This window comes from Desertivirga xinjiangensis, assembly GCF_024436435.1.
Classification (GTDB): Bacteria; Bacteroidota; Bacteroidia; order Sphingobacteriales; family Sphingobacteriaceae; genus Desertivirga; species Desertivirga xinjiangensis.
In genome coordinates this window covers 519,043-576,713 of the sequence record NZ_JAFMZP010000002.1, presented here as the reverse complement: position 1 = coordinate 576,713, position 57,671 = coordinate 519,043, and the positions used below count along the sequence as shown (strand labels likewise).

The 57,671-nt window shown below is 43.2% G+C and carries 30 protein-coding genes (2 of these 30 only partly in view); 4 read left to right on the top strand and 26 right to left on the bottom strand.

Going from position 1 to position 57,671, the window contains the following annotated elements; all coding sequences use genetic code 11:
* On the top strand, positions 1-915 hold the end of the coding sequence (gene purL, locus J3P37_RS07220; RefSeq protein WP_256010410.1) for a phosphoribosylformylglycinamidine synthase. The gene continues 2,751 nt to the left of window position 1, outside the view; the window shows 915 of its 3,666 coding nt (coding positions 2,752-3,666); its start codon lies beyond the left edge, outside the window; it ends in the stop codon at positions 913-915.
* A gap of 124 nt (positions 916-1,039) precedes the next feature.
* On the opposite strand, the gene J3P37_RS07215 is transcribed toward purL, so the two are convergent.
* The 18 genes from J3P37_RS07215 to J3P37_RS07130 form a co-directional block, all read right to left on the bottom strand.
* Positions 1,040-2,206 (bottom strand): prolipoprotein diacylglyceryl transferase, encoded by a 1,167-nt coding sequence (locus tag J3P37_RS07215; RefSeq protein ID WP_256010409.1) that lies wholly within the window; start codon positions 2,204-2,206, stop codon positions 1,040-1,042.
* Positions 2,207-2,308: 102 nt separating this feature from the next.
* Positions 2,309-5,353 carry a SusC/RagA family TonB-linked outer membrane protein gene (locus tag J3P37_RS07210; RefSeq protein WP_256010408.1) on the bottom strand — a complete coding sequence of 1,015 codons (3,045 nt, stop codon included), beginning with the start codon at positions 5,351-5,353 and terminating at the stop codon, positions 2,309-2,311.
* Between the two features lie 31 nt (positions 5,354-5,384).
* A complete protein-coding gene (locus tag J3P37_RS07205; protein ID WP_256010405.1) occupies positions 5,385-7,070 on the bottom strand; it encodes a RagB/SusD family nutrient uptake outer membrane protein in 1,686 nt (561 codons plus the stop codon).
* A 12-nt stretch (positions 7,071-7,082) separates the two neighbouring features.
* On the bottom strand, positions 7,083-10,184 hold the full coding sequence (locus J3P37_RS07200; RefSeq protein ID WP_256010403.1) for a SusC/RagA family TonB-linked outer membrane protein: 3,102 nt from the start codon (positions 10,182-10,184) through the stop codon (positions 7,083-7,085).
* Positions 10,185-10,240: 56 nt separating this feature from the next.
* Positions 10,241-11,248 carry a DUF4961 domain-containing protein gene (locus J3P37_RS07195; RefSeq protein ID WP_256010402.1) on the bottom strand — a complete coding sequence of 336 codons (1,008 nt, stop codon included), beginning with the start codon at positions 11,246-11,248 and terminating at the stop codon, positions 10,241-10,243.
* Positions 11,249-11,686, bottom strand: a complete 438-nt coding sequence (locus J3P37_RS07190; protein WP_256010401.1) for a DUF5004 domain-containing protein — start codon at positions 11,684-11,686, stop codon at positions 11,249-11,251.
* 12 nt (positions 11,687-11,698) lie between these two features.
* Positions 11,699-13,429 carry a RagB/SusD family nutrient uptake outer membrane protein gene (locus J3P37_RS07185; RefSeq protein ID WP_256010400.1) on the bottom strand — a complete coding sequence of 577 codons (1,731 nt, stop codon included), beginning with the start codon at positions 13,427-13,429 and terminating at the stop codon, positions 11,699-11,701.
* A gap of 214 nt (positions 13,430-13,643) precedes the next feature.
* A complete protein-coding gene (locus tag J3P37_RS07180; protein ID WP_256010399.1) occupies positions 13,644-14,813 on the bottom strand; it encodes a T9SS type A sorting domain-containing protein in 1,170 nt (389 codons plus the stop codon).
* Between the two features lie 131 nt (positions 14,814-14,944).
* A complete protein-coding gene (lnt, locus tag J3P37_RS07175) occupies positions 14,945-16,453 on the bottom strand; it encodes an apolipoprotein N-acyltransferase (protein ID WP_256010398.1) in 1,509 nt (502 codons plus the stop codon).
* Positions 16,454-16,496: 43 nt separating this feature from the next.
* Complete coding sequence (locus tag J3P37_RS07170; protein ID WP_256010397.1) at positions 16,497-18,809, bottom strand: GH92 family glycosyl hydrolase; 2,313 nt, start codon at positions 18,807-18,809, stop codon at positions 16,497-16,499.
* Complete coding sequence (locus J3P37_RS07165) at positions 18,806-20,188, bottom strand: SGNH/GDSL hydrolase family protein (protein ID WP_256010396.1); 1,383 nt, start codon at positions 20,186-20,188, stop codon at positions 18,806-18,808. The genes J3P37_RS07170 and J3P37_RS07165 overlap by 4 nt, the downstream gene beginning before the upstream one ends.
* Positions 20,185-22,725, bottom strand: coding sequence for a glycoside hydrolase family 38 C-terminal domain-containing protein (locus J3P37_RS07160; protein WP_256010395.1), 2,541 nt, complete (start codon positions 22,723-22,725; stop codon positions 20,185-20,187). The genes J3P37_RS07165 and J3P37_RS07160 overlap by 4 nt, the downstream gene beginning before the upstream one ends.
* Before the next feature lie 145 nt (positions 22,726-22,870).
* Positions 22,871-24,343, bottom strand: a complete 1,473-nt coding sequence (locus tag J3P37_RS07155; RefSeq protein ID WP_256010394.1) for a sialate O-acetylesterase — start codon at positions 24,341-24,343, stop codon at positions 22,871-22,873.
* Positions 24,340-27,285: a discoidin domain-containing protein gene (locus tag J3P37_RS07150; protein WP_256010393.1), complete on the bottom strand. Its 2,946-nt coding sequence runs from the start codon at positions 27,283-27,285 to the stop codon at positions 24,340-24,342. The genes J3P37_RS07155 and J3P37_RS07150 overlap by 4 nt, the downstream gene beginning before the upstream one ends.
* A gap of 35 nt (positions 27,286-27,320) precedes the next feature.
* On the bottom strand, positions 27,321-29,600 hold the full coding sequence (locus J3P37_RS07145; RefSeq protein WP_256010392.1) for a GH92 family glycosyl hydrolase: 2,280 nt from the start codon (positions 29,598-29,600) through the stop codon (positions 27,321-27,323).
* Positions 29,601-29,669: 69 nt separating this feature from the next.
* Positions 29,670-32,027: an alpha-L-rhamnosidase-related protein gene (locus tag J3P37_RS07140; protein ID WP_256010390.1), complete on the bottom strand. Its 2,358-nt coding sequence runs from the start codon at positions 32,025-32,027 to the stop codon at positions 29,670-29,672.
* Between the two features lie 43 nt (positions 32,028-32,070).
* Positions 32,071-33,207 (bottom strand): beta-1,2-mannosidase, encoded by a 1,137-nt coding sequence (locus J3P37_RS07135; RefSeq protein WP_256010389.1) that lies wholly within the window; start codon positions 33,205-33,207, stop codon positions 32,071-32,073.
* A gap of 23 nt (positions 33,208-33,230) precedes the next feature.
* Positions 33,231-35,408, bottom strand: a complete 2,178-nt coding sequence (locus J3P37_RS07130) for a GH92 family glycosyl hydrolase (RefSeq protein ID WP_256010388.1) — start codon at positions 35,406-35,408, stop codon at positions 33,231-33,233.
* A gap of 267 nt (positions 35,409-35,675) precedes the next feature.
* Between J3P37_RS07130 and J3P37_RS07125 the strand changes: the two genes are divergently transcribed.
* Positions 35,676-37,595 carry a DUF5005 domain-containing protein gene (locus tag J3P37_RS07125; RefSeq protein ID WP_256010387.1) on the top strand — a complete coding sequence of 640 codons (1,920 nt, stop codon included), beginning with the start codon at positions 35,676-35,678 and terminating at the stop codon, positions 37,593-37,595.
* 156 nt (positions 37,596-37,751) lie between these two features.
* Complete coding sequence (locus tag J3P37_RS07120; protein WP_256010386.1) at positions 37,752-39,875, top strand: TIM-barrel domain-containing protein; 2,124 nt, start codon at positions 37,752-37,754, stop codon at positions 39,873-39,875.
* Positions 39,876-40,038: 163 nt separating this feature from the next.
* Here J3P37_RS07120 and J3P37_RS07115 read toward each other — a convergent pair whose 3' ends face one another.
* On the bottom strand, positions 40,039-41,199 hold the full coding sequence (locus J3P37_RS07115) for a hypothetical protein (protein WP_256010385.1): 1,161 nt from the start codon (positions 41,197-41,199) through the stop codon (positions 40,039-40,041).
* 136 nt (positions 41,200-41,335) lie between these two features.
* Positions 41,336-42,442 (bottom strand): glycoside hydrolase family 88/105 protein, encoded by a 1,107-nt coding sequence (locus tag J3P37_RS07110; protein WP_256010384.1) that lies wholly within the window; start codon positions 42,440-42,442, stop codon positions 41,336-41,338.
* Positions 42,443-42,685: 243 nt separating this feature from the next.
* Here J3P37_RS07110 and J3P37_RS07105 point away from each other — a divergent pair, with 243 nt between their 5' ends.
* Positions 42,686-44,941: a GH92 family glycosyl hydrolase gene (locus J3P37_RS07105; RefSeq protein ID WP_256010383.1), complete on the top strand. Its 2,256-nt coding sequence runs from the start codon at positions 42,686-42,688 to the stop codon at positions 44,939-44,941.
* A gap of 60 nt (positions 44,942-45,001) precedes the next feature.
* On the opposite strand, the gene J3P37_RS07100 is transcribed toward J3P37_RS07105, so the two are convergent.
* From J3P37_RS07100 to J3P37_RS07075, 6 genes are all read right to left on the bottom strand, one after another.
* Positions 45,002-46,408 (bottom strand): alpha-L-fucosidase, encoded by a 1,407-nt coding sequence (locus tag J3P37_RS07100; RefSeq protein ID WP_256010382.1) that lies wholly within the window; start codon positions 46,406-46,408, stop codon positions 45,002-45,004.
* A 7-nt stretch (positions 46,409-46,415) separates the two neighbouring features.
* On the bottom strand, positions 46,416-48,137 hold the full coding sequence (locus J3P37_RS07095; RefSeq protein ID WP_256010381.1) for a glycoside hydrolase family 3 protein: 1,722 nt from the start codon (positions 48,135-48,137) through the stop codon (positions 46,416-46,418).
* Positions 48,138-48,157: 20 nt separating this feature from the next.
* The gene (locus J3P37_RS07090; protein ID WP_256010380.1) at positions 48,158-50,455 is read right to left on the bottom strand and encodes a right-handed parallel beta-helix repeat-containing protein; all 2,298 of its coding nucleotides are present in this window, start codon (positions 50,453-50,455) and stop codon (positions 48,158-48,160) included.
* Positions 50,456-50,567: 112 nt separating this feature from the next.
* Entirely contained in the window at positions 50,568-54,644 is a 4,077-nt protein-coding gene (locus tag J3P37_RS07085) for a hybrid sensor histidine kinase/response regulator transcription factor (RefSeq protein ID WP_256010379.1), read from the bottom strand.
* 142 nt (positions 54,645-54,786) lie between these two features.
* Positions 54,787-56,556 (bottom strand): hypothetical protein, encoded by a 1,770-nt coding sequence (locus J3P37_RS07080; RefSeq protein ID WP_256010377.1) that lies wholly within the window; start codon positions 56,554-56,556, stop codon positions 54,787-54,789.
* 21 nt (positions 56,557-56,577) lie between these two features.
* Positions 56,578-57,671, bottom strand: the 3' portion of a protein-coding gene (locus tag J3P37_RS07075; protein ID WP_256010376.1) for an alpha-L-fucosidase. Its footprint extends 271 nt past the window's final position; the window shows 1,094 of its 1,365 coding nt (coding positions 272-1,365); its start codon lies beyond the right edge, outside the window — the gene reads right to left on this strand; it ends in the stop codon at positions 56,578-56,580.

The window sequence follows — 57,671 nt, the reverse complement described above, 5'->3', positions numbered from 1 at the left end:
CTGCGTGATGTTTGGTTTAAGACATCTTTCCTGCTGGATAAAATGCAAAGTGGCGTAGAAAAGGCAACAGCGCGCTACGAAAACTACAAGAACTTACCATTAAAATACGTTTTTCCTAAAAACTTTGACGGACAAAAACCTGTTTTTGATAACACTAAAACACGTCCAAAAGCAGCAATTATTAGGGAAAAAGGAAGCAACTCTGAGCGGGAATTAGCAAACGCGATGTACCTGGCCGGTTTTGATGTGAAGGACGTTCACATGACCGATCTGATCTCCGGACGCGAAAATCTGGAAGACATTCAGTTTATTGGTGCTGTAGGTGGTTTCTCAAATTCAGACGTTTTAGGATCTGCCAAAGGATGGGCCGGAGCTTTTATCTACAATGAAAATGCAAGGCTGGCCCTGGAAAACTTCTTCAACCGTCCGGACACACTTTCTGTGGGGATTTGTAACGGCTGCCAGCTATTTGTTGAACTGGGACTGATAAACAGAAACCACGAAGAGAAACCTAAAATGCTGCACAATGAAAGTGGCAAACACGAAAGTATATTTACATCCTTAAAGATCGCCGAAAATAATTCTGTTATGCTGTCTAGCCTTGCAGGATCGACTCTCGGGGTCTGGGTGTCTCACGGAGAAGGACGATTCCATCTTCCTTACAGTGAAGATCGTTATCAGATCGTTGCTAAGTATGCATACGAGCAATATCCGGCTAACCCCAATGGCTCTCACTTCGATGTGGCTATGCTTTGTGACGATTCTGGTAGACATCTGGTTATGATGCCGCATATAGAGCGCTCCATTTTCCAATGGCACTGGGCACACTATCCAAAAGGCCGTACCGATCAGGTTTCGCCATGGATAGAGGCGTTTGTGAATGCCCGCAAATGGATTGAGAAAGCACAATCCTAATATATAGCTAGCTTTTGCCGTTACCGGAACTAGCAGAAAATTAAAATCCGAAGTGTCAAGCGCAAGCATCACTTCGGATTTTAATAGAAGACGGATCTCTGTCCAGCCGCGTATGGACTCAATCTTAGAATTGGACAGACATGTTCGGCGATTTGTTCCTGTTAGCAAGAATATACGTGCCAATAGTAGTACCTAAAGCAATGAATAACAAACTTACTATTTGCGCTTCGGACAAGCTGGCTTCAAACACTTCATACTTGTAATTTAACTTTATTTTTTCCATAAAGAAGCGCTCTACTCCCATTACTAACAGATAGAAGCAAAAAACCAGTCCCGGCAATTTGATCTTCTTTCTGAAGACCCATAACAACAAAAAGCAAGTTAAGATAATCGCCGATTCATAAAATGAGGTAGGAAACACACCATAAGGTAACTCGGAGCAATAGTTTCCAGTGCAGCCATTGATATATACGCCTTCATTTAAGACGTTATATCGGAACTGGGATGACCACATCCAATCAGGCAGCCAGGCGAAAGGTTTGGGATGAGTATTCAGAATCCCCCAATCGCCGTCGCCAGAAAGCTGGCATCCTATTCGTCCAACGCCATAAGCTACCAGCATCCCCGGAGATCCTATATCTGCTAAGTCAATCAATTTCATTCCACGCCTATAACCAATGCACAGGTAGCTGATAGCTCCAAAGGTCAATCCTCCAAGGAAAGTGAGACCACTGTACTTCAAAAAATAGATCAGGTCATGTCCCAGATACTGCTGAAAATTTTCTAAGAAATTAAAGACTTTAGCGCCCAGGAAGCCCCAAACTGCGGCCCAGATAATTAGTTTTGGCATTAGCTGATAAGGATGCATGATCACCTTATCTTTCCGCGGCTTCGTCAACTTCTCCTTCTTTTTGTAAGTGTAAATAAGAAAGCAAAAACATACGCAGCCCAACAAGGAAAACAGCCAGCTTCCCTGCAATGAAAAAATAAACTTTAAGGGGGCCCTCGAAAATGATGCGTAATAAATAAACGCACCTACAACCTTAAGTCCGATCAAAAAGCCAAGCAAGCCAAACTCGAAATAGTCCTTGAAACTCGCTCCTCCTCCTGTTATAATTTCCTGCGTGAAGGGTTTGATCACGCCTTCTTTCTCCTTACGCTTAAATTCACTTAAGAATGTAAAATAAGACAGGATAAATGCCATCGCTACAAAAAAACCGAAAGTGGGAACCAGCCACGAAAAACTAGTGCCGAACAAGTAATTGACAAGGGAGGATAGAGTAGGAAACATAGCTGTATCAGGTACAATTTAATGTATTAATGTCAATCTGCCATGAAAAATTAAAAAAGCCGCCCCGTAAGGGCGGCTATATTGGTATAAAAGCTTCCTGAACTAGAAACCAATCTGAAGACCCAGATTTACCACTCTCTGGTTTTGATAAGCATCTCCCGCGGTGTTTGAAGTAACCTCAGGATCCTGCTGGTATAGGGAGTAGTTAGTCCAGGTCAGCAGGTTGTAACCGCTCAGGTAAAGCCTGGCATTATTCATTTTAGCTGGCAGCCACTTTTGCGGCAGTTGATAACCGACTTCCACCGTTTTTAGTCTCAGATAATTTGCATCGATCAACCAAAAGTCAGACAGATAAGCTCCGGGGCTGTTTATGCTAGTGGGGTTAGTAGACAGACGCGGAAATTTTGCGGAGGCGGCTGTTGCCGGCGTCCAGCGCTGCTGATGAATAGGCTGGAACTGGCTTTGGAACGGTTCAATACCATTGCCTTTAACATAAAAGGAATAGTCAGTAGTGCCCTGGAACAAGACGTTAAAACTAAACCCTTTAAAATTACCGCCAAGAGTAAGACCATAACTAGTATTAGGCGTATTTGGTTTGCCTATGGCTGTTATATCGTTTAAGTCAATCACACCGTCCTGGTTCAAATCTTTGTATCTTAGATCGCCGGGCACGATATCAACGCTGGTGTTAGGTTTAGCACTTGTAGCAATGTTGTCTTCCGTATAAAAGCCATCGAATAAGAAGCCAAAGGGCTGATCAATCTGGTAACCGGTTTTGGCTAGCCATGGATATGCTGGTGCCGGTTCATCCATATATAAGATTTTGCTTTTGAAATAGGTAAGTACCCCCTTGATGTTATAACTAAATGAACCGATATTATCGTTATAACCTAACTCGAGTTCTATACCCCTGGTTCTCACCTTCGCGATATTGGTAGGCGAAATACCAACACCGATATTTAGCGGCAAAGAGTTTGACGGGATCAGCTGCTTATACCTTAAGGTGTTGAAATAATCCGTTACCACCGATACCTTGTTGTTGAACAAATTGATATCTGCGCCTATATCGAGGGTCCTGCTCCTTTCCCAGGTTACGTTACTATTGCCCAGCGGGCCTTCATAAATCGTGTTCACATCTTTACTTACCTCACCGAACGAATAAGGCCCTCCGGATTGATATGTTTGGTCAAACAAATATTGATTTCCTCTAACCCTATCCGAACCTACCTCTCCAAATGAGCCACGCAGTTTAAAGAGATCTATAAACTTCAGCTTCTCGTCGAAAAAGTTTTCTTTAGCCAAATTATACCCCACAGAAACAGCAGGAAAAAGCCCGTACCTTTTGTCGGCATTAAAACGGTCACTACCGTTATAGGCTGCAGTAAGGTCTATTAAAAACTTTTGTTTGTAGTCATATCCCGTTCTGAAAGTAAGCCCCTGAAAGTTCTGAGGGATCCAGTTTTTCGCTGCTACAAATGCATCTTTTTCCTTATACGATTCTCTGTTATAAAGCAATAAGCCATTCAAACTATGATCACCAAAGGTGCGGGCGTAATTAAAATACGCCTGAACGTTTACCCTATTGTTATAATCACCTTGTTCTGCGCGCAAAGTGTAGTTATCAAGTACATACTTCGTACCATTCAGTACATATGTATCGCTGTTGGGATTGTAAAGATATGATGGCGGGGTTTCCCTGCCCTGATCGCGAACGGTAGATTCTACCCCGGCATAGGCTATGCGGCCGGAGAACGACAAGCCTTTTGTGATGCTTTCCAATTCCTGAGTTGCACCAAACAGGATATTTAAGTCGCTGCGCCTGTCTAACCTGTAACCAGCGGTTGCCAGACGGGCATTTATTGTAGGCAACAGATTTTGAGTGTCGCTTGCATACGCGTAAGAACCGTTGGGATTTAAAAACGGCGCAGAATAAGGATGTATCTTGGAAAAGTCAAACACCTCTCCCACTATGTTTCCTGCTCTGGGGGTATTAATCTTACCGAAGTTAGCGCGCATATCTAACCTTAATTTGAGAGATTTGGTTGCCTGCACGTCCAGATTGGAGCGCATATTAAATCTCCTGTAGTAATAGTTGTTGTCTACCTGGTTACCTTCGTCCTCAAAATTATAAAGATTACCGTCCTGGGTAAAAGCGCCGCCGGAGATGAAGTATTTCACCGATTCAGTCCCCCCGGAAATATCAACATTACTATTGTATTGCATACTTGAAGGCTTGAATATCTCTTCATACCAGTTTACGTTGGGATGTCCATAGGGGTCATCACCCAGTCTGAAATGTTCTAATGCAGCCTCACTGAACGTTGGTGATAAGCCATCATTCACTCTTGCTTCATTGACCAAAAGCGCTGTTTCATACGAATCCAAAAATTTCAGGCGGGAAACCGGACTCTGCACCCCCGACTCAAATCGTGCGTTCACTTTGGGCGCACCCTTAGTTCCACGGCGGGTCTTCACTACTAAAACTCCGTTTGCACCCTTAATACCATAGATCGCTGTTGTAGACGCATCTTTTAAGATGGAAATACTCTCAATTTCATTGACATTGATTTGAGCTAACTGAGCATAAGTATACTCAATATCATCAACGATGATTAGGGGCTGATTTCCTTCACTATTTAAGGAGCTAACTCCTCGGATAAAAAAGTCGGAAGCATCGCGACCAGGCTGGCCTGAACGTTGCACAGAAACAAAGCCGGATACTCTCCCTGCCATTGCGTTTTGGACGCTGGACGTCGGTATATTTCGAATATCGGCTCCTTTCACAGAACTGATCGCACCTGTATTTGTGATACGTTTGGTCGTTCCGAATCCCACTACCATCACCTCGTTAAGATCCTGACTGCTGGATTGTAAGGTGAGCTCCACATTGTCACCCGCTTTTACTTTCTTTTCTACGGAAACGTATCCTATACTTGTAAAGACAAGTATTCCTCCCCCTTTAAGAGAGATTGAAAACTTACCAGCCACATCAGTAACGACTACATTCTTTAGCCCTTTTTCAGTAATTGTAACACCAGGCAAGGGCCCACTGGCATCCCGCACGACACCCCTTACCACAGACTGACCAACAGCAAGAGCAGGAGCTATTGAAAAAATCAATAAAATAATATATAAGACTTTTTTCATTTCTTTTAATTGAACTGTTAACTACCCTAAACTACCAGCCTGGATTTTGAACCATTTTCCTGTTTTTTATCACTTCGTAAAATGGTATAGGAGCCAGATACATCTTTTTATTAAAATTGAGTTGCAATACAGGTACTTCCTGGTATATGGTACCCGTTCCTGTTTTATAGATAGTCATTCCATGCACTTGCTTGTTGAACAGATCCTCTGCCTGTTTCCACCTTCTTACGTCGTAGAAGCGGTGTTCTTCAAAGGCCAGCTCTTTGCGACGCTCATTCTGAATAATATCCCGCATCTGCACTTTGGTCAGGCCGGAGGGCAATTGAAAAGGATTCAAACCCGCTCTCTCTCTGATAGCTTCCACGTTTTGGTAAACTTCTTCATCCGGGGCATCTAAAAACTCGTTTCTGGCTTCTGCGTAGTTCAAAAGCACTTCCGCATATCTAAATAAGATAAAATCATGATTAACATCATCGTACCTTAGAAGGCTTTCAAAGTTCCCCATGAATTTTCGGGCATAATATCCGGTCCTGGTCTGCTGTTTGCTGCCGCCCGGTTTATCAGCCCCACCTTCATAAGTTTGAACTTGCCGACCCAACCATTGTGATCCGTTATGAAAAACAGTCGCATAAAACCTTGGGTCTCTTCCTGCATAAGGGTTATCTTCCTGATAGTTGGAAGCTTGATCTGTAATCGGGAGACCGTTAGCCATGCCAAATGCATCTACCAGCTCCTGAGTTGGGCTCGTCCGGCCATTGTTTACAACAGTAGTATAGCCTATTGGCCCGTTGGCCGTTTCAATGTTCACATTGGTTCCTCCTTGCCTGGAAAAGATACGCTCTTTATTGCCTTGTGTAATAAATACGCTCTTAAAATCGTCCAGAAGCTCAAACTGATTGATGTCAATTAACTCGAGAGCAGCCTGCTCAGCCTTTTGCCATCTTTCTGCCGAAAAGTTTGTATACCCGGTTAAAGGATTGGATGCGTCTATGTTGCCACCGTTGTACAGGGGACTTGCTGCATAAAGTAAAACCCGGGCCTTCAAGGCCAAAGCGGCTCCCTTAGTCGGCCGCTCGATAAAGTTAAGATCAAAGGGGTTTGTACGCAGGGTATTTTTAATGGCGTCGCATTCGCTAACAATATAGTTCACACATTCTTCAAAAGAGTTCCTTGGAAGTTCAATATCATCCCCTAATTGAAAAACCCTGTCGCCTAACAAAGGAACGCCGGCATGGCGCTTAACCAGTTCAAAATAGTAGAGCGCTCTCAGGAACCTCGCCTCCGATTTCCAAACCGCATTAAAGCCAGTTCCATTGGCTAATTTACCTTTTAACGGAACGTTGTCAATGTTGTTAATGAAAATATTAACCTGACGTATGCCACTGTAGCAGTTAGCCCACTGGTTATCCTGGTAATTCTCGGAAGTATTCAAGCCCTGAGCCAACTGCAGAACGGACACGTTCGCCGGATTGGATGAAATTGCATCATCGGTTGACGCGTCTAAATAATCATCTCCGACTCGATTGTACGTCCGGGGAAGACGGGTATAAATGTCTAACAAAAACCTTTCAGCATTTACACCAGCAGAATCTTTGCTATTAAATATCTGATCTAACGTTTGCAACTCGATCGGTTCGGTCTCCAAATCGCTTTTGCACGAAAAAAGTAGACTAGCCAACCCTGCCACTGCCAACCATTTCATATATATCTTTTTCATATTGTCTCTTTCTTATAATTTGATATTTACGCCGACATTGAAGATTTTTTGAATGGGATATGCGGTATCGCCATAAACCTCCGGGTCTAACCTGTCGTAAGGCGTGGTGGTAAATAAGTTCTGTGCATTTGCGAATATCCTCAGACCCGCTACCTTAATGCGGTTAGTTACACTGAAAGGTAGCGTGTAGCCTATATCTAAGTTTCTGATACGCAGATACTCACCTGAGTGGGTCCAAAAACTGGAGTTGTTTAAGAATGGGGTATTGTTTCCGTTAGCACCTATGGTCAGTCTTGGATAAGTGGCAGTGGCCGCAGTCTCCGGTGTCCATCTGCCTAAAAGATATTCATAACCCTGACGATCGCCATTAGATCCGAAGGAGTAATCAATTTGTTGGTAAGACCGGTTTTTAACCCCTTGCAGTAACACACTCAAGTCGAAACCTCTGATATTGAAGCCTAAGGTAGTACCGAAATAAATAATGGGTTTGGTATTGCCGAGTGCTGTCTGGTCATAGATATTGATTACCCCATCGTCATTTAAGTCAACCAGTTTTATGTCGCCCGGGTAAACTTTAGTACCGGCTAGTCGTGGCGCAGCATCTGCTTCTGCCTGAGTCTGTATCAAACCGTCGGCCAGGTAACCGAAAGTTTGACCAACCGGCATACCTGTCCTATAATTCCAGGCATACTTCTGCTGCATTTCATTCATGTACAACACCTCTGTTTTCATCCTGGAAGCATTCGCTGTAATGAAATAATTAAAGCTGTTGATATTATTCTGGTAAGTAAGCATGAGTTCCTGTCCTGTGTAGAGATTTTTACCAATGTTTTCATTGGGATATCCCATACCAATGAGTTCGATCGATGAACCTCTTGACTGCAACAAATCAAAATATTTGTCACGGTAATAGTCGGCAGTAACCTTGAAATGCGACTTAAAGAAAGCCATATCTAAACCTACATTCAGCTTGCGGGCTTTTTCCCACGTTGCATTTACATTTGCCAGCCCCCTTTCTACCAGGCCACTCACAAATGCATATTGAGGGCCAACCTCGTAACCATTGGTTCCATCCTGGCCATAAGAAGCTCTCCATGAATAGTACCCCAGTGCGCCTTCATTGGTATTGCCGGTTTGTCCATAAGTGGCTCTGAACTTCAATTGATCGATCCAGTTTATGTTATCCCTGATAAAACTTTCGCCGGCAACATCCCAGCCTAAACCAAAGGCATAGAATAGTCCAAATCTATTGCCGGATTGAAAGCGATTGAATCCTGAATAATTCACTGCAGCCTCAGCAAAATATTTATTTTTGAGGCTATAGTTTCCGGTCGCAGCTATATTGGTATACTTAGCCGGCAAATCAAACTGGTAGTTAGCAATTTGCTGATCAATAAAAAGTTTGGTTCCAATTTGGTGATCATCACCGATCCGAGTATCGTAGCCAATTGCTCCCTGAGCGTAAAACGAATTTGTGGTTGAGGTTATCGCGAAGGAGTTCGGCTGATCCGAGATGAGGCCATAGCGGGCGTATACCGGGTTTCCTAAAGCATCATAACTCAGATCACGGACAGGCTGCCGCCTGCTTCTGTCAACTAAGCTTGAAGACGCTGCAGTCACGTTAATCTTAGCATTTGCATACAAACCTGGAAGCCACTGATCGAATTTATACTTCAGGTCCAAATTTCCCATCAAGTCCCGGTTATTATCTAATAAGTATCCAGATTCTGTAACTTGTTGATAGAGGTTAGTTGTGTATAAGGAAGATCCGCCGAAACTGCCGTCCGGGTTAAAGACCGGATATGCATAGTTCGGTGTATAGTGCAGGGCATCCAAAATGTTGTTTGTACCGGCACCAGGCTGCCTGCCGTCCTGCACTCTACCGAAAAGTTGCAAACCTATATTAAAATTTTTAGCAACATCTATATCTATTGAACTGTTGATAAGATAACGGTCAAGGCTTAGGTTCGTATTTAGGTCACTAATGCTTTTAAACATCCCTTCCTGATTCATATAGCTTAAAGAAAGAGCATAACGGGCAGTTTTTCCTCCTCCATTAACACCTAAGTTATATTTGATGATAGGCGCGTCATCCCGCAGCACCTCATCATACCAGTTTACATTAGGATATAAATAAGGGGAATCACCGGAACGAAAAGCGTTGAAATCCGCCTCCGTGAAAGCTGGCGTCCTTCCGGAGTTTTGCAGGGCCTCATTGTATAGATAAGCGTATTCGTGAGCATTTAGCGGCTTTGCAATTTTTAACGGGTTCTGGATACCTGTTTGTGCTGTAAACGAAATCCTGGGCGGACCAGCTACTCCTTTTTTAGTAGTGACTTGCAAGACACCACGTGAACTTTTTTGGCCCAACAAAAGTGTAGAAAGTGCATCTTTCAAAACCGATATTGATTCTATATTTTCAGGATCTAACGAATAAATATCGCGTTGGACTCCATCTATTATAGTCACCGGTTGTAAGCCTCTTAAATTGTAGTTGATCTCCGAATTATCAGTAAAATTCGAACTATACCGCGTTGCTTCACTTGGAAGGGAGCCTGCGAGATCGTTGTAGGTTGTCGGTGTTGTTCTGGCAGAACGAAAACCTCTGACTTCCTGAGTATAAAAGCCCGGCAACCTTCCGGTTAGTGCATTTAAATACAGAGAGGTCGGAGTTGTCTTGAGCTGATTGTTGTTTACGGTCGATACTGCACCCAGGATCTCTTTGTTCGCTTTCCTGTCATACAAAACATTGGTGTAGTCGGCAGACTGAAGGTAATCGACGGTCAATCTTACAGTAGTATTCCTGATATTTCTGATCGTTCTGGGATAATATCCGGCTAGACGAACCGTAATGGTTTCATCAGCCCCATTAACATTTGTAATCCCATCCGCTCCGGTGGTACCCAGGAGCTTTCCAGCTTTTGAATATACTGCAGCGCCGCTTACCGGCTTGGCAAACTCATCGACAACACTTATTTTATGGGAATCTCTGGTTTCCTTGAAGCCGCCTGTGGCAGCAGTTGGTTCAGCCTGCTGTGCTTTAACGGCAATCAGGCCTGAAAAAAGCAACAGGATCCCCAGAGTGCTCTTTTTGATATAGCAATTTAGCATCATAAATACTAATTTAAATTTCTTATTTTCAGGGTTTAATGGTATCTCGCATAGTCAGTTTAACGACATATGAAAGTAAACTTGAAGGGATCCGCGGTATTGGCAAACCCTACTTTAATGTTTCCGGTTACATCCGTATAGTGGTACTCTATTCTCGAGATGATAACGTCGGAAGGAACATCAAAAAAACCTTTCGGCCATAGATCAAGTCGGTAGCGCTTACCTCCCAAGGCTGACAGCCTGGTCCTGGCGGTTTGTTCACAGACTTCAGAGATAACCGTATTGTTCTCACCATACGCCTTAGCGCACAGATACAGATCGTCCGTATTGCTAAGAGCAGTGTGAGTCACGCCTGAATCGAAAGTGAAGGTAACGATGTCATTATCCAAGCTTTTTACCGGCTCTATTTTGCTCAACTGTGGATTTACAAAATCAATCACTTCTCCCGTCCCGTTTTTTACCTCGAACTGATCTGAAAAAGCAAACTTGGTATAATCGGTATCCTCTGGTCTTAAGTTTTCTTTTGAAGATCCCAGGAAGAACCCTAGTTTTGCGATCATATTTTCCGGACCCAATTTGCAGGAAATCGTCACATCAATATTAATATCGTCATCGTTCCTGAATACGTATACATTATTACTTCTGTAGACCAGCCACTCGAAATCGTCGAAAAGGTTGGGCCCTATACCAAATCTTCGTTTCGCCGCATTCGACCAGTTGAGGCCAGATGCCGGCTCGACCTCAGAATCAGGAATCAGAACCATATTCGCCTCATCTCCTTTACCGCTTTTGAAACTTAACACAGCGTTTTGCCTCGCATTCCAACTTTTTGGAACCATAATCCCTACCAAGAGTCTGGTTGAATAAGTTGGATCCGGAGCAGAGTTATCAATAACGGATTCGGTACTACCGTGCAACTTAAAAACTGCAACTTCGTTTGCATTACCGGAATCAGGCATTTCTATCGTGAATGCATTGAGGCCGCATTGAATCAGAAAGATCACTACAGCTATACCTAGCAGCAGATAGAGGTATCGAATATTCTCAATTAAGTATTTCATCTTCATCTACTTTTCTTTTACAAAATTATATTGATAAGTATTGCTACTGCATCCAGGGCTAAAGGTGAGGCTCATTTGTCTTTTTCCTTCGATTACCGGAAATTGAAATTTGACAGGTTGCGCTTCCTTAGTTTGTTCTGTAAGAATTAAACTATAAGGATATTGAGGATCATTCAGCTTATAGGTTCCAGGGCCGGCAACAGCAAAAGCTAATTTGTCTTGCAAAGCGTAAGTTCCATCAGGGTTAAAGGTAATTCTGAACCTGCTCAGATCCAGCCTTTGGGCCAGTTCTTCTCCATTCCTCGTAAGCGAAACCACTTTCCAGGTCCCGGTAACCTCTTTCAGGGATTCGTCGGTAATTGTTGCAGCTAACTCATCCTCACATGCAACGAAAGCAAGAGTGCCGAACAGCAGGTAAAAAAATGTGAATATTCGTCTTTTCATGATAACTATTGGTTAATATCCGGGATTTTGCAGCAACTGAGCAGACTTCACTACTTCAGCCTGTGGAATCGGCCATAGATACATACGTGGATTAAAATTGTGTTTTCTCACTTCTATAGTGTTGTAAGTAGTGCCAGATGCCGTTTTAACAGGCTCGGTGCCATGCATCAAACGGTTATCCGTCTCCTCTGAAATCTTCCATCTGCGAACATCAAAAAACCTGTGACCTTCAAAGGCCAGTTCCTTTTGCCTTTCGTTTCTGATCACTTTACGCATATCTTCCTGAGTTAATCCGGTTGGCAATTGATAAGGAGATAAACCGGCTCTTTGCCTGATACGCTCTACTGCATCGTACACCTGCTGATCTGGTGCGTCCAAATACTCATTTCTCGCTTCTGCGAAATTCAGCAATACTTCAGCATACCTGATAATAGGGAAGCAACGGGGTGTAACTACGTTAAACCAGTTGGCAACCACTTCCCGGTGAAGCATTTTAAAGGTATAATAGCCTGTTGGCGTTCCTTTGTAAATCGCGTTCTGGCCCGAAGTAACATTATTAGGATTAGTTTTATCAATATAAATATTGACAGGAATCCTGATTAGCTCAGGGGTATGATACACTAAGGATTGATCCCGGGTAAAGGTGTTCGCAAAACGGGGATCCCGGTCCTTATAGGGCTGAGTTTGGTCATACCCCGAGTCTTCGTCATCTATATTCTTACCATTTCGCATTCCAAAAGCATTAACTAACTCTAAATAGGGATATGCACCAGGATTGTCTACACCATGGGTTGGCGGGTTCCAAACAGCCTCCAGATCTCTGTTTGCCTTCTGCATCCTCGCCAAAATCAATTCAGTACTTGATCGCAGGTGGAACACTTCATAAAAGCCATAGCCAGGCTCTGTAGAATTGTTGATATGCAATGAATAGTAAGGACCACTAAGGATCTCCAATGCGGCATCTTGGGCTAATTTCCACCTATCTTTATCGTAGCTGGGATATGAGGTTATCGACTTCAGCGGTTCGGCAGTGGCTATGCTGCCACCGTTAAACAACGGACTGGCGGCGTATAACAAAACCCTGGTTTTAAGCCCTTTACAGGCTGCCCCATTTATCCTCCCGTACTCGTCTCCCACATGTATCCAGGGCAAGTCGGCCGCCGCAGCGTTCAGCTCACTGACAATATAGTCAACACATTCTTTAAAGGTATTCCTGGCAGATGGAACTATGTCTTTAGAGTTATAAACACTATCTCCCATCAGAGTTACACCACCGTAATGTTCAAGAAGGATAAAATAATAATAGGCGCGTAAAAACCTGGTTTCTGCTTTTATCCGTTTTTTCGTATTTTCTTTTAACTCAGTATTAGGCAGGTTTTTCAGCAAGATATTTGATCTTCTGATATTGGAATAAGATACCCTCCACGCATCATCGGTAATAATGTCCGGATTGACAGTGCCTGTGGCGAATTGAATATAGGTGTTAATCGCACCTGAAGATGCGCCTTCGGCCTCATCGGTACAGGCATCCAGGCCTCCGCCGCCAAACCTTTTTGGAGCAGTGGCAAAACCAATATCCGCGTATATACCAGACAAGAAATCGAGGGTATAGGCACTATCGGCGAAAACTGCTTGTTCATTCAGATCTGTGGAGCTCGTTTGGTCCAAAAAGCTGTCTTTCTGACAAGCGTATAAAAATGTGCAAGCCGCCAGACTAGTTAAAAAAAACTTACATTTTTTCATTACAAATAATTTGTTTAATGGCGATGAACATGCATGAACAATTCGTTTCTCAACATTTGGGTTCATACAGGGTTCATTGGTTAATTTTTAGTAAACCTCTTCGGAGACAGGAATTGTAGCCCTGGTGGAGGCAAACTGCTCATAAAAGGTAAGTTCTAATGGTAAAGGATAGTTCTACTTCCACCCTCATAAATAAAAACGTTTTAGCAATTCATCACAAAATTATAACCTTTTTTGAAAGGTTCAAATCGTCCCCGACCACCTTAAGGATGTACACCCCCTTTTCCGGCATTTGGTTTATACTTAGTTTATGTAATTCTATATCTTTCTTCAATCGTTCTTTATGGATCAATTTCCCGTCCTGGCTGAATAGACTGACCTCGGCCCCTTGCCCCGGGTAGTTGCGCAGCGAAAGATTTATTTCACTCGTGGCAGGATTAGGGAACACCTGTACATCAACAAAAGGTTTTAACGACAGGTTAACTGATTGTACGGATAACACTTTTTTAGTTCCGTCAAAGTCATATTGACTTAACTGGTAATACGATGTACCGTTCAATGGCAGATGATCGACAAAATTATAAGAAGAAGGTTTACTTGACGTACCTTTCCCTTTTTTCTCCCCAATCGATTGCCAGCTGCGGGCATCTGTACTTCTACTGATTTCAAATCTGTCGTTATTTTTTTCAGAAGCTGTAATCCAGCTAAGCTGCACCCGGTCCTTATCAGTTTTAGCCTGGAAACTCACAAAATCAACTGGCAATGTACTAGCTGTCTTTAATACCGCAAAGTTATTTTCATTTGATGGAACCTGCTCGTCGGATTTCGTATTTTCAGCTATAAAGTAATAGGTGGTACCTGGTAAAACGTTAGCAGTTGGCCTAATTACAAACTCCATATCAGAATACGTTGAGGGGCCAACAGGAGATTTGTCATCATTATTTGCCAAAAACCTCTCTCGATCAAAATATTGACCAGCAGCGTAATCAAACGGTGATAGACCAGCCGTGTTTACAGTGGTTAAAAAACTGCTGTTTGTAGTCGGCTCCTTACTATCCGGCGCAAGATCACTTTGTACATAGACAAATGCGTTGACAGAAGGATCACTCGTAATAAGAACGGGAACATCTGTAAGTGAGGTTGAGTACTTTAAAGCTCCGACAGCATGAGTTTGTGTTGTGCTCTGATTTTCAACCCTTACTCTCAGCCTGATTACACCATAGTCGTTTATAGTTATCGATGTATTTTCTGCAGCTTTAAAAGTGGCAGTGTTCTCATTGCCATCGTCATTGCGCCAGCGCCAGCTCCCCTGAACTAAGGTCGACGAAAATGCGCTGCCCGCAACACACAGCAACAGCGTAAATAAGAGTAGCGTTTTATCCATAATGGTTTATATTAGTTTAGGCTAAATTAATACAACTAAAACATTTTAGCAAATTAAAATTATAATTTTAATAAAAAAAACAAGAGCATGAAATCTAGTAATTACAGGCTGTTCATGAGAGGAGACAGAGCTTAGCCAGAGTTGGAAATTCGTCTTGTACAAACCGAGAATAAGAAGAATAAAAGTGAGAGGATCGGTACCAAGAAAGGATGATAATTTCCCGAGTTATCGTAATTATTGGGACTGATCGTCGCTAATTCAACAAACATGTCTTTGCTTTTTCGTTTGGACAGCACCTCTCCGTTGGCCTTAACATGGCCGGAAAGGCCGTTGTTGCTGTTCAGGGCCACATCTTTGCGGTTAATTACGGCGCTTAGCCTTCCGTATAAAAAATGAACTTCAATAATAGCACCGTCCTTGAACCAGGCATCGTTGCTCAAATTGAGTAAGAATTCTGCTCCGTTTCTAACCTGCAAAATACTTGCCTCCGGATTTATTATTTCATTGCAAATAGCAATGCCAGCTTTTCCTTTGGGTGTAGAAACTGGCTTTGTCCCCTCTCCGTTTTTAATCAAATAACCATCCAGATCCTGGAATGGCATATTTAAACCGAAAACCGGTGTCTCGATAAAACTAAGTAAATACGTTTTATCATGCTTGCCTATCACCCTTCCATCACGCGAGATGGCATAGGCTGAATTATAAACCTCACTTTTTGAATATTCTCCCATCATCCCGATGATCTGGGTGGTTTGAGCTGGGTATGGTTCTTTTAAAATCTCCCCTAAGAGATCGTCATCCTCGCGATATGTCCAGGGAATTGAAGATTCCGACCATAACACTATGTCAGGATTCCAAACTGCCGCTTGCCTGTTCAGACTTAGAAGTCTTTGTGCTAAGATCTTTCCGCCATGTTCATCCCAACGCAGTTGTGGAGGTACATTTTCAGCAACTATTGCAACCTTTATGGGAGCTCCCGACAAAATTTTGTTATCAATGTTAGATTTGATCAGCAAGCCGCCAGAGATAAGCATCACTATTATCCCCACTGGCAGCAAGAGCTTATTCCATCTTTTTGATAAGATAGCATCCGCCAGTAAATAATTAACACAGATCACCGCAAAAGTTAACACCGGTAAGCCCAGAAAAGATGCGAATTGAATAGTATATAAGTTATTCAACAAACCATACCCGCTGATAAAGAGATAATAGGGCATTTGCTGAAAGCAAAATGTTAGCACGCTTTCCGCAAGCACGAAAACACTCGCGACTAATGCAGCTTTGAGAAAACTGTTATCAAATCTCCCTTTGAGGGTCCGGTTAATCACCACAATCACTCCCCCCCAGTAGAAAGCGAAGAGGACCGTTGATAATGCGGTAACAAAAATGGAATAAGTAACATGATTGCCACTGAATTCCTTTGCCGCTCCCAACATCCAAAAAAATATCACAGATGAAATCCCGAGCCCAAAAGCAAGTCCCGAAAAAAAAACTTGCCTTTTACCAGCATTCGCTAGCAGCAAAAACAAAGGTACGTAGCAAAACCAGGAAAAGACAAAAATAGCATTCGAGACTACATAAGCCGCAAAAGCACCTGACAAAAACATTGGCAGGTGCTGTTTGCGTATTACAGATCTCAAAATTTTCAAAACGTCAGAGTAAGCTGGATATAATCTATTAACCTTAGTTTAAACCCCAGTTTTGGTTCGGCCTGGCGCCCATCTTCAGTTTCAGGATTCCCCCTTTGACGATCTCTGTATGATCTATCCAGCATTTGTTATATTCTTTCCCGTTTAAAGTTGCGCTCTGGATATACACATTGGCCTCCGAATTATCTGCAGCTTCGATGGTAAAAGGGTGATCACTATCTGCGTTAAGAACAATTTTATTGAACACGGGGCTGGTAATCTCATAGCGGGTGTCGCCAGGCGCTATCGGATGCAACCCACTAGCCGCTAACACGTACCAGGCAGACATCTGACCAACGTCTTCATTACCGACCAAACCCTCTACCGAGTTTTTGTAAGCCCTTCTGCAGATCTCCCTCGTCCATTTTTGAGTTAACCAGGGCGCATCAAGGCGGTTGAAAAGAAACGGCACATGATGAACCGGTTCATTAGCGTGATTATAATAGTCGTTCCACATCAGATCCTCAGGTGCCTTGTCAAAAAAAGTTGTTAAATCCTGACGCACCTTTTCTTTTCCTCCCATGAGAGCAACCATCCCATCTACGTCCTGGGGAACAAACCATCCTTGCTGATAAGCATTGCTTTCAATAGAACCGTACCATTGTTTCAGCCGGCCTTCCTGTGGCCAGGGCTCCCAGTTTCCGTTTTTATCTTTCGGCCTGAACCAACCTTTTTCCGCATCGAAGATATTTCGATACGCCTGCGATCTATTCAGATACTTCTCTGCATCAGCATTTTTTCCTAATGATCTGGCCATCTGCGCCACACACCAGTCGAAATAAGCGTATTCAAGGGTATGTGAAATTCCAAAACCCTCGCTGACATAGCCTTTTTCACCATTGCCGAACTTCTCCACACTGTTTACAGACAACCGGTATGCTTTTTCTATATCGAACCCTTTAATACCTTTAGCATAGGCGTCGGCAATTACAGAGACTGCCGGATTACCGATCATACAGCCACTATAAGAGTTCAAAAATTCCCATCTTTCCAGGTAATCTTTATCTTTCTCATCCGCCAGCGATACAAGTGAGTTGATCATATCATTCACCAGTTTTGGATTAATCATAGTTTGTAAGGGCATTTGACTGCGAAAAACATCCCAGCCGCTAAAAATAGTACGCTTGGTAAAATCCTTCGACTGGTGAGCTTTAAAATCTCCGCCGATATAGTTTCCGTCTACATCTTCAAATACTCTTGGATCTATCTGAGTATGGTACAACGAAGTATAAAAAACGTTGCGCTGCTCTTCACTTCCACCTTCGATGTTAATTTTTGAAAGGGATTCATTCCATAACCTCGTGGCTTTCTTCCTTACAGCATTAAAATTCCAGTCTTCAATTTCGTTCCGGAGATTGTTTTCTGCCCCTTCCATACTTACGAATGAAATTCCGGCCTTTAGCAAGACCCCCTCATTGTCTTTAGTATCAAATTCGGTAAAAAAACCTAAGTGTTTCCCCTGTTTATCTTTTACGCCTTTCAAAATTTCAGATTCCGCTATAATTTTCTGGTAAGCGGCGCTAGTAACTTCCTCGCGTTTCCTGACTGCGCCGTCGGGGATATCTGCTGACCAAACGCCATAATTCACTAATGGCTTACTGAATTCGGCATAAAAGTAGACGGTATAGTTGGCTTGTCCATCTCCATTTCCCCAACCGCCACCTTCCGGCGTACATTTCATCCAGCCCTTTATAGCATTACTGCCCACCACTGTAACGTATTGTTCTGTCGAGGTCCCCCCTACCCTTCTTGCCAAATCAATCTGCAACCTTGACTGTTGGTTCTTTGGAAAAGTAAATCGCAACATTCCGCTGTGAGGTGTAGCTGTGGCTTCTGCCTTTATCTTATAATCCGTTAAAAACACACTATAATAACCAGCTGAAGCTTTTTCCGAAGATTTATCATACCTCGAGCGATACCCTGAATCCGGCTTTTCAAGAGTTCCTGAATTGGTTTTCATTGGTCCTGTCGTTGGCATCACCAAAAAGTTTCCAAGGTCACCAAACCATCCTACCCCGCTCATCTGCGTAAAAGCAAAGCCTTCAATGCTGGTATGTTCATTGCTGTAGCCAGAACCGTTATCGCCGCCGGTAATAGTGTTTGGGCTAACCTGAACCATACCATAAGGTGTTGTTGCTCCCGGAAATGTCTTTCCCAATCCATGGTAAACACCGGCATCTCCAACACTGGTACTCGCACCAATAAAAGGATTAACATATTTTGCGTTGTCGAATTGCCTGCTGGTAGTTTTACAAGCTAAAAAGGTAGCTATGACACCCATGGTTATATATGCCGATTTCTTATTCATTTTACTGCTACAATTTCTATTAAGTGCATTTTCGGAACATTCATTTGGTAGATCTTATTCGTAAGCTGGTCAATGTTGTCCTGCCACATTTTTCTCACTTCAGGAAAACGAGCAGTTTGATAGGTTCCCATTTTACTCTTTACAAACCAATCGGCTTTAGCTTTCTCCTCAGCCTTTTCAAAAGCAAGCTGCGAATCTTCAAATAGCATATTTTGTCCTTTGAAATAATTATACTGCAACCAATAGTATTCTCTTAGCTTCTTCTCCAAATCAAGCCTTAAATCGTTTAGATACATAATTTCGGCGGCCTGCCGGTATTGGGGCGTGTTACCCAGCACAGCCATATTTATCCCTTTTTCCAGAGTATCAGAACTAAAAGAACTTATCTTCTGACCGTCGATCACCAGGTCGTACCTCCCTTTCTTAAGATTCCTCACCTTTAAGATCTCCTGGTTAAATTCTTCAATAAAAGGATAGACCGTTAAAGCATCTGCCTGGGTTTGAGGATTTTCCCACACTCCTGAAACTGAATCTATCGGAAAAGGAAGAGCCTTCGCCAAATAATTAATACTTAGGCTTACCCCTGGTTTTTTGTTAATCGCTACGGTGGCATTTTCCACGGAGATCACACCTTTTTTAGCGTCGAGATCGAGCTTTGCCACCGGTTTACCTGCCAGCCCCTGGCTTTTCAGAAAAGTAGCCGCCATAACCAAATGGCCTCCTCTTCCCGGATGGATACGATCTGGTCCGGTGATAGTAAACTCTGGTTTAACCTTCTGTTCCCGCAGATTGATTTCAGTCATCGGATGGAAAAGATCCACGTAAGGCCAGCCGTTTTTTTGAGCTGCCTCACGTTGGAAAGCCACAATCTGCTCCATTGCCTTACTTTTTCCTTTATAGTAATTGTTCTTGTTCCTCATCGTCTCATCGTAAGGCGCCGACGACATAATTATCGGAGTAATTCCCGGTTGGGCTTTTAATTTAGCCTGTAAAAGACCGAAGTTCTGAAATGATGTTTGTATACGTTGTTTGGTTGTTTCTTCGGCATTTTCCTGATTAAACTCAAAATAACCAGTATCATTCATCCCAAAGGTAAGTACCAGGAAATTCGGCTTTTTTGGCAATACGTCAAATTCAAAACGTTCGTTCATCTGCCCCACAACGTCTCCTCCAATACCAACATTGTAGATGGTAATTCGCTGGTCCGGGAAGCGGGTCATATAATAAAGCCAGATGTTTGAACCATAATAGCCAGCTTCAGTAATGCTGTTTCCCATAAACGCTACTTTGTCCCCCTTTTTGAAGGGACTTAGCGTTTGAGCCTTTACTTGCCACCCGGCAAGTATCGCTAGTAAATAGTATGCGGTAATCCTTTTCATTGTTTTGAGACTTTTAAGGTGGTTATACCAAATGGATTCAAGTTTACTGCAATTTCGGTTATACCCTCCCCTTTTGCAGAAAGCGCCGTATCTGACATCTTGCTTCCGTCTAAATTGACAAATGAGGCCGCAGACACGTTAAAATTGAGTTTGATCGTCCCTTTGGTTTTTGTTTTTGCTGCATTGAATATCCTGATATACAGATCTTCACCTTCAAAGTTACAAGAGCTGATCTCTAAAGCACCCGTAGAACTTTCGATAAAGGATCGCTGTTTTATCCCAGGATCTGAACTAATGCTTATAGCTTGTAATGGTTCTTTTATTTGTTCGTTCCGATAGTTAATCTCTGCTTTCTGCCAGTCTCCCATATGTGGCAAAAGTTTATAACTGATTTCCGTCGGCCCGTCAAGCACATAGTTACGTCCCCACAGTGCTTTTCCCGAATATTGGGTGGTTAAGGCTAAAGGAAAGTCACTTCCGTGTGAATAGCTAGTTACATGATCCGAAAACAGGGCCATTCCAAACTCCTTGTCGCCGCTCAGTACATCTACCCAATTGAACACAACATTATTTTTAATACTATCCCAGCTGCCAAAGAAAGTATTCTCCAGGCGGCTCTCTACGACATCAAAGGGTGCATCTTTGAAAACCCTTTGTCCTTTCAAAGCCAGGGGAAACAAAGTAAGCAGCTTATATTTATCATTATAGAAAGCTTTCCTCAAGGTAGTGGCCTTATAATTGCTTTCTTCAAATTCACCAATACCTTCATTTCCTTTCCAGTCTATCCTTAAGTTACAATCTATCCGCGGCTCCCCTTGTTGCATGGTGATAACCTGAGTGACCGGATTACCAGCAATTTCGGTCCGGATACTAACGCTAAGCATAAAAGGTCCGTTTTCTAAAACTGAGATCCTAGCAGGTTGGTCTGTATTGGTCATAAAACCTCCCTTTTTGTAGAAGTTCCCTCTTAACTCATTAAACTTCCTCTCCGAATCAGCGTCAATAAATTCCTTCTCTTTTAGCTTTTTTGCGACCAGGCTCTTAATCGTCCCTCCTTTACTTTTATCAATATGTATCTTATAGAGGTCTGTTTCCAGGATACAGTCGCCGTTCTGCAGAAATTTAATTGTTGCATTTTTACCATTAGATCCAATAATAGACCTAGCCTGTTTTTTCAACTCGAACACAGCATATCCCATTGCCGGCACCCGGGCTTTGAACAGAATTGACTTCCTGTCTTTCAATACTTGTACCGGCAACTTTTTATTGTTTTGATCCACCATCGTTAAGCCCTGCGTATCTGAAACATTTTTCGGCAACGGAACCTTAAGCCATTCGGTACGTTCTCTTCCCAGTGTATTATAAACCCTGAACTTAAATCCGTCTTCAGCGAATTCCGCATTAGCCATTCTCCGGTAAATGCTATCTGCGACCTGGTTCGTCTTATTCGTCCAGTTCTTAACTTTATCCGCCCAGGTATTTCCCCCGTCCCTGTTATAAGGAACGATCCAGCAATCATGATGTTGGGCTAACATTAAGTTACGCCATGCATCATTGATCGAAGCTGATGGATAAGCAATATTTTTCTCCAGCTTTTGCAGGGATGCAATTTTTTCCGCCTGTACCACCTTGTTTTCTGCAATCCGTGTTTGTTGCGCTAGCCGCTGCAATACTTGCGCACCCCATACTAAGCTTGTCTGCACATCTTCCTGGGTAAACTTCCAGTCGGAAACGTTCGTCCTGTCCGTGATATTTTCGAAATAGTTCCTCCAGGTTGTATATGTTGTGGGCTTGTAAAAATCGCCTTTCAGCCAGGGGCCAAACCGCCAGCCCGCATCCTGTAAGCACATACCCACAGGACTTTTGATTCCGTCCGCGAAAGCGCTGGCAATAAATTCTCTCGAATTCGCATTTCCAATGGTTTCCCAGGTAGAATTAGGCTTTAAGGCTTCAATCGCGTAGCGGGGACTAGCTAAGATCGAGGTACCGTCCGGACCAATCCAGTTCACTAATTCCCTCCCATAAGCCCTCGTATAACCGCCCCAACAAGTGTTTGGATTTTTTAACGAAGCGTAACTATAACCAAAGGACTTTAGTATTTGCGGCAAAGCACTGGTAAAGCAAGGCTCTTCCGAAGAATATGTCCTAAATGTTATTGACGGGAAATATCCTGTTAACATTTTCATCCCATATGAAAACTGCCTGATGATACTTTCACCTGAAATATTGAACATATAAGGCTGTCCGTAAGCTGGATTAACATACTCTATCCGGGAGTTAGCGGAGGTATCTTTCAAAAGTTCCCTAATTGCTCTGAAGCCAGCAACATCTGACTTTAAATCTCTTTTCCAGGTTTCTGGTTCAATCTCAAGATTGATATTCCAGGCCGGATTTCTGTTTAATTGTTCTACAATGTAGGAGGTGTAACCTGCAGGATAATGGCCCCAGATCCCCCCATGAAAACCATCAATGAAATATGCCTTTTGCGCATATACCAGGTAAGGTAATAAAAACAGGGTGAAAAGCAGTTTTTTCATTTCTACAATAAAGAATTCAGTTATAATTGGCCAAAACAAATTAAAAACAATTAAAACGTTTTAGCAAATATAAAATTGAAAAGATTAGGCAGGAGCTTGCCGATGATTAAAACGGCAAAGACCGGCTTCCCATAAAGAATTTCTTTTATTCGTTCCAGTTATCGGTCCTGAAAGGCAGCGCCGGAAAACCTCCGGTATTCTGCAGGTTTGTAACCGGGTAGTTGAAAAAGGCATAACGAACCGCCACCGGACGTTTAACGCTTTTTGTGCTCAGAATAACCGAGTGCCCACTAATAATGGCTGTGGCCGGGTGAAATACATGATCTTCACCTGCCAGGTAGAAAAATTTCGGTGCTGTTCCATCATTGGTCGTTAGCCCTGCTCCGGTAGTTCCAGGTTTAAAGTGAACGTAAGCCTTCGTTTTCTTAAAGCTGACATAATTGTACTCTGGCCCCTGATAAGGTATATGGTGCTGGTTATAAGTCCTGTTCAACGCTGCTGATGCAAGTCGTAAACCGACCGGTTTTTTATTCCGGGGATGGAGATCTCTTGCCTCACCTACATCCATTGTGCACACCATTTCCGTATTGTTAAGCTCTGAGACTTTTTGTTGAGCTTCCCTAAAGAAAGCATCATAGGCGAGTTTGTCATCCTCTTTATCATGAAAATACGGCGCGATTTGTACGTAATAAAATGGCAGATCTCCTTGCTTAAAATTGTTTCGCCAGGATTTTATTAACACCTGCGTAGCCTTGACATAGCTTTCCCGCTCCATGTGGTTAGCTTCGCCCTGGTACCAGCAAAAACCTTTTATAGAAAGATTAACAAAAGGATTGACTATTGCATTATATAGCAAAAAAGGACGTACTACCTTTTCGAAGGAAAAGCCACTGTCAACCGTTTCCTTAGATTTGGGGCTTTTGAGGAAAGGCAGCAGGTACGTGTCATTCAACAAAACATCGCTGGCCAGTTCCTCTTGCGGAATGTATGCCTGTACCGCAGAAGCGCCGATTCCGGAAAAAATGAGCCCTATCGGAATACTTAACTCTTCATGCAACTTTTTACCGAAGGTATAAGCAACTGCACTGAAACCCTTAACAGTTTCTGGCGAACATTCAAGCCACTTTCCGGAAAAGGTTCCAATTGGCACTGCACTGAAATTTAATCCCACATTTAGCAGGCGGATAGCAGCTTGATCAGCATCCTTAATAACCTCTTCCGCCCCTAGCATTTCTTTTACCGCAAACTGCATATTGGATTGCCCACTGCAAAACCATACATCTCCGATCCATATGTTATTCAGCGTGATCTGTTCATCCGAGGTCTGTACCCTGAGTGTATGTGGGGTAAAATCTCCTTTTTTAGCCAGAGGCACTTCAATACTGCCTAAAAAACCACCCTCTTTATCCGCTATAAGTGATAGCGGATTGTCTAGCCAGTCTGCAGATATTTTGACTGTCTTTCCGGGGTCTGCCTTTCCCCAAACTCTGAACGGCTTATTTTGCTGAACTACCATATTATTCTGCAAAGCATCTGCTAGTTTCAACGCAGAAAATCCTTTTTTTGATAAGGCGAGTAAAAGGCCAAATATTAAAATATGTTTAGCAAACTTTATCATCGTTTCCTGTTGTTATAAGGTGTTACTTCCAACCTATAATTCTTGCCATTTAGCAAACTGGAATCAAAAGAGATGACGATATCTTTTGATTCATTTTTAAACAGCGTGAAATAATCATCGTTCATCATAGCAGGTAAGATTCGTTCGCCGGTCTGGGCATTTACAGCCTGCACTTTAACTGCGAAAGCGATCTCGCTCGAAGCGTTCGTAACTTTAGCACTAATAGTTTTTTTACCTCCATTTTGGCTCATTTTAGAACTTACTTTAAGATTAACCGGAGCCAATGTATTCAGCTGCGTATAATCATTATGCGCACTGCTTCTCCAATAAAAATTGTCAGAAAGTGTATTACCTTTTTCATCCTTCAAAAAGAGTTTGATTAGCTGAACTTCCGGCGATTTAACTCGTTGCTCTTTGTAAATCTCAAACTCGTAGATTGAAACGCCATATTGAGTAGCCCTGCTCAACGCATACATTCTCACATATCTGGCATTTGTCTTGCTAAAGGTTATCCTATCGCTGCCACCGTCAGAACTATGCTCTGTAAATACGTCTCGCCAGTTTTTCTCGTCTTCAGATACCTGGATTTTATATGATTTCGCAAACGCTGCCTCCCATTCAATGGTCACCTGACTAATTTGCTCTGTCTTCCCCATGTCGACAGAAACCCATTGATTATCTGTATAACTACTGGTCCACCTCGAGCCAGAGTTACCGTCAGTGACAGCCATTGGCCGGCCAGCTTCATCAGAAGTTGTTGAAGCGGATACGGGTTTCTGATAGGCCAGATTATCACGAATAGTGTAGAGATCCATTACAAAACTTTCCTCGGCAGTATTGCTGGCAGACCTGACATTTTTTGTATAGTCTTTCAACTTCCGGCCTTTGATATCGTAAATCTCCGCTACCGCTTTAATCTTGTCGTATGTTTTACCTGAACTGTTTACCACTTTTACGCTGTTATCGGCATAACTCCATTGAATATGCAATGGCTCACAGGCTTTCTTTACACCCCAGTATGCACCATTCAGATCGTAATAGTAATCATAAGTTTGCCATACAAATGATGGGTAAGCGGATTGACTCATCCAGGTCATTACCCCCGAGGCATCGTTCCACATATGATGTAACCAACCCTCGTATAAAGCCTTATTCGTTTCAATATTCAACAATTGGGCTTTTAAACAGAAATCCTCAATCCCAAGAGCCTTTCCGTAGCGATGGTCTATACTTTCCTGATAACGATCAGGACCGGCATTGGCGGCACTTTCACCAAAAAAGTGTTTATTCCACATCTCGTTTCGTGGCCACCAATTTTCCTCTGGCATGAATTTCTTGAAGCTTTCAAAAGTGGTAAAGACGGCAGTTCCTATTTCAGTACGCATTCCCCAGCCAGTATCTCCTCCAAAGCCTCCCGGGTACTTCGTAAAGTACCACTGTGGATCGAAGTTGGTCCAGGGACCACTTCCGGTTAATGCATCAGAATGAGAATTAGCCTGATACCAACGATCTCCTGCATCGAAAGTCTTAACATTTTCGGCAAGCCAGCCATTTAGTGGCGGCTCAGGATACCCCTCATTATCTCCGCACCAGACTGCAATCGAGGGATGGTTTCGGTATCGTTTAATTTTTTCTACAGCATTGTGGTTGAACGCAAAAATATCCCGGGGCAGGTTCTTGTGAGAATTTAACCAGAAATCGTCCCAGATCATGATTCCATATTTATCGCAAGCCTCATAAAACTCGGCATCGGTAACCGAGCCTATCCAGTTACGGATCATATTCAGGTTCATATCCTTATGTAACTTCAGCTTCAAATTGTACTCCTCTCCCCTGCAACGCAGCAAATATTCAGACATCCCCCAATTACCACCCTTTATAAAAATTCTTTTACCATTGATGCTGATATGGAATACATTGCCAATGGTATCATAGCTGTATTCCCTGATCCCGAAGCTGATCTTCTTAACATCCGACACCTTTCCATCCACGTTAAATTTCAGTTCACAGGTGTATAGGTTTGGATCACCGTAGCCATTGGGCCACCACAATTTGGGATTACTGATGATGAATTGCTTAAACTTATTTGTATCAAGCGTGAAAGTTCGTTGTTGATAAGCTTCAATCTTCATCTTTTGCGAGAAGCTTATATTTCCAGGCTGAATAACACCGGTGAGTTCACCTTCTTTGTCAAGTGCGGTACCATTGCTTAGTTCCACATTAAGTTGCAAACTGGCTTTGTTCGAAGAGGGAACTTTAGTCCTCACCCAGGGGTCAGTTAAGGTAACCGCCCCCGAGGTACTCAGATACACATTGTCAGTTATGCCCATCAACAGGCCTGGTACATAAGGCATCCAATCCCAGCTGGCAGACGAAATATAAGTTGGAGTGGCATAATTAGGAATTGGGGTTTGCGGCCAATGTACCAACACAGCCAGTATATTATCCGTCGTTTTATCAACGAGTCCGCTGATATCAAATTTGCCGCGGTCCATAAAACCATTCAATTTTCCGAGATAGGTTCCGTTGAGGTAAACATCTGCTTTGCGGTTTACACCTTCAAAGTTCAGCCACAATTTTTGATCGTTTTGATAGTTCGCTGGCGTCTTAAAAGCAATCCGATACCAGAAATTCCTGTCGTACTTCTTTTTGTCTACTTTGTAAATATTATCGCCAAAATTCGGATCTTTTTCCAAACCAGCTTCCACATAATCGTTAAAGACTGTGCCCGGAACGGTGGCTTTCACCCAATTTGTCGAAATATAACCAGGCTTGAAGATATTGATGCTGTCCCTGCCAATCTCCGCCTGAGAAGCATGCATCCAAACGTTTTGCTTGTCAGAATCCAGTGAGTATTTTGCGATTTGAGCAAAGACTTGAGAGCTGACCATCAACGCCAGGAGCAGAAATCCATTGAATATGTAACTTCTTGTTGTTTGCATTATTATAAGTGTGTGTGTGTGTGTGTGATATATTGTTATTTGTTTAAGCTTAGCGAAAAAGGCCTTGCTGAATCAGAAGTCCCCCTACTCATATTGGGCTGGTCTGACATCTCGAATTCCAAAATGCCCCCATTCATAATGTCCTTATACCTGATATAATTCTTATCATAATTTTTACCATTAAGCCGTGCTGAATTGATGTATACGTTCCGTGAATTATTGTTATTTGCCTTAATGATAAATATTTTTCCATTCTCTAAGCGGATGGTAGCTTTTTGAAAAACGGGGCTTCCTATAATGTACTCGTCTGTACCTGGACAAACACTGTAAATACCCAGAGCACTTAATACATACCACGACGACATTTGACCCTGATCTTCATCTCCCGGATAGCCTTTTTCAGTGGCATTATAAAGCTGTGAAGTAACCATACGAAGCTGCTTCTGCGATTTCCAGGGTTGGCCGCTGAAATTGTATAAATATGGAACGTGTTGTGTGGGTTGATTACCATGAGCATATTGACCCATTTTTGCCAGTAGCATTTCTTTCATTTCGTGGATTTCCTTACCATAAGAGCCGTATCTAATATCCTGAGGCATAGTAAAGAAGGAGTCAAGTTTTGAGTTAAATCTGTCTTCGCCGCCAATTAGACTGATCAGACCTTCAATATCATGCATTACCGACCACGTATATTGCCAGGCATTGGCTTCAGTAAAAGCTCCTCCCCATTCTACCGGATCAAAATTTGGCTTCCAGTCGCCGTTGCCCAAACGGCCCCGTACGAAATTCGCCTTCTTATCAAAGACATTTTTATAGTTGTACATCTGACGGGCGAAAACTTCCTCATAAAATTTGTTGCCGGTTAACCTGGCTAGCTGGTAAGCACAAAAATCGTCATAAGCATATTCCAGTGTTTTCGCAGTACTTTCGTGGATATCACCGTACGGGATATATCCTTTAGTAAAATAATCTTTCCAGCCATCTCTGCCATTTGAGCCACCCCAGGGTCCTTTGTTGGTTGCTTCATGATAATATGCCTTTAATGCACTATCAGGATTGAACGTACGGATGCCCTTTACCCAGGCATCTGTAAGAAGAGAAATAGCGTGGTTGCCGATCATCACTCCCGACATGCCAGGATTTGACCATGTCGGAAAAAAACCGGATTGCTTCTGGGCATCCAATAAGGACTGCATATATCTGCCCTGCATCTGAGGATGCAAAATATTGCTCAACGGAAACTGCCCCCTGAAAGTATCCCAAAAACCATTGTCCGTATACATATACCCCTGATGAACCTTGCCATCATACGGGCTATAATAATAAGGTATCCCTTTTTTATCCAGGTCATAAAACTTCCTCGAAAACAGGTTAGCACGGAACATGCATGAATAAAATGTCGCCATTTCCTCATCCGTCCCACCCTCTACCAAAACTCTGTTTAACAGCGTATTCCACACACCGAAAGCTTTGCGCCTAGTTACCTCGAAATTTTTATTGATGGCCAGTTCACGATCAAAGTTTAACTGAGCCTGTTCGGGACTAATGTAGGACGAAGCCATTTTTACTTCTACCTTGGCTCCGGGTCTAAACTCTAAATAGGCTCCCACTCCCCTGCCTGAGTCTGCTGAATTCCATTCTTTGATTTTTCCATTCACATTCTCCCAGGTGCCAAAGCTTTTAAATGACTGGCTGAACTCAAGAACAAAATAGCTCCTAAAATTAGCCGGTACAAATCTCCCGTTGTTAACATAGCCAATAATTTTGCGTTGCTTGGGCAAGATTGTCACTTCGCAATCTTTCAGGAAGCCATCCAGCACGAGAAACGCCTTACCAGCATCAGGGAACGAAAAACGCATATGTCCGCCGCGTTCCACCGGACTAAGCTCTGCCAGTATACCGTTATTGAACTTCACCGCATAATGGTTTGGCTTTGCAATTTCATTGGCATGCCGAAATTCCAAAGCCCGTTCATCTTCATTTACTTTGAGGGTACCGATTCCGGGCATTAGAGAGTATACCGCATAATCGTTCATCCAGGGACTGCACTGGTGTACCTGCTGGAAACCCCGGATAGTATTCGCCTTATATTGATATTTCCAGCCGTCGCCATTTTTACCAGTTTGCGCTGAAAAATAATGCACGCCAAAAGGCAAGCCCACAGTAGGATAAGTATTTCCGTAAGACAAGGACCATTCTGAATCTGTTCCCTGTAAGGTATTTACATATTTTACAAGGTCTTTATCCTGTGCCGACAGCGTGCCAACCATCAGCATCGTGAAAAGAACTGCAATACAAAATTTACGTTTCATCATTCTTTTTGAAAGTTTGATCCTACCGCTTTGAATGAGGTAGCTATGTGTGTGGTATATATGTACGGCTTTCTAAACCACCAGCGCGTTAAGTCCGGGTTTCAATTCATACGTTTTGCCTTTCCACAGTAACCTCCCTGTTGTAGATTGAGGTAAAGCAATATTAATTTGCCATTTATTTCTCTTCAATTCGTAACTCACAGACACTTTTCCGTTCGGGTGGGGCATTTCACCGCCAACCTTCGTCATTGTTCCTAAATGCGGTTCGATCTTAACTTTTGAGAAACCTGGCGCATCAGTATCTATCCCCAACAGAATTCTGAAAAATTCAATATTGGGACTTGCTCCCCAGGCATGGCATTCTGATCTAACAGTGTTGAGACTTGAATCTTCCGCCCAGGTGGTTAAGCCAAGTCTGATGTTATCTCTCCAAATCCCTAACCAATTCATAAAGTTACTGCCTAAACCTGCTTTAGCCAAGGCTTGATGCAGATAGTATTTGAAATAGATGGTGCACTGAGTTAAGTTCTTATCATTTGCAAGACTGTTGCCCACTGCGGCGACATCCCCGGCATCAACGATGCCAGCTAGTATAGCCAGGGAATTCACATGTTGGGAATAGCCCTTTTTCTCTTCAGTGTCGGCAAACAGCTTCCTCTGTTCATCCCAATACCTCTTTCTGATGGTATTTGCTAATTGCGATGCTTTACCGGCATAATAATCGGCGTAAAAAGGTATTCCAACAGCTCTTTCCAGATCAGAAGCCCATTGATATGCCAGCAATAACTGTACATCATAAATTGCCGCACTGCCGTTTGGTCCCATTGGTCCCCAGCCCATATCACCAACCCAGTCAACAAACCGCCAGTAAGGTAAATCTTTCAAAGATCCGTCAGCTTGCTGGTGTTTGGCGAAGAACTCCAGAATTGCACGCTGCCCTGTCAGTTTATCTTTAAGGAAACCATCATCAGGGCGGTACATCCAATAATCGTGTAACATACCGATATACCACATCGAAAAGGTGGAAATAATTTGGGTACTATGTGTAGGATAGCGGCTCATTGTTACCCCTTCTGCTAAACGTGAGCGGTCTATCAAATTGATCGCATTTTTTGCTAACCGGTCATCACCACTATTGTAGTAAGATATCATGGCCTGGATGCGCGTATCTCCAATATATTGCAATTGCTCATAATATGGGCAATCCATATAGGTTTCCATAGCGTTCAATCTTGCTGTGCGCCAACCGATGTCTAGAATTTTTTTGATCTCCGGATCTGCCGAATGAAAAACGTAGTTTTTCTTAAAGGGATAGCCCGTAAAAGTGCCGTAGATATCCTCGATGATCAGTGATTCATCTTTCGTTTGTACAATCAACCGGATATAGCGATATGACCGGTAATTAAGTGTAGTAAAAGACTGATGTTCACTTCCATCTGCAAGCAAGCTATCTATCCTGCCTACGAATTTCTTGTTCTGCACGTCGTTTCTATCGCTTTTACGTAGTTCACTACTTCCCTGATCGTACATAGTTTCGGCATACCCAATAGAAATTCCAGCTCCCTTCCCTTTACTGAAGTCCAGCGTTAAATATGCATTCGTGTAAAACGTTTGATCGAGCAGTAAGGTAACCAGACTGTTTGCGGGGATGGCAACCGGAGTTTTCTCAGCTGGAAATCCAGCAGGCACTTTCATCCCTGTTACCATACGCATTTTTGGGATACGTTGGTAGCTCCGTTCCATTTGTGGCAGAGGGGAGGGAACCAACTGCCAGGCCAGGCCATCAGACATCCCCTTTAGTTTACCGTCAAATAATTTCGCGGCATTAGGCCAGTTGCTGTCGTCAAAATGAACGCTGGTCCAATCTCCCTTAACTGCTTTCGCCATATCAACAAGTTGTCCTTTGCTGGCCGCAAAAAAGTAGCCCGGGACTGGTTGATAAGCTTCGTCCCTGATACACTTCCAGGTATCATTCGTATTCAGGACTTCTTCCGCTTCCGATTTACCCTGAAGGATGAAGGCGGTACGAACCGAAATCTGTGCTTCCGGCCGGTATTGAGCTTCGTTCCATACGAGAGCAGCCAGTGAATTTTTTCCTACGATCAGATATGGCGCTATGTCAACAGTTTCATAATTCCAAAAAAAAGTATCACCCCGGGCCGGCCCCATCGAAACTATTTTCCCATTGACATATAACTTATACCTGTTATCAGCAGATACCTGTACCTTAAAAACATGGGGCTTTTCCTTCAAATCAACAGTTTTCCGAAAATAGAAAACGCCATACTCTGTACCGTTACCATTTTGTGGCGCAATCCATTGAGCATTCCATGGGCGTCTGTTGTCTCGTAAATTGCTGAAAGCATTGCTTATCTGAGCAGCATAACAGCTGCAGAATAAGACAAACAGGTAAAGGCGGTTCTTCATCATTTGTTTCTTAATTAGTTAATCTTTGATTCCCGATAAAGCGGATTTAGGGTTTATAGATGGCAACGCCTACCCTGGAGTCTGCGCAACCGTAGTACAAAAACCATTTGTCTTTAAAATACACTAAGCCCTCCACAAACACAGTCCCTGCGGGGTACTGTCCACTTTTTTCAAAACTTTCCTGCGGAACGAAGAAGGGCTTGTCCAGCCTGTCCAACACCTTACCAGGGTTTTTCTTATCGAACAAAACTTGCCCTGCGGCGTAGGTATTGGCTGTGTATTTTTCGTCGCCTTTTTTGCCTGGCTCATTCTTGCCATTGTAAAGTAATACAATACCTTGTTTCGTGAGTACTGCCGGCGGGCCACATTCGGTGAGCTGACTATCAAAATAGCCCGGTCGTGGTGAAACAAGGGCTGAAAGTTCTCCCCTTGTATCCACCTCAGGCGTCCAGTTGATCAGATCATCCGAAGTGGCGAGGTTGATGAACTTTTCGCCCCAATACATCAGATATTTCCCATTAACCCTCGTGATGACCTGCTTTCCACTTTTCAAACTAGTTACTATTGAAGCCGATTTACTTGGTACATCGAAAAACCTGCCGTTATATGCTTTTCTGAAAACAGAACCATGTTTATCCCAGCTGATTAAGTCCCTTGAAGTTGCGACAGCTAAACGGGGAACTTTTTTGTTCCATTGAGTATAAAGCATCACATAGGTTCCATCTTCAGTGACTGCCAGGCGTGGGTCTTCGCAACCTCCTGGCCACTCGAATTCTTTTTGACTATCGTCCGCAGGGAAAAGCACAGGCTCCGGCCTCGTTTGCATGGTCAGGCCATCAGCACTGGATGCCAGGCCCAACCTGGACGTACGTTCGCCTATTCCCACACCACTTTTGTCCTCGGCCCGGTATAACACGTATATACTGTCACCTTTTACAACGGCTGCTGGATTAAAAGTATCATTCGCCTCCCAAAAGCTTGTTTTGCCGCTCATTGGATCCTGGAAAGTTGATTTCGCATTAGGAGATATGATTGGCTGAGGATTCGCAGGCCGCAGAAAAGGCGCCAAACTCCATTGCCTTATACTTTGAGTTGTCGTCTGGGCACAGCCCGATACCGAAAACGACAGGGCAAGAATCCCAGCGGCAGAACGGCTCAAAAAGAAATGCAATACAGGGTTCATTCGTGTGATGGTTTAATTGTAGTCTAATTGTAAGAAGGAGGACTTATTTTTGTACCCCAGGTTTTACTTATTTGATTAGAAAGCTTAAAATTAAGCCTGGCGCCATTCTTTAAATGCTCCCATTCTATCCAGGTGCTGTTTAAGGGCTTGCCATTCAGTTTCAAGGATTCAATATATTCAAGCTTTTCATCACCACCCAGAATGTCGATCGTACCATTTTTCAAATGGACTTTCACTGAACTAAAGGAAGGACTGTTTACCGAAAATCCAGCAACTCCCGGGATCACCGGATATAAACCGATGTTAGCAAAGACATACCAGGCACCCATTGCCCCCAAATCATCATTGCCAGGCAAGCCATTATTTTTATTGCGATACTGTTCCCTGATAATTCGCTTTACAAGAGCCTGCGTCTTATATGGTGCATTTGTCCAGTTATAAATCCAGGGCGCTTGAAAATCAGGTTCGTTTCCTGCCGCAAACCATTCCTGCGAATATGAAGCATCCAACCTTACGAAAAACTCGTCTAGTCTTTTTTCCGCTACGTCTTTGCCTCCAATTGTATCGATCAGTTTGCCGAGGTTGTAAGGAACCATCCAGAAGTAATTTTTATAGCTTGCTTCTCTCCAGTCTTCGTCATGTTTTTTCCAGGTTCCGTTTTCATTCCTGGAGTTTAGCCATTTGGTTTCAGGATGGTAGAGGTTTTTCCAATTCTGAGCTCGTTTTAAATATTGCTTGTAGGTTACATCATCTGCCAAAGCTTGTTTAGCGAACTGAGCAATAGCGAAATCCGCAGTAGTATATTCAAGCATCATGGAGGCATTCATATAGCCTTTTTCAAGGTACTGTTTTAGAAATGGCCGGGTAAGCTGGTCCTGGGATCTCGCCGATGGATCTTCGGCGCCTTTTTTCATAATCTGAAGGGCCTTCCGTGTATCGAAATCGTTTGCGCCGAATGAATGAGCTACCGAAACCATAGCTGCAGTCGGATCACCCTGCATAATTCCCGTTTCGGTACTGTTTAACACCCAACGAGGAAAACCTCCACCACTTTGCTCAGCAAACAGCAATATTGATTTCATCATATCCGATGTTTCCTTCGGGGCCAGCATGCTGATCAATTGCGTCTGCGTTCTATAGGTATCCCAATTGCTGAAAGCCGTGTAATAGTTAAATCCCCTGGCCTGATGAACCTTGTTATCTCCGCCAATATATTCACCGTTAACGTCATTAAAAACATTTGGGTGAGCAAGCGCCCTGTACAAATGAGTGTAGAATTGTGTGGTACGATCACGTGAACCACCTTTTACCTCAATTTTACTCAGCTGTTTATTCCAGGCTGCTATAGCCGAATTTTTTATTTTATTGAAGTCCCATCCAGGGTTTTCCGTTTTTAAATTCTCCTTAGCATTTGCCAATGACACATAAGAAATGCCAACTTTATATAGTACACTTTTACCTCCGGCAGTTTTGAACGTAAAATAAATACCTGTACCTGGCTGCGTCTCCTGCCTGTTACCTCTTTTTAGTTTCTCGCCTTGCCAAGTTCCAAAACCCGCGGCCTCTGTGTCAAATTCGGCTGCAAAATAAATACGGTAGCTAACCGGAGTGCCGCAGAAAGCGCCCCCATCCGCAAAACCTTCAAAACTTCTGTTACTTGTAATATTCACATTAGCTTCCTTCATAGTAGTGGCATTTAAACCTGTACCAATAATAATTGAAGCGGCGCTGTTATTAGCGGGAAAGTCAAACTTTCCCATACCCGTTCTTGTGGTTACGGTGAGCGCACTGTTTACCCCTCCCCTGTCAAGAACCTCATAAAAACCGGCATACGCATTTCTTATTTTAAACTCCGGCTTATAACCCAACATGTCTTCAGGAGAAGATTTCAGTTCACCTGGTAGTGGCAATAATGGTAAATTGCCCATATGCTCACAACCTGCACCACTCATTTGGTTGATAACAAAACCCTTGTTTGGATGAAAAAAAGTTGGTGTAAACTGAGCCATACCAAAGGGATACATCGCACCGGGAAAAGTATAGCCGGCTTCGAGGTAAGCCTCATGAGCGCTGGCTCCTTTACCCTCCGTTCCAATTCGCGTATTCACCTTATGCGGGTAGCTATTTTCCTGGGCTGTAGTCCTTATTTGCGTTAGTGCGACGCCGCTTAGTAGCAGCAAAGTGATCTTCCTTATGCACATGTATAGAGTATGTTTTTGGTTTAAATGGGCTGCAATATAAAACGATTTAGCTAATTATTAAAATGCGCTTTAAAATTTATTTGATAGAATATTTTTTTTAGATGCTTAACGGTGTGCAAAAAGCCAGCAGTGAACACGCAAACTCATTTTTTTTGATAAACGAATAAATTTTCCACAAAAAATTCTTTCCAGACTCTCTTGCTAAAACGTTTTTTAACGCATATCTTTATCGTTCACTTACTAAGATTGAACCAAATAATTAAACCAATGAATGCTTTAATAAAGAGAAACCTGTTCTATTTTGTAGCTTTTATTTTAATAATCTCTTGTAAAAAAGATCACCTTCAGCCACCAAGTCCCGGCAGGATGATCAAAAATTTCACATTGGAGGCTGGCCAATATGGAAGTGCGAGCATCTACTCCGAAAATGAAAACTATAAGGTATTGGTCAGGGTAAAGCCGGACGCCAACCTCAAAGCCTTGAAGCCGATCATCGAAATTTCGGACGACGCAATTATCAGTCCTGCATCGGGAGAAGTTATTGATGTATCGGTAAATAAAACTGTTACATACACTATTACTGCTGCCTCAGGGCAAAGCAGAAAGTGGGAAGTTGAATTCAGGATCTTTGAAACAAACATCACCGACTATGCCACTTATAGTATTGCCAGCGCAGTGAACTCGAGGGTGATGCAAGTGACAGGAAACAGTAACTTTAACGAAAAGTATCTCGATAACGCGGGAATGAATGTTGCTGAGGCCGAGATCAGCAGTGGCGAGAACTTAAACAGGTGGCAGGAATGGCATATCATTTACAACTCCACAGTAGCTGGTGTGAAATATTATCAGATTAGAAACCTGTTTAGCGGCTTGTTCTTAAATGCAGGAAACGGTTCCGCTGCTGGTCTGCCGATAAAACAGAAGTGGGAGCTAAAGAATACAAACGATGTGCAGTTGTGGAAAATCGAAGAATCTACTCAGGAAGGGAAATATGAAATTTCTAATAAAGCTAACGGACTCTTTCTTACCATGAGCGGAAATGGCAACAATGTACAGATCACGCAGGAAACTAAATTAAACGCCGACAAACAAAAATGGGTAATAACCAAGCTTCCAAATGACAGTTATCGTGATGGAGATGTAACTAATTTCTTCAACAGGACAACCGGTTCGGTGGCTTTCGATCAGGGCAATAGTATTCCGTTATCTGACGGGCGAGTGCTTTGGGTAACTCAGGATGCCTGGTATCAGGGATCCCTGGCTCCTAATGGGAACCTTTTTGGAAACCACTTCATTTCTTACACTAATTCGGTTATCATTCAACCTTCGGCCACCAACTGGAGCCCGGCTGCACCAATGATGACGGCTGACGGAAGAGCAAATGGAGGTATCGGGAACCTCATTCCTAAATACCCTGGTAAAACCTGGAGCTGGCCCGGTGCAGGGGTGCAAATCGGTGATGATGTCTACCTTCACAACAGAGAAGGACAAGGTTTGGGTACCGACGACGATCATCAATCCTTGTTTAAGCTTAGCCCTGTTACCGCAAATCACTGGAAAACAGAACGTCTGGCGCCGGCAGGGTTGACAGCTTCGGAAAAACTTATTGGTTATGCATCCGGAATGGTGAAAGCCAACGACGGTTTTGTCTATGTATTCGGAACTAGAACTGATCCTAATAGTTTCGGATTTGAAACATATCTTTACACTGCCCGCTATCCGCAAAACAACCCGCTGGACTGGACATTCTGGAACGGAAATGCCTGGGTAGCAACTGCGTCGATAGTATCTAACGCCCATGTGGCCAAAGGCAAAGGTACTAACTTTGTAAGCTACTTAAATGGCAAATACATTCATCTGACCATGGAGCAGGGATTTTATTGTGATATTCCTTCCCTTAAAATGTACATCGCTACTTCAACAAGTCCTACAGGTCCTTTTATTAATCAAAGAATGGTATACCATTTCACCGAGTTTTATAAAGGCTCTAATGCAAGAGTTTATACGCCATTGATACATGCACATGCAGACAACGGAAAAAGGGAGTTACTACTAACGTACAGCATCAATTTCGGCGCTTGCGTGAATACGGGTGACGGGGCGATAAAGGAAAGCGACGGCAACTACGATCCCTACTATTATAGGGTAAAAGGTGTGCGTATTCCGTACGAAATGTTTGGATTATAATATTTTGATTCTATCTGAGCCTTGAAAGCTCAGATAGAATTACAAAACCCTCCTCTAAAATTAGCGGGATAAACATGTGTTCTACTGCATTATTACCATTTAATTTCCTGATAAATATTTACAAACCTCATCATTTGATAATCAACAAATTTAAGCATGAAAGCTAATCGGTTCTTAGTCCTTCTTTTATTTAATTTCTACTTCTGCTACAGCTTTGCTCAACTGTCGTTTAGAGTCGAAAAGGACATAGCTGTCTTCTATCCGAAAGACTTTGATTCCGTTCAAACCCTCCCCTCTCCTGCAGTCATCCACACACTTCATAAGAAATACGATCTGCCTGAAAAATGGACGCTGCTCCCGGAGTTCAAGTCCATAGCAGGAAAATCCATAGTAGAAATTAAATACGAACCTGGAACTGACCTGTATGGTACCGGTGAGGTTACAGGTAGTCTGCTCAGAAACGGTAAAAACGTTACCTTATGGAACTCAGATAACGGAAATTATCTTCAATTTAATGGCGAAAGACTCTATCAGTCGCACCCATGGGTGCTGGGCGTTCGAAAAGAGGGCACCGCCTTCGGAATATTAGCAGACCATACGTGGAAACAGCAGATCAAACTTGGCGAATCCATCCAGATCATCAGCGATGGTCCGACATTTAGAGTAATTGTTATTGAGAAAAAATCACCCCAGGAAGTAATTAAGTGTTTAGCAAGCCTAACCGGTACTATGCAGCTCCCTCCGATGTGGGCATTGGGATATCAGCAATCACGTTTTTCATACTATCCGCAAGGACAAGTTAAAGAAATAGCCGACAATTTCCGGTCGAAGAAAATTCCCATTGATGTGATATGGATGGATATCAACTATATGGACGAATTCAAAATCTTCACCTTCGACCCTAAGGGCTATCCGGATCCGAAGGAACTTAATAATTATCTGCACAGCAAAAATGTAAAATCGGTTTATATGATTGATCCGGGGGTTAAGAAACAAGCTGGTTATGAAGTTTATGATGAAGGCGAAGAAAGAAACTATTGGATTAAGAACAGCCGCAACCAGCCATACGTAGGCAAAGTTTGGCCAGAACAATGTGTGTTTCCAGATTTTATAAATCCGGAAGTACAAACTTGGTGGTCGTCTTTATACAAAAATTTCATGGACCTTGGGATAGACGGAGTGTGGAACGATATGAATGAACCTTCGGTTTTTAATGGTCCGGAAGGATCAATGCCCCCGGATAACATGCATAAAGGCGGCAACAGTTTCCCTGATGGTCCGCATTTGCGCTACCATAATATCTACGGCATGATGATGGTGCAGGCTACCCGTAAGGGCATTCTGGATGCGAACCCAGGTAAAAGACCATTTGTACTTTCCAGATCAAATTTCCTTGGCGGACAGCGTTATGCCGCCACATGGACCGGAGATAACAAGTCTTCCTTCGAACATCTGAAAACCTCGATACCGATGTCCATCAATTTAGGTCTTTCAGGCCAGCCATTCAGCGGTCCGGATATCGGCGGATTTTCTGGCGACTGCAGTGCCGAATTATTTAGTCAGTGGATCGCGCTGGGTGCATACTATCCATTCTGCAGAAATCACACTTCCATCGAAACCGTCTCTCAGGAGCCCTGGGCCTTCGGAGAGAAAACCGAGCGGGCATCACGCACCGCGATTAACCGCAGATACAAACTGATGCCTTATCTTTATTCCTTGTTTAGAGAGGCATCCGTTTCCGGAATGCCAGTCATGCAGCCTCTGTTTTTTGCCGATGTAAAGGACCCTTCCCTTCGTGCGGAGGAAGAAGCCTTTATGCTTGGCAGTGAATTGATTATTGTACCCCGCTGGGCGAAAAACGTTAAGTTACCTAATGGTAACTGGCGCAATATTACTCTCGAGGATTATGATGATGGCTATCAGGCTCAGATAAAAATAAGAGCAGGTGCGATAGTGCCGGTCGGAAAAGTTTTCCAAAGCACTGAAGAATACAATGCAGAGGAAATTACCTTACTTATTAATCCTGACCAGAAAGGGAATGCTTCCGGATCACTTTATGACGATGCTAAAGACGGCTTTGGCTACACCCAAGGTGACTATACCCTATTGAACTACCAGGCAGAAACGAAAGGATCTGATCTGACGGTCACGGTCAAACAAATCGCCGGCAAACGCAAGATTAATCAAGTTTACCGCATAGGGCTGGTCACCTCCAAGGGGATTATGTATAGTAACCCTCAAAAAGGTAACAAGATCAAGATATCAGTCCCGGCAAATTAGCGAAAATGAGTACGAGAAGTCATTGATTACCAAAGGACGGCCATCTAGCCGTCCTTAGGTTAGGACCACTTCTATAGGTTCCTTAGAATTACCAACATAGCTTAAAAAAGTACTTCCCAGAAGCTACCGTTGCTCCCCCCTTTCCCCAAATCACCCAAAAAACCTATTGAAAACTAATGTAGCCAATCCGTGACATGTTCAAACCGTTGTTATCAGGCACAACAAGCTTTCCGTTCTTCCAGTAAACTCCAAAAGAGTCGGCCACTCCGTTGATATAGATATCATCTCCATATTTATAAGTCTTAAACGCAGTATAAGTAGTATATAATTGTGGAGCTTCCAGCACAACTTTACGGGTAGTGGGAGCTTCCGGTCTCACATCAACTATCAGACAAGCCACATCCCTGGCATCTCTTCTCGCAGCTAAATAAAAATGTCCATTCTCGAATACTCCCGATCCTGAAGTGATACTTCCGGTTTCTGAACCAAAAGAAGGTGTATATCCATCAATCTGAATTGGCTTTTGTACAACAGGCACATCTTTACTTAGCTTCAGATAATAATAATCACGAGACTGATCGGCAACAGCCAATAAATGACATACATTATTTTCAATTGTAGCAGTACCAACAAAAAGGTTATTCCACAAATATTCCTCTTCATTAAGAGCTATCTCATAAGTTGCATAGAGGACATCATTTTTCAAATGTCTAATGATTGTTTTTCCTTCAGGCACAGCATCGCTATAAATCTGCGTGACTGTCAACAAATGAATATCTGCACCACTTGCCTGGATATAAACAGGTTCTCCGTGCGCTCCTGCATTCACCGAAGTCCTTACGATACTGTTTCCGCCATCGCTGATCTCGTAATAATAGTAGTAATCCCGGTCAGATGCCAGTACATAGATGTCATTGGTAAGCGGATTCACCGAGAAACCATTAATACGCTCCTGTTGAACTAGGTGAAGGGTCTTTTCAGAAAGAATCGTTTTAAGGCCACCTTCAGCTCCCTGCCACATAACTGCTTTTGTGTTTGAGGGAGACTGGGTATCTTCTATCCCAAAATAGACCGGCTTACCTTCCAGCTGAGAACTAAATGCCATCCTATAACGTGCGTCGTTCAAAATCGGCAGGAAGCTAAGTTGCCGTTTAAGTTGGCCGCCACCCGTCCATAAAGTGGGCACAAAATTAGTATTATCTTTCGCCTGTGACCAACCTAGCACTTGAAGTTCTTTCACCTCTGGTTCGTTTCCAGGGCCATTATCTTTTTTACATGCTGTTAAAACAACAAGGATTGCGAGTATAAAAAAATTGTGTCTCATTAAAAAATATTTAGACACATGACGAAATTAAAGAACATATCGCTACACTTATACTGTTTCTACATGATAAACAACCTATCACGCACAGAATTCAAAGCTTCTAAGATCTACGCTTAAATCGAAAAGCTACCAGCTTTCATTTCAGTTTTAGCAGCTCGGCTCCGGCAAGTAGAAAACCACCTACACCGTAAACCTCAGTATCCGTAGCTTTGATCCCGGCTTTTGCCTTGTTGCCAATGGGTTGTACGAAACCCAGCATTCCGTCTGCATGTACACAATTAACCAGCTCGGACCAGGCTCTATTTACCACTGGCAAATATGTGTTTTTATCTAACAGACCATTGTTCATTCCCCATGCTATGGCATAACAAAAAAAGGCAGTTCCACTGGTTTCTTTCGAAGGATAAGATGCCGGATCTAATAAACTGGTTCTCCATGTGCCATCTTCTTGCTGTAAAGTACTTATCCTTTTAGCCAAATCCTTAAAAAGCTGCTCATATTTTGCTCTTGAAGAATAAGTTTCAGGCATAATCGTCATCAGCCTTGCTAAGCCGGCAATCACCCAGCCATTTCCCCTGGACCAAAATACTTTCTGCCCATTGACTTCTCTCCTTTCGAAAAACCGACTATCCCGGTAAAATAAATGTTCGTCCTTATCATATAAATAGTCAGTGGTTTTCCACCACAATGTATCACACAGCTCCAGGTAAGCTGCATTTTTCGTTGCTTTGGCTAGCATTCCCAGGGCTGGCGGCGCCATATATAGTGCATCGCACCAGGCCCATTCTCTCCTGCCTACTTTATTTACCCATAACAAGGATTCGGTGTGTGGCCTTTGCAGCAAAGTGTCCGCTAATTCCTTAAGACCTGCAATCATTTGAGGTTCTTTGTATTTTGCATAAAGCGAGGCATAAAGCTGACCCACACAGTAATAATCCGCATGATACCGGTTAGAGTCCGTTGTAAACTGATATCGCAGCTTATCGCCCACATGTTTCTTAAGAAATGAATAGACTTTTTTGGTGCTGGTTTCATCGGCATAGGCGATTAAACCAGTATATAAAACCGCATTCGTCCAGTCATCAGTGGCATGCCGCCAACCTTTATTCTTAATGCTATCGATTTGCCAGTCTGCCACCTTATTCATTACCTTAACAATAGATTTCTTGCTATGTATTTTCACCTGTGCGGCGGCTATGTGGCTACAGCCTATTAAAAACAGAAAGAAGGATATCCGCTTCATAGTGATGGTCATTTTCTGGAAGTGCAAACAACGTGTATCGCACTGTTGCTAGCTAATGTACTTACATCGCCCAAGAATAGATTCAGAGTATTGTTTCAGATCAGCATGTTAAATACTTCAAAAAAATTTAGTTAAAAGAGATCAACAAATGTTCATTTAGCACGGCACATGTGTTTCAAATATCCCGTATTTACTATCTAAGTTCCTGATATATTGCCAGTATAAGCGAACTAATTAAATAGCGTGCATAAGCTCAATCGACCTGTACTTATCTTATTGCTCACTTGCTGGGTAGTCAGTTCACAAGCGCAAAAAAGCGTATTGCAATATGTTGATCCGTTTATCGGAACCGAAAATTCCGGAAATGTTTTTCCAGGGCCTTCCCTGCCATTTGGGATGGTCAGGTTAAGTCCTGACGGAAAAATGAAAAAAGGAAAATCACCGAATAACAATTCAGGTTATGTAAGCAAATCAGCAGTATATGGATTCAGTCATACTCATGTGAGCGGTACCGGAGGAGGAGCCAAATATGGTAACATTCTATTGATGCCGGGCCTGGGGCCTGCGGATATTAAATCCCATGAAAGCGAGGTTAGCGATGAAGTGGCTATGCCTGGATATTATTCTGCAACCTTAAAAAAATTAGAAAGTTCAAAAACATTAAGTCAATCCTTCATCAAAGTAGAACTTACCACTACCCACAGTGTAGGACTACATCGTTATACCTTTCCGAAATCAAACCAATCGCACATACTCATAGATGCAGCCTCTTTTCTTGTGAAAGGCAGCAGCGTTCAAAAACTAATTAATTCGGGAATAAAGATCCTTTCTGATACAGAGATTGAAGGTTTTGGCACTATAGCCGGAGGTTGGAATGAGGGCGCTCCCTATACTGTTTATTTTCATGCAGTGTTCAATACACCGGCGTCCTCATCCCAAACCTGGAAAAACGGGGTATTATCTGATGAAAAGGAAGTGAAGCCAGCCACGCAAAAATCGAAAACAGCATGCGGGGCAGTTTTCAATTACCAGACATCTGCCGGACAGCAAATTGTAGCTAAAGTGGGCATTTCCTTTATTAGCTGTGCCAAAGCCAGGCAAAATCTGGCATTGGAATCTGGAGGAAAAGACTTCGGGCAGGTCAAGCAGGAAGCCTTGGAAACCTGGACTGATTTGCTGCAGCGTATACAAATTGAAGACGATAATGAGGCCAATAAAAAAATGTTTTATACTGCCTTATACCATGTATTTTTGATGCCCTCAAACCGGACCGGGGAGAATCCATTATGGCAATCTGACGAACCCTATTACGATGATTTTTATGCCATATGGGATACGTACAGGGCGTCGAACCCCTTAATCACCCTATTAGATCAAAAAAGGCAGGAAGACATTATCCGCTCACTGATTGATATTTATAAACATGAAGGTTATATGCCCGACGCAAGAAGTGGAAACGATAACGGATTAATTCAGGGAGGTACAAATTCTGATGTGCTTATTACTGATGCTTATTTAAAAGGCTTAAAAAACATTGACTATTCAAAGGCCTATGAAGCGATGGTTAAAAATGCTGAGGTAGAACCCCTTAGACCGAAAAAGGAAGGACGAGAAGGAATCGAACTTTACAAATCCTTAGGTTACGTTCCTTATGGAATTTCGATCGCCGGATCAAGGACCGTTGAATATGCTGCCAATGATGCTTCCATTGCCATGCTAGCAAAAGGTCTGGGCAAGACAGCAGATGCAGAAAAGTACTTAAAAAGAGCATCCAACTGGCAAAACATTTGGAGGCCTTTGAGCAATCACGGAGCAAAAGGGTTTATCTGGCCTAAAAACAAGAACGGTAGTTGGGTAGATGATTTTGATTTTTTTAGAAATGGAACATTTGCGGGCTTCTTATATGAAGGTAACACCTGGACCTATTCCTTATATGTTCCGCAGGATGTTAAAAAACTTATGGAGTTTACAGGGGGTAAAAATGCATTTGTTAACCGACTGGATACATTCTTTGTGAACCAGTATTACAACGTAAATAATGAACCTGGCTTTTTAATGCCCTGCCTGTATATTTGGGCAGGAAGGCAAGACCGGACCGCTTTTGTAGTTAACCAAACACGTAATACGCGCTATAGTACCGGAAGAGGGGGATTGCCTGGGAACGACGACTCCGGGGCGATGTCTGCATGGTATGCGATGCATGCAATGGGTTTCTATCCCAACGCTGGTCAGGACGTTTACCTGATTACCGCACCATTATTTAAAAAAGTATCGGTAAAATTATCTACGAATAAATATCTGACTATCAAGTCAAAAAATATCAGTAAAGAGAATATTTATATTCAATCGGCAAAGCTAAACGGCAAGTCCTGGAAGAAGTCTTGGTTCAGACATGCCGACATCATCAACGGGGCAACACTTGAGTTCGTTATGGGAAATAAGCCCAGCCGCTGGGGAAGCAAGAATCCGCCGCCTTCACTTAGCGATAAGTCGAATTAACTGTAACGAAGAATAATCCGGTAGAAGGCGGGCTGTCAACTTGCTGTCGATATCCATATCTTAGTTCAAAACAAGTTCAATAACAGGAACTTCAACACCAGGAGCCTGCACTGGCAGATCCAGGATCACATCGTTTTCACCTGCTGTTTCAGTAGTATGACTTCCGGGTTTGATATCGTATCTAAATTTTATCTCAGAAGCGTCATTCAGCAATTGAGCATACCTGAACTTGCCCTTATAATTTTTCAGATGCAAGGACTTAAATGGCCAGGAAAGAACGTGAATATAAAGACGTTTAGTGCCGGCATTATACGTCAGTATACAATTATCGGGTTTTTCGAAATTGTCTGGTGCCTGCGTACATCCATAAATAGACCTGTCGTTAAATTTCATCCATTTTGCTATATCATCGAGCCTTTCGTTTGCCTTCTCTTCAAAAAGGCCTCTTGCCGTAGGGCCAACGTTCAGCAGCAAGTTCCCACCTTTGCTAACGGTCTCTATCAGCATGGTAATCAACTGCCTGCTTGACTTCCATGAATATTCGTCTCTATGATAGCCCCAGGAACCAGAGAAGGTCTGGCAGGTCTCCCAGGGTACATTTATCCCATTTACAGACGGCCATTTAGCAGGCATAAACTGCTCTGGTGTTTTGTAATCCCATCCCCAGTTTGTTTCACTAAGATCCAGCCGGTCATTTACTATCACATCAGGCTGAAGTTTCCTCACTAGTTTTAACAAGCCCTCAGAATCCCAATCCTGCTGGCCTTTTCCATTAGATCCTGGATAAGAGTAATCGAAGAAAAGCTCATCTATTTTACCAAATTGGGTTAGCAGTTCTGTTACCTGATCTTTCAGAAACTGCTGATACTTCTTAATATCCCGGTTACGGTTAAGTTCTGCAACATTCTTTTCATCCCGTAAAGGATGGTTCCTGTCGATCGGAAAATGAGGATGGTTCCAGTCGATCAATGAATAGTAAAATCCAACCCGTATGTCTTCAGCTCTTAGAGCATTCACCAGAGGCTTTAACAGATCCTTTCCCGCAGGACTCTTCGTTGCTTTGAAATCGGTATATTTCGAGTCCCAAAGACAGAAACCTTCATGGTGCTTTGTGGTGATCACCACATATTTCATTCCTGCCTGTTTTGCTTTTTTCGCCCACTCCTGCGGATTATACAGATCAGGGTTGAAAACATCAAAATACTTCCTGTAGTTCTCAGCACTTATCTTTTCGCGGTTCTGCACCCATTCGTGCCGGGCAGCAGAAGAATACAATCCCCAATGTATAAACATACCGAAGCGAGCGTCCTGCCACCACTCCATCCGCTTGTCTTTTTGAGCTTCCGTTTCTTTAACCCAAACTGGTTTTTCTGTTGTCACACTATTTTGTGCTTTGACAGTCTGAAGGTAAATAGCACAAAAAGAAATAACTAGTGCTGCGTTATTTAAAAACTTATTTTTTCTCATGTGATCTTTAATTTAGTTCAGGGTTTTTCCGCTCAAGAATCACAGGTGATACCCCTTTCGCCTGTATCTCTCCTGTGAGGACTCTTATTACCGCATTATGCATCTCCGGACCATTTGAATACGCATTAATGCAGGTGTTTACTCTTTCAAAGTATTCGTTTAAAAGATAAGGACTTCCGAAGGAAACTACTATGACTTTATCTTTCGGCATTGCATTTACACCCCACGCCGTCTGTGCTTCGTCGTCATACAATTGAAGGGGACCAAATGGCGTATGTGTTTGGCGGACAACGGCAACGATTACCTTATCATACCTGGAGGTTACATCTTCAGTCCATCCCTGAGTCTCATACAGCAGGTTACGTTGAAAATCAACATCAAAGCCTTTTTTGGTTAAACCTGAAGCAAAGTTCTTCAACACTTCAAGACCTCCGTCGCCACCTTTACGGCTTTCTGTAGTCACCCCGATAACCAAAATTTTCTTACTTTTTGCTGAGTCAATCGGAATAGCAGAATTACGATCGCGCACAAGCGTCACCGCATTTTCTGCTATCGCCTGTGCAGTAGACTGGGCGAAGCTTTTCTCCTCTTTAGTCATTTCGCGGAGAAGTTGATTGTTTTTATCAAGAAGCCCATACTTCTTTTTCATCGCCCATATCCGGCTTACAGCATCATCCAGACGCGCTATCGGTATTTCGCCACGCTTTATCCGGGCTTCCACCGTATCCATAAATTCGTAGGAAGGCCAGAGCAGGACGTCAACCCCGGCAAGAAAACTTTGGATCTCTCCTTCTAACTGATTGGGATACCAGCCTCGAAAACCGCCCATGGTCATTGCATCAGACACAATCACCCCCTTGAAGCCCATATCTTTTTTCAAAAGATCAGTAAGCAGCTCCCTGGACAATGTTGCCGGCGGAAAGAACCCATTCAACTTTTCTTTCTGGTAGGCGGGTAAAGTAATATGTCCGGGCATAATTGCTGCCACCCCGCTATCGATCAATGCCTGAAACACTTTTCCGTGATATTGCTTCCACTGCGGCATGCTCAGCGAATTAGTAGTGGTGGTAAGATGCTGATCCCTGCTATCCATACCATCGCCTGGAAAATGTTTTATAGTGGCAGCTACGCCATTATCCTGTAAGCCTTTGAGCTGCCTGCTCAACAGCCTGACAGCCTTCTCCGGATCGTCCGAAATACCGCGTGTATTTACTATAGGGTTCAGGGGATTGATGCTAAGATCTGCAACAGGATGAAGTACCCACTTTACTCCTAGTGATCTTGCTTCCCTGGCCAGGCTCGTACCGTAATCATACGTAAGCGTTGTAGAGTTGGCTGCCCCGAGTGCCATTTCCCTTGGAAGTGATGTCATTCCAGGAAGCGCTATTCCGTTTTCATAGTCCTGCTGAAAGATCAGGGGTAGCCGGCTTGCTTGCTGATATTCGACGAGCGACTTCTTCAAATGGTTTACTTTCTGATCCTCGGGTACATTTACGAAGAGTTTCCAGCCCATAAAAAAACCGGTCACAGGATAGTTTTTAAAAAAGCCCTCCAGACTGCCGCCCCCTAGACGCAGTTCATCTTCCCTGTCAGGAAGCATCAGCATCGTCTGGCCGATCTTCTCTCTCAGGCTCAACTTTTTCCAGTCCCCTACCGAACTCTCCCTCTTTTGCTGGGCAAATGCGCCGCAGGCCAATACCAAAAGATATATGGTAAATCTAAATTTCATTGAATAATGTATTAAATAGCTTATTTTACGAGTTGATCCTCATCCCATGCATTTCCCGCTTTTCCACGGTTTTCCAGACCTCCGGTCTCACTTTTAGACGGTACCGTGGTCCGGTACGAATCTTTCCGGAGCCCAGTTGCCGGAAGAATCGAATTTAACTTTGGAATTTTTTTAATGACCTCCGGATTATCTGTTCTAAGATCAAGCATGCTTAAATTATAAAATGCAGCATCTTTTACCGATGGGAGTTCGAGGTTACCACTGATAGTCACCTCCCCATGCTTTGGCTTTAGGTATGGGCCGCACTGAACCGACACATTATCAACTAACGCACAGCCGTTTGGATACTCTGGATGCCAGGCAGCCCTTAAAATATCCGACCAAAGATTGGCTTTCAACCCATATTCGGCTTTAAGCTTTTTGCCATACGACTTCCATGGTTCTTCAAATGGTTTCATTTCCAGCAACCGTGCCTCGTAGTGAGTACCAAGCCGGTAATTCCGGGAAATACCCCGGTCGTCCACACCCTGATCTTTGCAGCGAATGAACAGGTTGTTTTCGGCTATATTATGGTGTCCCCCGCCAAATTTAATGGCGTCTATCGCATCGTAAACAATGTTATTGTAAAACCTGTCGCCGCTGTCCCCATCATCGCAATAAAACCCGTTTGAACGGTTTATATGATGAACAAAGTTATACCGGTATACATTACCATAAGTGCTCCAACCTCCGTAATTGTAAAAAGCGCCATTGTCACTTTCGCCCATAGCAATATTGTGCACTTCATTATACTCAAAAAGGCAATTGTTTACCATATCAGTACGGACGGCACTTTTAGGCATATCATGCATTAAATTATGGCTTACCTTTATCGCAACACTATTAGCAAGCTGAATAGCTTCTTTGAAGGCAAGCTTAGCTATCTGGTAAATATGATTGTTTGTAAGCACCACTCCCGACGGCTCTAATGATTTACGGTCTCCGGAATTAGCCACAACCAGGCCCGCTCCTCCGGTCTCAAAGATGTCATTACTTTGCACCAGGTTATTCTTCCCCCCTTTAAGTACAATACCATCACTACCCACATTGGAGATGGTGCAAGCTGCAATGATATTCTGACTGGAATTTATGAATTCAACTCCGTTAGCCCTTGTACCTGAAATATTTAAGCCGATAAATCTGATATTCGAAGCCTCCGTAAGTTGGATCACCGGCTCGTCAGAATCTGCGATCATAAGCCTCAGGGCCCTTGGATCAGAGGGTGCATAAAAATATATCTTCTGATCTTTGACGTCCAGGGCCCACTCTCCAGGATAGTCTATCTCTTCCAGGAGATTTATTGCCCTCCATTTTTCCTTTCCCAGACCAGTGCGCCAAAGGGGCTCTTTGTTCGCCACCGGACTGTATTTTGACCCCATTCCCCCGTCTGGTTCATCAGCCAGGGTTATGGTATTTTCTTTCGTGCTGATGTTTCCTACCTTGATGGTAAAAGGCTCCCAGGGAACTCTCCAAAATCCCTTCAACCAAATTTCATATCCGTCTCCTATAGCAGAGGCCCATCTTGCAGATCGCCCTGAGCCATCAAGATCCAGCTCATTAACGTATTCTCCATCTTCAGGTTTCCCACCCGGCCCGTAATAAAAAGTTTTGTTACCCTGCGACCCGTTACAGGTAACCCATCCCGGATCATTATTATTACGGATATTCTCCTGCGGATTTGGCCATTGGGATAAAGGCTGCCGTTTATCGTTCGCAAAAAAGTCGATAATGTGCCAGCTGTCTGAAAAGCAATTTGCAGGAGCAAAACGAGATGCATTAACCAAATTTAAACCCCGCAGGTCGATTTCCACTAGATTGGTCCTGTCAACACCAGGATAAACTCTTCTTGCCGCGGTTGTACTTAACGGTTTCAATAACGCTGAATTAAGAACTTTTCCTGCGATTAAGTTTACCTTTGCACCCTTTTCAGCGATGTATGAAACCGGTGATGACGGAGTCCCGGAATCCTGCTTGTCGAATTTCAGACCTGTCGGCATGATATAGTCTCCGCTCTTTATAATTACATTTAGCCCACCAGCCGGAAGTCTGTGGGATTTCTTGAGTGCTCTTACATGATCGCGCGCCGCTTCAATCGTTTTGAATGGAGCGCTAAGTGTTCCCGGATTCTTATCACTTCCATTAGGACCAACATACAGGTTTGTCGTCTTTTTTTGCTGGCCAAATAAAGGCCCTCCCAGTACAGCAACCAAGGTGCAGGAAAGCACAATAGTCTTAATTTTGGAAACTGGTTTAGCCCTTCTTTCAGGAATTAGTATCATTTGGTTAGTGTGTTTAATAAAGCGTAGCAAATGTATTTTTGATTCAGAACTTTACCTGTCGGAAATGTTGCAAAAAGTATTTCCAAATGACCACACGCACCTTTCAAACACGTTATGCATCTTTCTGGCCCTTCAGTATATCGCCCAAATATTCTTTAGGCGATTTTCCGTATTGCTTCTTGAACGACGAAGTGAAAGAGGATGGATTTTTGAATCCTACCTCATAAGCTATCTCAGAAATAGAAAGCTTCCGTGCAAGCAAAAGCTCCATGGAGCGTTTAATCCTGACCTGGTAAATCAGTTCGATCGGCGTTTGCCCTGTTAAAGCCTTTAACTTTCGAAACAAGTGGCTTCGGCTCATAAATACCGCTTCCCCTAAATCCTCTACAGAAAAATCATCGTTGCTCATATTCTGATTTATTGTATCCAAAACCTTTTTCAGGAATTGTTCATCCAGAGGATTCTTAGCAATATCTTTAGGTATTATGACACCATCACCCTTGTATTTTTCAATGATGCGCTTGTTCGCCTCTATCATTTTTTCCACCCTTACCTTCAGTATTTCGGGATGGAAAGGCTTGGGGATATAGTCGTCGGCTCCTGTATGAAGGCCCTTTAACTTATCTTCGTCAGTAGCTTTCGCCGTTAATAGAATAAATGGGATATGACTTGTTTTCACATCCGATTTTATTAAAGAACAAAGTTCATTCCCGTCCATAAGCGGCATCATCAGGTCACTCACTATAAGGTTAGGTTCCTCTTCCTTCAATTTATCCAGCGCATCTTTTCCATTAATTGCCCGGGTTATCCGGTAACGTCCTGTAAACATCAACTGCAGGTAGTCTAATATCTCTTTATTATCATCCACGATCAGTATCTTATGCTCTAGGGGCCGTTCGGTCATGTCTGTATCGTCAGAAACATGGTTTTGTTCTTCGGTATAAACGTTGGACCCTGGCAAATAATCAATTGGCGTCGCCTGTAATGCTGTCTGCTCATTCACCGGCAATCGCACCCGGAAAATCGTTTTCTTTCCGGGAGTACTTTCTGCATCGATACTGCCCTTGTGCAACTCTACCAATGTTTTGCTTAAGGCCAGGCCAACTCCGGTTCCTTTTTGGTTATGTTCAGAAAAAAAGCGGTCAAAGACATAGGGAAGCTCATCCGTAGAGATGCCCTTTCCATTATCCTCAACGATAATTGACAGATATTGGACTGAAGGTTCACCGGTCACAAACTCTTCGGCCACTATCAGATTTACTTCGCCGCCCTGGGGTGTAAATTTCAGGGCATTAGAAATAAGATTATTCAATACCATCTCCAGCTTATCCGGATCGAAAGACACTATCCTGTCGCCGAAAGTATTATCAAAGCCGAAACTAACTTTATTACGTTCTGCAAGGGGCTGAAAATTGGTATAGATGGTTTGAAGAAAGGACGAAATGTTCATCGGGGCGAGCTTTAATTTCAACATACCCTGTTCTGCCTTCTGGAAAGTCATTAACTCGTCCAGGAGCTGTAAAAGTTTCTTACAGTTGCGATAAATGAAGCTCACCTTACTTCTTTCCTCACTTCCAATACCCGGTGCACGCATCAACTCCTCAACAGGCCCGGATATCAAAGTTAGAGGTGTCCTGAATTCGTGTGAAACATTAGTGAAAAAATTCACCTTCATTTCATTTAATCGCTTCAACTGCTCCTTCTCTACCTTTTGATATTCGATTTCCTGTCGTTGCCGCGATTGAATGAGGACATAACGGATCAACACCAACAGAAGCACGTTAAACAGAACTACATAGAGAAGGATGGCCCACCAGGTTTTCCACGGAGGTGGCAAAATGGTAACCTTAAGCACAGCAGGTTTCCGGCTCCAGTTGTTCATATAATTTGCCGCTCTTACTTTGAAAAAATAGGTACCCGGATCCAGATTGGTATACGTTGCAGCCCTCGTAGAAGCATCTGCACTGATCCAGTGATCATCAAAGCCCTCCATCTTATAAGAATAAGTATTCTCTTCGGGATTAGAGTAATGCAAAGCTGTAAAACCAATGGTAAATACATTGTTACGGTAATTCAGCTCAATCTCTTCTGTGGATGAAAGACCCTTATGAAGGATAACATCATCATTAAACATTTTACCAATCTCAACCGGTTGGTTAAAAAGCTTTAGTTCCGAAATAGCTGCAACGGGCCCATCTCCACCTGCCGGAATTTCCTGGGGGTTAAAAGCTATAAAACCATTACTGGTTCCAAATAACAGCTTGCTGCTACTTACTTTATAACAACTTCCAATGCTGAAGTTCACGTTTGAAAGATAGGTTTGAAAACTGTTCTTTTTGACATCTAAGCGGGCTAAGCCTTTAATGGTGGATATCCAAAGCAACCCCTTATCCGATGCCAGGATGCCATTAATGGATTTATCAGGCAGGCCATCCTCTTCATTGAAGATCCTGATCGTAAATACTTCCCGGTTCCGGCCACTGAAACTGATCTTGTTCAAACCGGCTTCAGTGCCAACCCAGATTACATTGGCCGGATATTCAGTAATAGCCAGAATATTGGTTCCGAGCAACCGTTTCCGGGCCGCACCATCACCAAATTTAACGAACTTCCCACTTCCGGAATGGATCACCATCAATCCGCCATTTTCAAAACCCAGCCAGATATCTCCCTTTTTATCTTCATAGATCTGCCTTACAAAACCTGTTTTTACAATTTGCGGTACATCCCTGGAGGCGCCAAGGTCTACCTGCTTCCCCTGCGGATCAAGTTTATATAATCCCCTGTTGGTTCCTATCCAGAAATTGCCTTTGGAGTCCCTTAAGGTAGCAAATGTCGCATGATCATTTACAAGCGATGAAGGAGCCGCAATGTCGCTCGTTGAAATACTGAACGCCCCTCCGAGGGTACCTGCCCATAAGGCTCCGCCGTTAATATATAGCGAACGAAAGGCATTAAACGGAAGCTTCCCGGCTCCATAGCGGAGGGTCGAGGAGGTTCCCGTATTAGTATTATACTTAAAAAGCCCCGAACTAGCGGTTCCCAAAAATATATTCGTTCCATCAGCAGAGGCTATACTTCTAACCATGTCCGCCGAGCCGATACCGTTAAATGTGAAGTATTGAAAGGCAAGAAGACTCAGATCTGACTTGTTAAGACCCAATTCTGTTCCGCACCAAAGGATGCCATTACGGTCTATCAGTAATTTATAGATAATGTTATTGCTGATACTGTTTTTATCGAGGGAATTGTTAGTGAAATACTCAAGAACGAGCTCCCGTTCAATATATTTTATCCTTCCAAGACCTTCTTCTGTAGCTAGCCAAAGGTCGCCCCGGGCCGACTTCACCACATCAAAAACCTGGGTTCCTCCAAGGCTTCGGCCACTCGACGTAGAGATCTTAATCTTCTCAAAATCAAAACCATTGCCTCCACCAACATCAAACCGAAGTTTAAGTAAACCATCACCTCCGGTGCCAATGTATAGGGTTTCATTGTCCTCGAGCAATGACCAGATCCTGTCGCCATAAGGGTTAGGCCGAATATTGATTTTAAAGAACTGAAACCGGGATGTTGTGGTATTGAATCGTACGATGCCCTCCTCAGTGCCGAGCCATAGATAGTCGCCTCGGGACGGGATGATTTTGGAAATACCAAGATTTAATGGTTGAGCGGCGAACCTTCTACTTTTGCCGGTCGAAGGATCAAATTGCAGCAATCCCTTTGGCGTTCCGATCCACAGTTTTTTATTCTTCAGGAGTAAAGCACTCACCGGCCCATCCAGGTGTCCTCCGGCCCCGTTCTCCTTCCCCAGGGATACGAAACTCTCACTATTCCTTATAAATTTACTTAATCCGTACCGGGTGCCTATGTAAAGATCAGAGTTATCATCTTCTGCTATTGCATAAGCCCAGGTTGCAGTGATACTTTCGGGAGCCTTGTTACTATAGAATTTTTTGAACACATAACCATCAAAACGGCAAAGGCCGTTCATTGTGCCCACCCAAAGATATCCTTTGCTGTCCTGATAAAGATTCCTTACACGGTTATCCGGCAGTCCATGATTGCTGAAATATTGGTCGAACCTTACACCCGGACTTATAACAGCCCTTGCCTGCCCTGCAATTGCATAAAGCGGACTCAGGCTGATGATCAGTGTTATAAAATGAAAAAAGCTCCTTACCGACATCCTAAATGGTTTTCAGGCCAAAAGTATGGTCTTTTGTCAGATAAATATATAGATAATAAACAGCAGCAATACAGTAAGGAACACGTATGTCACGGTAACAACGGTGTAATTTCTGATCTTTTGTTTTCTCTGCTCCATATCGCTACTGCAAGTTCTTAATCTTGTTCCGGTAATAGTTAACCGATGCCCCCATACCCTTGTCGCCGTGATAAGCCGGAGCAATGTATTCAAATGCGAATGGTTTATAAAGTGTTGCGGCTGATAAATTTAAAGTCCTGAACTGTTCGTACCTGTTCCAATACTTGTCGTAATTAGCTATGGCAGAACTCATCTCCTTTACTGCATACTTACCTGTTCTATCGCCTGTAAAACCCAAAGCCATAACCTTCCAGCCTTCCGCAATTATCTGGTGGAGCAATAAGCCATAAACAGAAGATACATGCACATATTCTTTATCATTCTTTTCCTCCATATCGATCTTTTTACTCAACTTCTCGATCTTCTTCCACAGGTCTACAGCTTCAAACTTTTCCGCGACAGCTGCGCTCAAAACTCCATCTTTGTAAAACTGCGTAAAAGCCTTATTCAGTAATCCTTCAGAGGAGAATTGCCTCGGATTATAGTTTGGATCAACTCCCGATAAGAACTCATCACGCATCCACCATGTCCAGCTCGTCTGAAAAGGTAGCTTAACACTTGAGTGTCCTCTTATAACCGCTTTCGCGGACAACAGGGCTAATTCCCTGAACCTTTTCCGCGAAGCCCCCTTGATCCCCTTCTCATCCATTATCGCATCAAACACTTGTTGTTCTGTCTGATTTGTATTAAGGGCCCACCTGCTGATCACCAAAGCATTCAGTTCGCACCAGAACTCATTACTGATGTAGGGACCTACCCAACCGCCACCCCTCGACCAAGACCAAATCCCCCTGAAATTAGGACTCTTCTTAATTTCATCTAGGCTTTTGTACCCCTTTTGTGGTTTGTTGGACGAATACTCTTCAAATCCATTAATTACACCATCCATCACATAATCAGGATAGGCACCCTTACCTTCGTATTCTCTCTGACACTGAACTTCAACAACTTGAGGATGTTTACCTAAAGTCAAAGTTTGGTTAAAATCAAACGTACGCTGATAGTCTCCTTTCGTATGTTTTATGGCGAATACCAGGTTTTTATGTGTTTCTATCTGGTTTGTAACCTTAAGATAGTAATCCGGTTGTTCGTGCATTCCGCCGAACGACCAGGTACGATAAAAGACCATTTTGTTGCGCTTCTGGCAAACTTCCTCCCTGAGTAAGTTTAACAGCTTGACGTGACTTTCCGGACCATTGGTTATCGGTCCGTTTCCTGTGTGGTGTGGCACGTTATTAAGATACGTTTCTCCTGTCCTGATCACAAGGCCATCCAGATCTGGAAATGTATCGAACAGCTCGTTCAGCATCATACGATGGATCTCAACGGTTTTCGGGCGTTCAAATGAAATCTTTCCATTCTCGTCCGTAATTTCGTCCTTATAAAGTTCTACTAGCTTTTTGGGCAGGACTATTATATCGGTGAAATAATAAACTTTGATCCCTGCTGCATGCGCACGTTTTATATTGTCTTTAACCTTTTGAGCCGCAGCATTAACCCACCTGCGCTCAGCAGACCCTTCGGGGAAGATGTTTCGATTTAAGCCGTCAAATGTGATAGCTGCATGAGCAAAGGTAAAATCGTTGATAACCTGTCCGGTGTAACCATTTTTTTTAAGAAATGCGGGGTCTGTGAAGATGCTGTTTGTTAAAGGTTCTCCGGGATTATGGTGTACCATGTCAAGAACGAAATACGACTCATCCTGCGCACGCGAAATTTGCAGCGATACTAAAAGTATCAAAAGTGTGATTAATTTATCAAGGTGTGTTTTCATGTTTTTTTAAATAATTCCTGTTTAATGTGCTCCGTCCAGATTAGACTTTTTAACTTGTGTAGCTGGCTGCTCTTTAAATACCGCCCCCCTGATCTTAAGCACAAGCGGATTAGGCCATTTGTTATTCGTATAAAACCGCTGGCCGTTAACCATGCTAACCACCAGACCGATCTCTCCGATCTGTGTTTTCACCGAGGCATCAAAATTTTGCTGATACTCCAAAAGATTGCTTTCATAGCCTAAAACTTCTACAGATGTCGCCGCAGTCCCCCTTAACGATGATAGTACAATCTCCTTTCGTTCGCCGTATTTCCATGGGGTATTAGTTATAAAAGCAAAGATCACGCTGTCATCAGTTGATGTTGTGTACCAGATGTTTCCTTCCCTTATTTTTGTTGCAGCCTTTGTATTATGAATAGCTTCTGCATTGGCAAAATTCCACAGGGCAATCTCGCGCAAGAGCCCTTCCTCCTCTTCGCGAATGCTGCCATCTGGTTTGGGACCAACATTTAAAAGAAGATTCCCACCTTTGGCTCGCGTCTCGATCAGGATATTGATAAGCTCTGTTCCGGATTTAAAACTATCATTAGTCGGTTTATACTGCCAGTCAGTTCCCATAGTCAGACATGTTTCCCATGGTGAAGGAATAGCGGTATCCGGAACTTTTTGTTCAGGAGTATTCATCTGTCCACGCGTTACCACGATATCCGGCTGCAACTTCCAGCAATATTCTTTTAAAACTTCGGCCGGCCCGTCAAGGAATATGATATCTATTTTTCCGTAATTGGTCAGAAGCTCTTTTAACTGGGCTTTGTCGTACTCCATCAGGGCCGGGTTACTTATAGGATAATGAAGAGGGTTCTGCAGGCGCCCAACCGGAGCACCCGTCTTGTTCAGGAAATAAAAATCTTCCGGGGAAAAATAAATACCAACCGCTATACCCTGTTTTCTGAATGCACTTATCACCTCCCTGGTAATATCTTTGTTGAAAGGCGTATTCAGGATATTGAAGGGAGTGGTAATTGTCTTGAACATGCAGAAGCCGGCATGGTGCTTTGCCGTAAAAACCACATATTTCATACCGGCAAGTTTAGCCAGGATTGCCCAGTCCTCCG

Excerpts from the sequence above, each read along its gene's own strand:
- J3P37_RS07215 (WP_256010409.1), bottom strand. The coding sequence starts at position 2,206 with ATGTTTCCTACTCTATCCTCCCTTGTCAATTACTTGTTCGGCACTAGT.
- J3P37_RS07210 (WP_256010408.1), bottom strand. The coding sequence starts at position 5,353 with ATGAAAAAAGTCTTATATATTATTTTATTGATTTTTTCAATAGCTCCT.
- J3P37_RS07205 (WP_256010405.1), bottom strand. The coding sequence starts at position 7,070 with ATGAAAAAGATATATATGAAATGGTTGGCAGTGGCAGGGTTGGCTAGT.
- J3P37_RS07200 (WP_256010403.1), bottom strand. The coding sequence starts at position 10,184 with ATGATGCTAAATTGCTATATCAAAAAGAGCACTCTGGGGATCCTGTTG.
- J3P37_RS07195 (WP_256010402.1), bottom strand. The coding sequence starts at position 11,248 with ATGAAGATGAAATACTTAATTGAGAATATTCGATACCTCTATCTGCTG.
- J3P37_RS07190 (WP_256010401.1), bottom strand. The coding sequence starts at position 11,686 with ATGAAAAGACGAATATTCACATTTTTTTACCTGCTGTTCGGCACTCTT.
- J3P37_RS07185 (WP_256010400.1), bottom strand. The coding sequence starts at position 13,429 with ATGAAAAAATGTAAGTTTTTTTTAACTAGTCTGGCGGCTTGCACATTT.
- J3P37_RS07180 (WP_256010399.1), bottom strand. The coding sequence starts at position 14,813 with ATGGATAAAACGCTACTCTTATTTACGCTGTTGCTGTGTGTTGCGGGC.
- J3P37_RS07170 (WP_256010397.1), bottom strand. The coding sequence starts at position 18,809 with ATGAATAAGAAATCGGCATATATAACCATGGGTGTCATAGCTACCTTT.
- J3P37_RS07165 (WP_256010396.1), bottom strand. The coding sequence starts at position 20,188 with ATGAAAAGGATTACCGCATACTATTTACTAGCGATACTTGCCGGGTGG.
- J3P37_RS07160 (WP_256010395.1), bottom strand. The coding sequence starts at position 22,725 with ATGAAAAAACTGCTTTTCACCCTGTTTTTATTACCTTACCTGGTATAT.
- J3P37_RS07155 (WP_256010394.1), bottom strand. The coding sequence starts at position 24,343 with ATGATAAAGTTTGCTAAACATATTTTAATATTTGGCCTTTTACTCGCC.
- J3P37_RS07150 (WP_256010393.1), bottom strand. The coding sequence starts at position 27,285 with ATGCAAACAACAAGAAGTTACATATTCAATGGATTTCTGCTCCTGGCG.
- J3P37_RS07145 (WP_256010392.1), bottom strand. The coding sequence starts at position 29,600 with ATGATGAAACGTAAATTTTGTATTGCAGTTCTTTTCACGATGCTGATG.
- J3P37_RS07140 (WP_256010390.1), bottom strand. The coding sequence starts at position 32,027 with ATGATGAAGAACCGCCTTTACCTGTTTGTCTTATTCTGCAGCTGTTAT.
- J3P37_RS07135 (WP_256010389.1), bottom strand. The coding sequence starts at position 33,207 with ATGAACCCTGTATTGCATTTCTTTTTGAGCCGTTCTGCCGCTGGGATT.
- J3P37_RS07130 (WP_256010388.1), bottom strand. The coding sequence starts at position 35,408 with ATGTGCATAAGGAAGATCACTTTGCTGCTACTAAGCGGCGTCGCACTA.
- J3P37_RS07125 (WP_256010387.1), top strand. The coding sequence starts at position 35,676 with ATGAATGCTTTAATAAAGAGAAACCTGTTCTATTTTGTAGCTTTTATT.
- J3P37_RS07120 (WP_256010386.1), top strand. The coding sequence starts at position 37,752 with ATGAAAGCTAATCGGTTCTTAGTCCTTCTTTTATTTAATTTCTACTTC.
- J3P37_RS07115 (WP_256010385.1), bottom strand. The coding sequence starts at position 41,199 with ATGAGACACAATTTTTTTATACTCGCAATCCTTGTTGTTTTAACAGCA.
- J3P37_RS07110 (WP_256010384.1), bottom strand. The coding sequence starts at position 42,442 with ATGAAGCGGATATCCTTCTTTCTGTTTTTAATAGGCTGTAGCCACATA.
- J3P37_RS07100 (WP_256010382.1), bottom strand. The coding sequence starts at position 46,408 with ATGAGAAAAAATAAGTTTTTAAATAACGCAGCACTAGTTATTTCTTTT.
- J3P37_RS07095 (WP_256010381.1), bottom strand. The coding sequence starts at position 48,137 with ATGAAATTTAGATTTACCATATATCTTTTGGTATTGGCCTGCGGCGCA.
- J3P37_RS07090 (WP_256010380.1), bottom strand. The coding sequence starts at position 50,455 with ATGATACTAATTCCTGAAAGAAGGGCTAAACCAGTTTCCAAAATTAAG.
- J3P37_RS07085 (WP_256010379.1), bottom strand. The coding sequence starts at position 54,644 with ATGTCGGTAAGGAGCTTTTTTCATTTTATAACACTGATCATCAGCCTG.
- J3P37_RS07080 (WP_256010377.1), bottom strand. The coding sequence starts at position 56,556 with ATGAAAACACACCTTGATAAATTAATCACACTTTTGATACTTTTAGTA.